Source organism: Paenibacillus cookii (assembly GCF_018333375.1).
Lineage (GTDB): Bacteria > Bacillota > Bacilli > Paenibacillales > Paenibacillaceae > Paenibacillus_AQ > Paenibacillus_AQ cookii.
In genome coordinates this window covers 56968-112603 of sequence record NZ_BORW01000001.1, presented here as the reverse complement: position 1 = coordinate 112603, position 55636 = coordinate 56968, and the positions used below count along the sequence as shown (strand labels likewise).

The 55636-nt window shown below is 54.2% G+C and carries 63 protein-coding genes, 1 riboswitch and 1 other annotated feature (2 of these 65 running past the window's edge); of the genes, 59 read left to right on the top strand and 4 right to left on the bottom strand.

The features are described 5' to 3' along the window. The 15 genes from KI367_RS00630 to KI367_RS00560 form a co-directional block, all read left to right on the top strand. Nucleotides 1-759 carry the 3' portion of an endonuclease Q family protein gene (locus tag KI367_RS00630; RefSeq protein ID WP_036714527.1) on the top strand. It extends 477 nt beyond the left edge of the window, so 759 of the gene's 1236 nt are visible here — the last part of the coding sequence; the start codon falls outside the window, past its left edge; it ends in the stop codon at nucleotides 757-759. 57 nt (nucleotides 760-816) lie between these two features. Next, complete coding sequence (gene spoIIM, locus KI367_RS00625; RefSeq protein WP_212946880.1) at nucleotides 817-1467, top strand: stage II sporulation protein M; 651 nt, start codon at nucleotides 817-819, stop codon at nucleotides 1465-1467. Nucleotides 1468-1559: 92 nt separating this feature from the next. After that, complete coding sequence (fur, locus tag KI367_RS00620; protein ID WP_212946879.1) at nucleotides 1560-2042, top strand: ferric iron uptake transcriptional regulator; 483 nt, start codon at nucleotides 1560-1562, stop codon at nucleotides 2040-2042. A 192-nt stretch (nucleotides 2043-2234) separates the two neighbouring features. Next, entirely contained in the window at nucleotides 2235-2468 is a 234-nt protein-coding gene (locus KI367_RS00615; protein WP_036714559.1) for a DUF4227 family protein, read from the top strand. Nucleotides 2469-2550: 82 nt separating this feature from the next. Then, a complete protein-coding gene (xerD, locus tag KI367_RS00610; RefSeq protein ID WP_212946878.1) occupies nucleotides 2551-3483 on the top strand; it encodes a site-specific tyrosine recombinase XerD in 933 nt (310 codons plus the stop codon). Next, nucleotides 3470-4294 carry a purine-nucleoside phosphorylase gene (locus tag KI367_RS00605; RefSeq protein ID WP_212946876.1) on the top strand — a complete coding sequence of 275 codons (825 nt, stop codon included), beginning with the start codon at nucleotides 3470-3472 and terminating at the stop codon, nucleotides 4292-4294. The genes xerD and KI367_RS00605 overlap by 14 nt, the downstream gene beginning before the upstream one ends. Nucleotides 4295-4558: 264 nt before the next feature. Next, nucleotides 4559-5740: a D-alanyl-D-alanine carboxypeptidase family protein gene (locus KI367_RS00600; RefSeq protein WP_036714536.1), complete on the top strand. Its 1182-nt coding sequence runs from the start codon at nucleotides 4559-4561 to the stop codon at nucleotides 5738-5740. A 93-nt stretch (nucleotides 5741-5833) separates the two neighbouring features. Continuing rightward, nucleotides 5834-6187, top strand: a complete 354-nt coding sequence (gene spoIIAA / locus KI367_RS00595) for an anti-sigma F factor antagonist (protein WP_036714537.1) — start codon at nucleotides 5834-5836, stop codon at nucleotides 6185-6187. After that, on the top strand, nucleotides 6184-6645 hold the full coding sequence (spoIIAB, locus tag KI367_RS00590) for an anti-sigma F factor (protein ID WP_036714538.1): 462 nt from the start codon (nucleotides 6184-6186) through the stop codon (nucleotides 6643-6645). The genes spoIIAA and spoIIAB overlap by 4 nt, the downstream gene beginning before the upstream one ends. Nucleotides 6646-6656: 11 nt before the next feature. Further along, nucleotides 6657-7412, top strand: a complete 756-nt coding sequence (gene sigF / locus KI367_RS00585; RefSeq protein ID WP_036714539.1) for an RNA polymerase sporulation sigma factor SigF — start codon at nucleotides 6657-6659, stop codon at nucleotides 7410-7412. Nucleotides 7413-7586: 174 nt separating this feature from the next. Continuing rightward, entirely contained in the window at nucleotides 7587-8228 is a 642-nt protein-coding gene (locus KI367_RS00580; RefSeq protein ID WP_036714540.1) for a stage V sporulation protein AA, read from the top strand. A gap of 17 nt (nucleotides 8229-8245) precedes the next feature. Then, nucleotides 8246-8653 (top strand): stage V sporulation protein AB, encoded by a 408-nt coding sequence (locus tag KI367_RS00575; RefSeq protein WP_036714560.1) that lies wholly within the window; start codon nucleotides 8246-8248, stop codon nucleotides 8651-8653. A gap of 179 nt (nucleotides 8654-8832) precedes the next feature. Continuing rightward, a complete protein-coding gene (locus KI367_RS00570) occupies nucleotides 8833-10422 on the top strand; it encodes a spore germination protein (protein WP_212947425.1) in 1590 nt (529 codons plus the stop codon). A 117-nt stretch (nucleotides 10423-10539) separates the two neighbouring features. Beyond that, complete coding sequence (gene lysA / locus KI367_RS00565; RefSeq protein WP_212946875.1) at nucleotides 10540-11871, top strand: diaminopimelate decarboxylase; 1332 nt, start codon at nucleotides 10540-10542, stop codon at nucleotides 11869-11871. Nucleotides 11872-12135: 264 nt separating this feature from the next. After that, a complete protein-coding gene (locus KI367_RS00560; protein WP_036714541.1) occupies nucleotides 12136-12573 on the top strand; it encodes a peptidylprolyl isomerase in 438 nt (145 codons plus the stop codon). Nucleotides 12574-12640: 67 nt separating this feature from the next. On the opposite strand, the gene KI367_RS00555 is transcribed toward KI367_RS00560, so the two are convergent. Further along, the gene (locus KI367_RS00555; protein WP_212946873.1) at nucleotides 12641-12820 is read right to left on the bottom strand and encodes a hypothetical protein; all 180 of its coding nucleotides are present in this window, start codon (nucleotides 12818-12820) and stop codon (nucleotides 12641-12643) included. Nucleotides 12821-12827: 7 nt separating this feature from the next. After that, nucleotides 12828-13011: riboswitch (FMN riboswitch) on the top strand. Between the two features lie 356 nt (nucleotides 13012-13367). On the opposite strand from KI367_RS00555, the gene ribD reads away from it, so the two are divergent. The 19 genes from ribD to KI367_RS00460 all read left to right on the top strand — a co-directional run bounded on the left by ribD (nucleotide 13368) and on the right by KI367_RS00460 (nucleotide 31332). Continuing rightward, nucleotides 13368-14498, top strand: a complete 1131-nt coding sequence (gene ribD / locus KI367_RS00550; RefSeq protein ID WP_212946871.1) for a bifunctional diaminohydroxyphosphoribosylaminopyrimidine deaminase/5-amino-6-(5-phosphoribosylamino)uracil reductase RibD — start codon at nucleotides 13368-13370, stop codon at nucleotides 14496-14498. Nucleotides 14499-14514: 16 nt separating this feature from the next. Next, nucleotides 14515-15174, top strand: coding sequence for a riboflavin synthase (ribE, locus tag KI367_RS00545; RefSeq protein WP_036714545.1), 660 nt, complete (start codon nucleotides 14515-14517; stop codon nucleotides 15172-15174). A 48-nt stretch (nucleotides 15175-15222) separates the two neighbouring features. Then, a complete protein-coding gene (locus KI367_RS00540; protein WP_212946870.1) occupies nucleotides 15223-16428 on the top strand; it encodes a bifunctional 3,4-dihydroxy-2-butanone-4-phosphate synthase/GTP cyclohydrolase II in 1206 nt (401 codons plus the stop codon). A gap of 76 nt (nucleotides 16429-16504) precedes the next feature. Next, nucleotides 16505-16972 (top strand): 6,7-dimethyl-8-ribityllumazine synthase, encoded by a 468-nt coding sequence (gene ribH, locus KI367_RS00535; protein WP_036714547.1) that lies wholly within the window; start codon nucleotides 16505-16507, stop codon nucleotides 16970-16972. A gap of 406 nt (nucleotides 16973-17378) precedes the next feature. Continuing rightward, nucleotides 17379-18173, top strand: coding sequence for a segregation and condensation protein A (locus KI367_RS00530; protein WP_036714549.1), 795 nt, complete (start codon nucleotides 17379-17381; stop codon nucleotides 18171-18173). Next, complete coding sequence (gene scpB, locus KI367_RS00525; RefSeq protein WP_036714552.1) at nucleotides 18142-18741, top strand: SMC-Scp complex subunit ScpB; 600 nt, start codon at nucleotides 18142-18144, stop codon at nucleotides 18739-18741. Before KI367_RS00530 ends, scpB begins: the two co-directional genes overlap by 32 nt. 256 nt (nucleotides 18742-18997) lie before the next feature. Continuing rightward, nucleotides 18998-20248, top strand: a complete 1251-nt coding sequence (locus KI367_RS00520; protein WP_212946868.1) for a glycoside hydrolase family 16 protein — start codon at nucleotides 18998-19000, stop codon at nucleotides 20246-20248. Between the two features lie 98 nt (nucleotides 20249-20346). Then, a complete protein-coding gene (locus KI367_RS00515; RefSeq protein WP_036714556.1) occupies nucleotides 20347-21057 on the top strand; it encodes a DUF2953 domain-containing protein in 711 nt (236 codons plus the stop codon). Between the two features lie 100 nt (nucleotides 21058-21157). Beyond that, nucleotides 21158-21625, top strand: a complete 468-nt coding sequence (gene ytfJ / locus KI367_RS00510) for a GerW family sporulation protein (protein WP_212946866.1) — start codon at nucleotides 21158-21160, stop codon at nucleotides 21623-21625. A 138-nt stretch (nucleotides 21626-21763) separates the two neighbouring features. Continuing rightward, entirely contained in the window at nucleotides 21764-22945 is a 1182-nt protein-coding gene (locus tag KI367_RS00505; RefSeq protein ID WP_081992363.1) for a D-alanyl-D-alanine carboxypeptidase family protein, read from the top strand. A 34-nt stretch (nucleotides 22946-22979) separates the two neighbouring features. Then, nucleotides 22980-23624, top strand: coding sequence for a nucleoside recognition domain-containing protein (locus KI367_RS00500; RefSeq protein ID WP_212946864.1), 645 nt, complete (start codon nucleotides 22980-22982; stop codon nucleotides 23622-23624). Nucleotides 23625-23630: 6 nt separating this feature from the next. Then, complete coding sequence (locus tag KI367_RS00495; protein WP_212946862.1) at nucleotides 23631-24164, top strand: spore maturation protein; 534 nt, start codon at nucleotides 23631-23633, stop codon at nucleotides 24162-24164. Between the two features lie 99 nt (nucleotides 24165-24263). Further along, nucleotides 24264-24605 carry an N-acetylmuramoyl-L-alanine amidase gene (locus tag KI367_RS00490; protein ID WP_212946860.1) on the top strand — a complete coding sequence of 114 codons (342 nt, stop codon included), beginning with the start codon at nucleotides 24264-24266 and terminating at the stop codon, nucleotides 24603-24605. 22 nt (nucleotides 24606-24627) lie between these two features. After that, nucleotides 24628-25368, top strand: coding sequence for a pseudouridine synthase (locus KI367_RS00485; protein ID WP_036709935.1), 741 nt, complete (start codon nucleotides 24628-24630; stop codon nucleotides 25366-25368). Between the two features lie 129 nt (nucleotides 25369-25497). Further along, nucleotides 25498-26025, top strand: coding sequence for a thiol-disulfide oxidoreductase ResA (resA, locus tag KI367_RS00480; protein WP_036709939.1), 528 nt, complete (start codon nucleotides 25498-25500; stop codon nucleotides 26023-26025). A 1-nt stretch (nucleotide 26026) separates the two neighbouring features. Continuing rightward, a complete protein-coding gene (resB, locus tag KI367_RS00475) occupies nucleotides 26027-27718 on the top strand; it encodes a cytochrome c biogenesis protein ResB (RefSeq protein ID WP_036709942.1) in 1692 nt (563 codons plus the stop codon). Continuing rightward, the gene (gene ccsA / locus KI367_RS00470) at nucleotides 27715-28977 is read left to right on the top strand and encodes a cytochrome c biogenesis protein CcsA (RefSeq protein ID WP_212946858.1); all 1263 of its coding nucleotides are present in this window, start codon (nucleotides 27715-27717) and stop codon (nucleotides 28975-28977) included. The genes resB and ccsA overlap by 4 nt, the downstream gene beginning before the upstream one ends. A 194-nt stretch (nucleotides 28978-29171) precedes the next feature. Further along, nucleotides 29172-29888: a response regulator transcription factor gene (locus KI367_RS00465; RefSeq protein WP_036709948.1), complete on the top strand. Its 717-nt coding sequence runs from the start codon at nucleotides 29172-29174 to the stop codon at nucleotides 29886-29888. 1 nt (nucleotide 29889) lies between these two features. Beyond that, complete coding sequence (locus tag KI367_RS00460; RefSeq protein WP_212946851.1) at nucleotides 29890-31332, top strand: HAMP domain-containing sensor histidine kinase; 1443 nt, start codon at nucleotides 29890-29892, stop codon at nucleotides 31330-31332. Between the two features lie 140 nt (nucleotides 31333-31472). On the opposite strand, the gene serA is transcribed toward KI367_RS00460, so the two are convergent. After that, nucleotides 31473-33065 (bottom strand): phosphoglycerate dehydrogenase, encoded by a 1593-nt coding sequence (gene serA / locus KI367_RS00455; RefSeq protein WP_036709951.1) that lies wholly within the window; start codon nucleotides 33063-33065, stop codon nucleotides 31473-31475. A 305-nt stretch (nucleotides 33066-33370) separates the two neighbouring features. Beyond that, nucleotides 33371-33604 (bottom strand) — a binding site (T-box leader). Nucleotides 33605-33863: 259 nt separating this feature from the next. On the opposite strand from serA, the gene KI367_RS00450 reads away from it, so the two are divergent. The 3 genes from KI367_RS00450 to KI367_RS00440 are packed head-to-tail and all read left to right on the top strand — an operon-like array spanning nucleotide 33864 to nucleotide 35757. Next, on the top strand, nucleotides 33864-34457 hold the full coding sequence (locus KI367_RS00450) for a CPBP family intramembrane glutamic endopeptidase (protein ID WP_036709953.1): 594 nt from the start codon (nucleotides 33864-33866) through the stop codon (nucleotides 34455-34457). Beyond that, nucleotides 34454-34915 carry a hypothetical protein gene (locus KI367_RS00445; RefSeq protein WP_212946849.1) on the top strand — a complete coding sequence of 154 codons (462 nt, stop codon included), beginning with the start codon at nucleotides 34454-34456 and terminating at the stop codon, nucleotides 34913-34915. The genes KI367_RS00450 and KI367_RS00445 overlap by 4 nt, the downstream gene beginning before the upstream one ends. Next, a complete protein-coding gene (locus tag KI367_RS00440; protein WP_212946847.1) occupies nucleotides 34909-35757 on the top strand; it encodes a metallophosphoesterase in 849 nt (282 codons plus the stop codon). The genes KI367_RS00445 and KI367_RS00440 overlap by 7 nt, the downstream gene beginning before the upstream one ends. 64 nt (nucleotides 35758-35821) lie before the next feature. Here KI367_RS00440 and KI367_RS00435 read toward each other — a convergent pair whose 3' ends face one another. Next, nucleotides 35822-36724 (bottom strand): polysaccharide deacetylase family protein, encoded by a 903-nt coding sequence (locus tag KI367_RS00435; protein WP_212946845.1) that lies wholly within the window; start codon nucleotides 36722-36724, stop codon nucleotides 35822-35824. A gap of 93 nt (nucleotides 36725-36817) precedes the next feature. Between KI367_RS00435 and KI367_RS00430 the strand changes: the two genes are divergently transcribed. The 3 genes from KI367_RS00430 to prsW all read left to right on the top strand — a co-directional run bounded on the left by KI367_RS00430 (nucleotide 36818) and on the right by prsW (nucleotide 38699). Next, entirely contained in the window at nucleotides 36818-37111 is a 294-nt protein-coding gene (locus KI367_RS00430) for a hypothetical protein (protein WP_036709957.1), read from the top strand. 187 nt (nucleotides 37112-37298) lie between these two features. Continuing rightward, nucleotides 37299-37913, top strand: coding sequence for a genetic competence negative regulator (locus KI367_RS00425; RefSeq protein ID WP_036709960.1), 615 nt, complete (start codon nucleotides 37299-37301; stop codon nucleotides 37911-37913). A 90-nt stretch (nucleotides 37914-38003) separates the two neighbouring features. Beyond that, nucleotides 38004-38699 carry a glutamic-type intramembrane protease PrsW gene (gene prsW / locus KI367_RS00420; protein WP_036709964.1) on the top strand — a complete coding sequence of 232 codons (696 nt, stop codon included), beginning with the start codon at nucleotides 38004-38006 and terminating at the stop codon, nucleotides 38697-38699. A 45-nt stretch (nucleotides 38700-38744) separates the two neighbouring features. Here prsW and KI367_RS00415 read toward each other — a convergent pair whose 3' ends face one another. Continuing rightward, on the bottom strand, nucleotides 38745-38960 hold the full coding sequence (locus KI367_RS00415; protein WP_212946844.1) for a hypothetical protein: 216 nt from the start codon (nucleotides 38958-38960) through the stop codon (nucleotides 38745-38747). A gap of 120 nt (nucleotides 38961-39080) precedes the next feature. Here KI367_RS00415 and ypeB point away from each other — a divergent pair, with 120 nt between their 5' ends. From ypeB to KI367_RS00320, 19 genes are all read left to right on the top strand, one after another. After that, the gene (ypeB, locus tag KI367_RS00410) at nucleotides 39081-40445 is read left to right on the top strand and encodes a germination protein YpeB (protein WP_212946843.1); all 1365 of its coding nucleotides are present in this window, start codon (nucleotides 39081-39083) and stop codon (nucleotides 40443-40445) included. Nucleotides 40446-40585: 140 nt separating this feature from the next. Next, entirely contained in the window at nucleotides 40586-41236 is a 651-nt protein-coding gene (locus KI367_RS00405; RefSeq protein WP_036709967.1) for a flagellar brake protein, read from the top strand. Nucleotides 41237-41319: 83 nt separating this feature from the next. Continuing rightward, on the top strand, nucleotides 41320-41544 hold the full coding sequence (locus KI367_RS00400; RefSeq protein ID WP_036709970.1) for a hypothetical protein: 225 nt from the start codon (nucleotides 41320-41322) through the stop codon (nucleotides 41542-41544). A gap of 205 nt (nucleotides 41545-41749) precedes the next feature. Continuing rightward, on the top strand, nucleotides 41750-42445 hold the full coding sequence (gene cmk, locus KI367_RS00395; RefSeq protein ID WP_212946842.1) for a (d)CMP kinase: 696 nt from the start codon (nucleotides 41750-41752) through the stop codon (nucleotides 42443-42445). Between the two features lie 18 nt (nucleotides 42446-42463). Next, entirely contained in the window at nucleotides 42464-43054 is a 591-nt protein-coding gene (locus KI367_RS00390; protein WP_036709974.1) for a lysophospholipid acyltransferase family protein, read from the top strand. 120 nt (nucleotides 43055-43174) lie between these two features. Beyond that, nucleotides 43175-44401 carry a 30S ribosomal protein S1 gene (gene rpsA / locus KI367_RS00385; protein WP_036709977.1) on the top strand — a complete coding sequence of 409 codons (1227 nt, stop codon included), beginning with the start codon at nucleotides 43175-43177 and terminating at the stop codon, nucleotides 44399-44401. Nucleotides 44402-44618: 217 nt separating this feature from the next. Further along, nucleotides 44619-45941, top strand: coding sequence for a ribosome biogenesis GTPase Der (der, locus tag KI367_RS00380; RefSeq protein WP_036709982.1), 1323 nt, complete (start codon nucleotides 44619-44621; stop codon nucleotides 45939-45941). A gap of 11 nt (nucleotides 45942-45952) precedes the next feature. Further along, a complete protein-coding gene (gene plsY / locus KI367_RS00375; RefSeq protein ID WP_036709986.1) occupies nucleotides 45953-46588 on the top strand; it encodes a glycerol-3-phosphate 1-O-acyltransferase PlsY in 636 nt (211 codons plus the stop codon). Continuing rightward, nucleotides 46578-47618 (top strand): NAD(P)H-dependent glycerol-3-phosphate dehydrogenase, encoded by a 1041-nt coding sequence (locus KI367_RS00370; RefSeq protein WP_212946836.1) that lies wholly within the window; start codon nucleotides 46578-46580, stop codon nucleotides 47616-47618. The genes plsY and KI367_RS00370 overlap by 11 nt, the downstream gene beginning before the upstream one ends. 65 nt (nucleotides 47619-47683) lie before the next feature. Continuing rightward, entirely contained in the window at nucleotides 47684-47959 is a 276-nt protein-coding gene (locus tag KI367_RS00365) for a stage VI sporulation protein F (protein ID WP_036709992.1), read from the top strand. Nucleotides 47960-48125: 166 nt separating this feature from the next. Next, entirely contained in the window at nucleotides 48126-48305 is a 180-nt protein-coding gene (locus tag KI367_RS00360; RefSeq protein ID WP_036709997.1) for a DUF2768 family protein, read from the top strand. Beyond that, a complete protein-coding gene (locus KI367_RS00355) occupies nucleotides 48302-48691 on the top strand; it encodes a 2Fe-2S iron-sulfur cluster-binding protein (RefSeq protein ID WP_306433210.1) in 390 nt (129 codons plus the stop codon). Before KI367_RS00360 ends, KI367_RS00355 begins: the two co-directional genes overlap by 4 nt. Nucleotides 48692-48718: 27 nt before the next feature. Next, a complete protein-coding gene (locus tag KI367_RS00350) occupies nucleotides 48719-49354 on the top strand; it encodes a nucleotidyltransferase family protein (protein WP_212946835.1) in 636 nt (211 codons plus the stop codon). Then, complete coding sequence (locus tag KI367_RS00345; protein WP_036710001.1) at nucleotides 49344-49700, top strand: 2Fe-2S iron-sulfur cluster-binding protein; 357 nt, start codon at nucleotides 49344-49346, stop codon at nucleotides 49698-49700. Before KI367_RS00350 ends, KI367_RS00345 begins: the two co-directional genes overlap by 11 nt. Before the next feature lie 38 nt (nucleotides 49701-49738). Further along, nucleotides 49739-50512: a YphF family lipoprotein gene (locus KI367_RS00340; RefSeq protein ID WP_036710003.1), complete on the top strand. Its 774-nt coding sequence runs from the start codon at nucleotides 49739-49741 to the stop codon at nucleotides 50510-50512. A gap of 502 nt (nucleotides 50513-51014) precedes the next feature. Further along, entirely contained in the window at nucleotides 51015-52493 is a 1479-nt protein-coding gene (gene spoIVA, locus KI367_RS00335; RefSeq protein ID WP_036710007.1) for a stage IV sporulation protein A, read from the top strand. Between the two features lie 256 nt (nucleotides 52494-52749). Then, nucleotides 52750-53823: a sugar ABC transporter substrate-binding protein gene (locus KI367_RS00330; protein WP_212946833.1), complete on the top strand. Its 1074-nt coding sequence runs from the start codon at nucleotides 52750-52752 to the stop codon at nucleotides 53821-53823. Between the two features lie 134 nt (nucleotides 53824-53957). Further along, on the top strand, nucleotides 53958-55454 hold the full coding sequence (locus KI367_RS00325) for a sugar ABC transporter ATP-binding protein (protein ID WP_212947420.1): 1497 nt from the start codon (nucleotides 53958-53960) through the stop codon (nucleotides 55452-55454). Next, nucleotides 55444-55636, top strand: partial view of an ABC transporter permease gene (locus KI367_RS00320; protein ID WP_212946831.1) — the start only. Its footprint extends 794 nt past the window's final position; only the first 193 of its 987 coding nucleotides appear in the window; it begins with the start codon at nucleotides 55444-55446; its stop codon lies off the right edge, out of view. Before KI367_RS00325 ends, KI367_RS00320 begins: the two co-directional genes overlap by 11 nt.

Genomic DNA, 55636 nt, shown 5'->3' with positions numbered 1-55636 from the left:
GAAATTTACGCCAGGGGCGGCATCATGATCCCTGCCCACGTGTTTACCCCGCACAAAGGAATCTACGGCAATGTGGCGCCGCGGATGTCCGACGTGCTGGACCTGGACATGGTAAGCGGCGTGGAGCTCGGGCTTAGCGCCGATTCGGAGATGGCGGGGCTGATATCCGAGCTGGACCGGTTTACGTTCGTCACGAATTCCGACGCGCATTCCTTGGGCAAAATCGGCAGGGAGTACAACCGGATCCGGCTTGCCGAGCCGAGCTTCCGCGAATTCGCGATGGCGCTGGACCAATCGGAGGGACGCCGCGTGACGGCCAATTTCGGCCTGAACCCCCGGCTCGGGAAGTACCACCGGACTTACTGCCTCGGCTGCAGCCGCATCCTTGACGGGGAGAAGGCGATGACGGGAGCCTGCCCCCATTGCGGCAGCTTGAAAAAAGTGCAGGGGGTGCTCGACCGGATCCTGGACATCGCCGACCGAAAACAGCCCGTGCAGCCGGACGGACGGCCAAATTATCATTATCAGGTGCCGCTCGAGTTCATTCCGGGCCTGGGAAAAGCCACGAGGAAAAAGCTTCTGGAGCGTTTCGGCACCGAAATGGCGATTTTGCACCGGGCGTCCGAAGAGGAGCTCGCCGGGACGGTCGGGGAAACAATGGCCCGCCAAATCGTCATGGCGAGAAACGGCACGCTGTCGCTGTCGGCCGGCGGCGGAGGGACATACGGAAAGGTGGACGTATCTACCGACAAGTCATAGTCGGACGCTTGTCTTCATAGAGTAGAGGTATGTGACAGGAAGGGAGAGATCCGTCAAATGCGAACTTTCCGCCATACCTTGAAGGAGCAAAATATTCTATACATTTTTGTTGCCGTGCTGTTTCTTGTAGGGGTCATATTCGGGGCTCTTATGGTCAATGCGTTGTCGCTGGAGCAGCAGCAGGATCTCGGGCGGTATCTTCAAAACTTTTTCATGACGGTAGACCAAAACGAAGCCGGTACGGGCGCTGCGCAGTCTTTCTGGAGCATCGCCGGCCTGCATTTGAAATGGGTCGGGCTGATCTGGTTCCTCGGCTTGTCCGTAATCGGGCTGCCGGGCATTCTTATCCTTGATTTTCTGAAGGGCGTGCTGATCGGGTTCACGGTCGGTTATCTCGTCGGGCAGTTTTCATGGAAAGGGCTGCTGTTTGCGCTCGTGTCGGTTGCCCCGTCCAATCTGCTGATCATTCCCGTGCTGATCGTGTCCAGCGTCTCGGCGATCGCGTTTTCGTTGCACGTGATCAAAAACAGGGTGATGCTGCATAATCGCGTCAATGTTACGCGTCCTTTCGCGCGTTATGTCGGTTTGACGCTGGTGATGTGCCTGCTGATGCTCGGCGTGTCCTCGTTCGAGACGTGGGTGACGCCAAGCATGATGAAATGGGTGACTCCCGTGCTGCTGGAGACGGCGGCGGTGCCCGGATCATGAGCAAAATGGTTTGACTTTGCCGCGCAACTCCCTCTATAATAAAAGATATGATATAGCAAAGGTACAGTGATTTTCCTGTGGGGAGGGAGAAAATGGAAGCGCGGATCGATAAAATCAAACAACAACTGCAATCCCAGGGCTATAAGCTGACACCCCAGCGGGAAGCGACCGTCAGAGTTTTGCTCGAGAATGAAGAAGATCACCTGAGTGCGGAAGACGTCTTCATGCTCGTCAAAGAAAAAGCTCCTGAAATCGGTCTGGCTACCGTGTACCGTACCCTTGAGCTGCTAAGTGAATTGCATGTCGTTGAAAAAATCAATTTCGGCGACGGCGTTGCAAGGTATGATTTGCGGACGGATACCGCAAAACACCACCATCATCATCTGATTTGCGTGAAATGCGGCAGCATGGATGAAATCCGCGAGGACTGGCTGGGGCCGCTGGAAGAGCGGCTGGAACGCGAGTTTAATTTTACGGTGTCCGATCATCGGCTTGATTTCCACGGCATCTGTTACCGCTGCAAGGCGAAAGAAGAGGAAGAACGCAGCGAAACAGCGGGCAAGTCGAAACTTTAATCCATCGGATCACGATCCTCCAAGATCACAAGCTCTCGCCGGCATGATGTTTGCCGGTGGGGGCTTTTTTGGTAGGCGGGGGCGAAGGGCTTGTCATATCGCAAGGCGCATGTTCATAAGCTGTGTAACGGGAAGCGCTTATGCTTCGCTTTTTTCGATTTTCCCAGCCATCAGCCGAAAGGTGTGATCCGAATGATTATATCGGTGAGAAAATGCCTGTCGACATTGAAATTTCTGCTTGTTTTTGCCGCGCTTACCTACGCTTTGTACCAGCTATTCAGTCTGATTGGGGCATGGATTACGCCGGTCGACCATTACCGGATTCCGGAAGGGCATGCCGTTAAGGCTTTCCACTCCTCCGACCAGGCCCCGGCGGGCGAAATGATGGGCGACAGGCTGCGGTTCTTTTATTGGTACGGTGAGTAAGGGGAACGACAAAGAAATCCGGGGGGCTGTCCGATTCATGAACGGATCTGCAAAATCTATTTGAAGGAGCTTTATTTGACTTATGATACAGTACGTAGAATCCTTCATCCGCCATTTGGGTGAAAAGGGGTTGTCTCAAAGCACGCTTGAGTCCTATGAACGCGATCTGCGGCAGTTTTTCGAGTTTGCCTCGCGGCAGGGGATTCAATCGGTCGACGAGATCAAAAAGCTGCATGTATCCATGCATATGAATGAAATGAAGCAAAGCGGGTTTACGGCATCCACGGTCATGAGGAAGCTGGTCTCGCTCCGTTCCTTCTTTCATTACATGGTCAAGGAGTCTTTGATGGAACAGGACCCTACGCTGTATTTGGAGTCGCCGAAACCGAAAAAAAAAGTTCCGCAAATATTAAGCGTCGAACAGGTGGAGCGCCTGCTGGCAGCGCCGGACCTCTCGACTTCGCCGGGAATCCGCGATAAGGCGATGCTGGAGCTGCTGTACGCGACGGGGATGAAGGTCTCCGAGCTGACGTCGCTTAACGTGGAAGACGTGTATCCCGACATGAAGTTTCTCCGCTGCACGAGCAGCTCGGGGAAGGAGCGGGTGCTGCCGATCAGCAGCATTTCAGCCGAAGCCGTGAGTACATACATCCATCGGATACGGCCTCAATTGGTCAAGGATGAACGGGAAAAAGGGCTTTTCCTGAACAATCTTGGGACAAGGCTGACCCGCCAAGGGTTTTGGAAAATATTAAAAAAATATGCCGCGGAAGCACGCATTGACGGGGATATTACCCCGCATACGCTGCGCCATTCCTTTGCAGCCCATCTGCTCGAGGACGGGGCGGATATCCGTTCCGTCCAGGAGATGCTGGGGCACAGCGATATGTCCGCGGCTCCAATCTATAGCCTGTTGACCAAAAAAGCGATGAAGGACGTGTACCAAAGCCATCATCCGCGGGAGCGGGCGTATTTAACGATGTCGAAGGAGCGAAACGGAAATGACAATGATTAATCAGACAGTGATCCGCGAAGCGGCGGCTTACATCCAAGGCAAAACCGGTTTGAAACCCGAGGTGGGGTTGATTCTCGGATCCGGGCTTGGCGTTCTTGCGGATTTGATCCAGGACGGCATTTCGATTCCTTATCAGGATATTCCGCATTTCCCGGTATCGACGGTCGAAGGGCATGACGGCGAGCTTTTGCTCGGAACGATCGAAGGCCGCGCCGTCGTCATGATGAAAGGGCGTTTCCACATGTATGAAGGATACGGTCCGGAAGTAACGGCGTTCCCGGTGCGCGTCATGAAGGAACTGGGCGTGCAAAGCCTGCTCGTCACGAACGCGGCGGGAGGCGTAAATACATCCTATAAGCCCGGCGATTTGATGGTCATATCCGACCATATCAACCTGACGGGCCGAAACCCGCTGATCGGTCCAAACGATTCGGCGCTTGGCGTGCGTTTCCCGGATATGTCGGAGGGCTACAGCCGCCGTTTGCGCCAGACGCTCAAGACGATCGCCGCCGCGAAAGGCATCGAGGTGCAGGAAGGCGTATATGCGGGCATGCTCGGGCCTTCGTATGAAACGCCGGCCGAGATCCGGATGCTGCGGACGCTGGGCGCCGATGCCGTAGGCATGTCGACCGTGTCGGAAACGATCGTGGCGCGCCACGCCGGCCTCGAGGTACTCGGCATCTCCTGCATCAGCAACATGGCGGCGGGGATTTTGGACCAGCCTCTTTCCCACGACGAAGTGATGGAAACGACCGATCTGGCCCGGGACAAGTTTTTGAGCCTCGTGCTGGCGGTTATTCCGCAGATGTAATTTATGTTCTAGCGTATGTATGGCAACATACCGAAAGGATGTCCGCAGGTCAGGTGACCTGCGGATTTTTTTGCGTTTTACCCAAAATTTTCCTCATAAGTCCGCCGATCCATGGAATATTTTTCTCGGAACCTGACGACACTGGAAAACAGCAGGATTTGAATTTTGCAACATATTTCCGCTTCCGTTCGTTTTCAGCCGGCTATTTTTCGGGTTTGCAAAATTCTCAAGATCAAAATGACGAGAGTCAGGAGGGGACTTATTTTGAGGAAGACACTATTGGCGGTGGTGCTGTCGGCATGCCTGTCGGCCGCGGCATTCCCGCAGGCAGGATTTGCGGAGGAAAAGGCCAAACAGACGGGGCAGGCGGATTTGGCGGCAAACGCAAAGTCCGCCATCCTTATGGATGCGAATACGGGAACTATTATTTACGAGAAAAACAGCCATGATAAACTGCCGCCGGCCAGCATTACCAAAATTATGACGATGCTGCTTACGATGGAGGCGATCGACTCCGGCAAGCTGAAGCTGACCGACAAGGTGCGCACCAGCGAATACGCCGCTTCCATGGGAGGTTCGCAAATCTTCCTGGAGCCCGGCGAAGAAATGACCGTTGACGAAATGCTTAAAGGCATCGCCATGGCATCGGGCAACGACGCTTCGGTGGCCATCGCGGAAAAAATCGCGGGGACCGAAGAAGCGTTCGTGCAAATGATGAACGACAAAGCGAAGGCGCTCGGGCTGAGGGATACCCATTTTGCCAACTGCAACGGGCTGCCCGCCGAAAACCACTACTCCTCGGCCCACGACATTGCCGTCATCAGCCGCGAGCTTTTGAAACATAAAGACATTACGAAATACACGGGCTCTTACCAGGATTACCTGCGCAAAGATTCCAAAAATCCGTTCTGGCTGGTCAACACGAACAAGCTTGTCCGGTTCTACTCGGGGGCCGACGGGCTGAAAACGGGATACACGTCCGAAGCGAAATTTTGCCTGTCCGCAACGGCGGTCAAAGGCGATCTGAGGGCGGTGGCGGTCGTGCTCGGCGAACCGAACACGAAGACGCGCAACGAAGAAGTGTCCAAAATGTTCGACTACATGTTCTCGCAATACAGCATGCATACCCTGTTCAAACCGGGCGACACGATCGGAACGGTCAAGGTCAACAAAGGGAACGTTAAGGAACTGACCTTAACCGCCGGACAAAACTACAGCGTGCTGCTGAAAAGGACGGCCAATGCCGAAGGCATCCGCCACGAGCTGCAGGTGCCGAAGGAAGTCAAAGCGCCGGTGCAGGCCGGACAGGTGCTTGGCAAACTGGTCGTGTACCAAGGCGACAAAGTTCTCAAAGAATTCGAGCTGAAATCGCCGGAGCAAGTCGGCAAAGCCGGATGGTGGAAGCTGTTCAAGCGCACGGCCTCGAAATTGTTCCTTGTAGATTGATAGCGGTTTTCTTCTAGTTTTGTCGGGGTGCAGGAATCTCTTTTCGCTGCGTAGAAATCCTTGTTCAAGCGACAGGAAGGAGAGTGAGCAGGCGTGAATCTGCAAGTGGAAATGGAGCATCACCGCAAAACATTGATCGTCCGCCTTTCGGGCGAATTGGATCATCATACCGCCGACCATGTCCGTTTACAGCTGGACGAAGCGATCCAGAGAGGACAAACGGAGCATTTGGTGCTCAGCTTTAAAAATTTGCAGTTTATGGACAGTTCCGGTTTGGGAGTCATTTTGGGACGGTATAAGCTGATCAAAAGCAAAGGCGGAAAAATGGCCGTATGCGACGTCAATGCGGCGGTCTATCGTCTGTTGGACATGTCCGGGCTGTTTAAGATCATGCCTATTTATGATAACGAAGGCCAGGCGCTTTCGGGATTGGAGGTCGTGTCATGACGGAGAAAAAAGAGGTGCAGCGCAATTTCATGACGCTCCAATTTTCCGCCAAGTCGGAAAACGAATCCTTTGCGCGGGTGACGGTCGCGGCGTTTATCTCCCAGCTGGACCCGACCATGGACGAGCTGAGCGATTTGAAAACCGTCATTTCCGAAGCGGTCACGAACAGCATCATTCACGGGTATGACGGCAATCCCGAAGGAATCGTCACGATCAACGCCGAAATCGTCGGCGATACGGTGACCATCACCGTCGAAGACAAAGGGGCGGGCATCGAGGATTTGGATCTGGCCCGTCAACCGCTGTACACGTCAAAGCCTGAACTGGAGAGATCAGGGATGGGATTTACGATCATGGAAAACTTCATGGACGAATTTGAAGTTTCCAGCGAACCCGGCTCCGGTACATCGATCAGGATGAAGAAAAGGATTGAATCCAAGAAAGCTTTGTATAATTAGGGGTTGGGCGCATGGATGCTGATGTGAAAAAACCTTCGCAGACCTATCTGGAAGATGCGGAAGTCAAACGCCTGATCGCGCTGAGCCAGGCCGGAGACAGCATGGCCCGCGATACGCTGGTAAACTGCAACATCCGTCTCGTCTGGTCCGTTGTACAAAGGTTCATGAACCGCGGTTATGAGCCGGAGGATTTGTTTCAGATCGGCTGTATCGGTCTGCTGAAGTCGGTGGATAAATTCGATTTGAGCTACGACGTTAAATTTTCGACGTATGCCGTGCCGATGATCATCGGCGAAATTCAGCGGTTCCTCCGGGACGACGGCACGCTTAAGGTAAGCCGCTCGCTGAAGGAAATGGCGAACAAAGTCCGGAAGAAAAAAGACGAGCTGTCGAAACACCTGGATCGGCTGCCGACCGTGAAGGAAGTGGCCGAAGAACTCGGGGTCACGCCGGAGGAAGTGGTATTTGCCCAAGAGGCAAACAAACCCCCGACCTCGATCCATGAAACCGTCTTTGAGAACGACGGCGATCCGATTACGCTGATGGACCAAATCGCCGACGATACGCAGGAGCGCTGGTTCGACAAGCTGGCCCTGAACGAAGCGATCGACGGCCTTTCCGAACGCGAGAAGCTGATCGTGTACCTGCGGTATTACCGGGATCAGACCCAATCGGAGGTGGCCTCCAGGCTTGGCATATCCCAGGTGCAGGTGTCGCGCCTGGAAAAGAAAATATTGCAGCTGATCCGCGATCAGATTGCGCAGTAAACGCGCGGCGGACCGGTTCCAAGGACGTTTTTCCTTGGGCCGGTCCGTTTTTGTTTTTAGTGGATTTGGCTTTTTCCGAAAACAAGGGAAAACGTCCAGGAATGGTATCGATGGAGTAGAAAACGGAGCTTTTTCCTATACTAACGTCATTGAGGCAGCAAAGGAGTGATAGGAATGTCATCGAATTCGGCTCCTACGGTGTACCTGCAGCTGCGCAGCCGCGTGCCGATCACGCAGGGCAGGGTCGTGACGCTTGGGCATGTCGCCCGGATCCTGAGCGACCCGGAGTGGGAGGCGCCGCTTCGCAATTTGGAGCTGGTCGAGCCGCAAAAATGGGACGGCAATTTACTGCTTATCGACCTTATGCAAATCATACCGAAGGTGCAGGAGCTTATCCCCGGGGTGAAAATCGAACCGATCGGGCAAAACCACGTGCTGGTGGAGGTCGTCCAAAATCCGCGGAAGCCTTCCCTCGCGCTGTTTTTGCTCGTTTGGCTCCTTCTTTTTTTCGGCTCCGCGCTGACGATCATGAATTTTCATGCGGACGTCAACATGCAGGAGGTTCAGATCCGGACGGTGGAAATGTTGACGGGCAAACGGGACGAGCATCCTTACCTGTTCCAGGCGGCTTATTCGTTTGGCATCGGGTTTGGCATGGTCATTTTTTTCAACCATCTGTTCAAGAAAAAATGGAACGAGGAGCCGACCCCGCTTGAGGTGGAAATGTTCCTTTACCAGGAAAACATCGATCAGTTTGTCGTCGCCCAGGAATACAAACGGATGAAAGCGTCGCAAAACAAGGGTGAACCGCATTGAACACGACGGCATTTGGTATGCTGGTGCAAATTTTGCTGGGCATTGCAGGAGGCATTGCCGTCGGCGGCGGCGTGATCGCCTTGTTTATCGTGCTGGACATGATTCCGAGGCTTGCCCAACTGACGCGTTCATACCACCGGGTACACTGGTACGAAGGGGCGATGGTCGCGGGGTCGCTGGTGGGGACCGTGTTTGATTTTTGGAATTGGAAGCTGTCGCTGGGCCCATGGTCGGGTCTGGTCGTCGGTTTGTTCCACGGCGTGTTTATCGGCCTGTTGGCCGCGGCTTTGACCGAGGTGCTGAACGTCCTGCCGATTTTGGCGAAGCGGCTGAAGATGATCCGCTTTTTATTCGGCCTTTTGATGGCGATGGTGACGGGGAAAGTGGCAGGCTCGTTGTTTGACTGGTTTGTGTACAGAAAGTAAGACGCGAAAGGGGTGCGTGGATCATGAACGAACATGAAAACGAACGAACAGGCATGGAGGATCCGGCAAAACCGGCCGTGGCGATGTCGTACGGCGACGCGGAGGAAGCAGAGGGAGAGGCGGCCTCGAGTTCAAACGCAGGCGATGGGAATGGCCATGATCCCGGGAACGGGTCAAACATGAAGGCGGCGGAAGGGCAGCGGCAGAAGGGTCCGGCCAAAGCCGAGGAGAAAAAGCGGGAAAAGGAGCACTCCGACTCGGTCGAGGAATCGGTCATCTACTGGCAAAAGACGGACGACATTTCGGGGAGCCTCGACCAAACGAAGGCGACGTTAAAGGAAGTGGTGGGACTCGGGACCTCCTTTGACATCGTGTTCCGCGAGATGACGCTGGCGGGGCAGCGCACGGGGCTGTTTTTCGTCAACGGGTTCGCCAAAGACAACATCATGCTCGAAATTTTGAAGCGGCTGACCTATCTGTCGGCGGATCAATTGACGACCGATGCGCTGAAAGCCTTTTTCGAATGTTATATCCCGCATATTCAGGTGGAAGTCGAAAAGAAGCTTAGCTCCACGATCAACAAGGTGCTGATGGGCATGTCCGCCCTGTACATCGAAGGCGAGCAGGCGGCCATCGTGCTGGATACGCGCACCTTCCCGGTGCGCAGCCCGGAGGAACCGAGCATCGAGAGGGTGGTACGGGGCTCCAGGGACGGCTTTGTCGAGACGCTGCTCAGCAATATCGCTCTTGTCCGCCGCCGCGTCCGCGATCCCGGATTCAAAGCGGAACTGGTCCAGGTAGGTAGACGTACACGTACGGACGTGTGCATTGCATATATTGACGATATCGTCGATAAAGTGCAGGTCGATTCGATCCGGGAAAAAATCAAAGGCCTGGACATCGAAGGGCTGCCGCAGGCGGATAAGCAGCTGGAGGAGGCGATCATCAACAAAGGCTGGCATCCGTATCCGCTGGTCCGGTATTCGGAACGGCCCGACGTGGTGGCTTCGCATATTTTGGAGGGGCGGGTGGCCGTGTTCGTCGATACGTCGCCGAGCGTCATGGTCATGCCGACCACTTTTTTCGACCTGTGCCAGCATGCCGAGGAAAACCGGCAAACGGCATTTATGGGCACGTATTTGAGGTGGATCCGCTTTCTCGGGATCGTCGCTTCCATGTTTTTGCTGCCCTTATGGATGCTGTTGGTGGCCAATCCGGAATTGAAGCCGGGCTTTCTCCAGTTCATCGGGCCTCATGACCATGGCAAAGTCCCTTTGGTCGCCCAGTTTCTGATGGTCGAATTCGGGGTGGACCTGCTGCGGCTGGCGGCCGTCCACACCCCTACGCCGCTGGCGTCCGCCATGGGGTTGATCGCGGCCATCCTCGTCGGCGACATCGCGGTCAAAACCGGATTGTTCGTCAACGAAGTCGTGCTCTATATGGCCGTTGCGGCCATCGGCATGTTTGCGACGCCAAGCTATGAGCTCGGGCTGGCCAACCGGCTGGTGCGCCTGGTGCTTCTGGTGGCCGTTGCGCTCTTTAAGGTGCAGGGGTTCGTCATCGGCACGACGCTGCTCGTTTTGCTGCTGACGCTGCACCGATCGTACAATTCTTCGTATTTGTGGCCGTTTATACCTTTTAATGCAAAGGCGCTGGCGAGCGTATTATTCCGTTTTCCGCTGCTGGAGGCGAAGAAAAGGCCATCCTTCAACAAAACGCGGGATAACACGAAAATGGCGCCTAACCCGGACAATACGGATCAATCGTAGAAAAAATACAAATGTTTTGCTTAAAAATCCATTCATTCTCTTCCGTTGTCTGTTATACTGATGTAAAAGTTCAGATGGAAGTTTGATTTTCCACAGAAAGCGAAGGGATGCTGAATTATGTTCTTACATGGTACAAGTCAAATAAACGCAGCAGGGCATCTGGAAATCGGCGGTTGCGACGTGACGGAACTCAAGGCCCGATACGGAACACCGCTTTATATCGTGGACGAAGAGCTCGTGCGTCAGCGCTGCCAGCAGTACATCGCAGCTTTCCGCGCATCCGGCCTGAAATTCCAGGTCGCTTATGCGAGCAAAGCGTTTTGCACGATGGCCATGTGCCGCATCGCAGACCAGGAAGGCATGTCGCTTGATGTGGTATCCGACGGGGAGCTTTACACCGCGCTGCAGGCAGGATTTCCGGCCAAACGCATTCATTTCCACGGCAACAACAAAACGCTGGAGGAAATCGAAATGGCGATCGACGCCGAAATCGGCTGCTTCGTTGTGGACAACTTGGTGGAGCTGCACCTCTTGAATGCGGTCGCGGCCGAGAAAAACGTGCGCGTGCAAATTTTGCTCCGCGTAACGCCGGGCGTCGAAGCGCATACCCATGAGTACATCTCCACGGGTCAAACCGATTCCAAGTTCGGCTTCGACATCGGCAACGGATCGGCATTCGAAGCCGTGAAGCTGGCCTCCGAACAGTCGAACCTGGAGCTGCTCGGCGTTCATTCCCACATCGGCTCCCAAATCTTCGAGGTTGAAGGCTTTGAAATGGCGGTGCAACGAGTGGCGGAATTCGCAAAAAGCGTGTCCGAGCAGCTTGCCGTGCAGTTCAAGGTGGTCAACCTGGGCGGAGGTTTCGGGATCCGCTATGTGGACGGGGATACGCCGCTTGAGGTTTCGCAATACGTAAAAGCGATCACCGATGCGGTTAAAACCCATTTTTCCGGATGGTCTTCCGAGCTTCCCGAAATTTGGGTGGAGCCGGGCCGGAGCATCGTCGGCGACGCCGGCACGACGCTTTACACGGTCGGAACGAGCAAGGACATTCCGGGCGTCCGCAAATATGTGGCCGTAGACGGCGGCATGACGGACAATCCGCGTCCCGCTTTGTACGAATCCAAATATGAAGCGCTGCTCGCCAACCGCGCGAACGATCCGGTCGAAGAGACGGTTTCCATTGCCGGAAAATGCTGCGAAAGCGGCGACATGCTGATCTGGGACCTGGACCTGCCCAAAGTAAACAGCGGAGACCTGCTGGCTGTTTCCTGCACGGGAGCGTACAACTATTCCATGGCCAGCAACTATAACCGCATTCGCCGTCCGGCGGTCGTATTCGTCCGCGAGGGCGAAAGCGATCTGGTCGTCCGCCGCGAAACGCTGCAGGATATCGTCGGCAACGACGTCATCCCGGAGCGGATCAGCAAGCAGGCTGTCCTGAAGTAAGGATTTACAGCGGTCCGAGAGATCGGGAACAGCCGTCGTTAAAAAGCAAGAATTGGTGAAGAACAAAACACGGAAAAGATCATTTCTGTATTGGGGAATGCGGAAATGGTCTTTTTCGTTTCCCGAAATCATTGCAAAAGGGTCTGCATGTAAGATACAATCAGGTAGTGAGTCCAAACGGCGGACATGCTTGTACCGGTGTTTGTCCATTGGCGAATGAAGCAGCATCCAATAAACGAAAATATCCGGAGGAAGTGAATACCGATGAAAAAAGGTACGATTGAACTTGAAAAAGGCGGAGTAGTTGAAATAGAATTTTTGCCGCAAGAAGCGCCGAACACGGTGGCAAACTTTGAAAAGCTGGCGAATTCCGGCTTTTATAACGGCCTGACGTTCCACCGCGTGATTCCTGGTTTCGTGGCGCAAGGCGGCTGCCCGATCGGAAACGGCACCGGCGGCCCGGGTTACACCATCGATTGCGAAACCGCAACGAACACGACGAAGCACGAGAGAGGCGTGTTGTCCATGGCGCATGCCGGACGCAACACGGGCGGCAGCCAATTTTTTATCGTGTACGAGCCGCAGCATCACCTGGACGGCGTGCATACCGTTTTCGGCAAAGTGACGAAAGGCATGGAGCTTGTCGACGCGATCAGACCGGGCGACAAAATGAAAGAAGTCAAAGTTTGGGACGAACAATAAGAAGGGCATCGCCTCTTCGGAACGTTTTGGCTTGACCGTCAGCGAACGGCACAGCCGGCGCCGGTACTTACCGGCGTCGGCTTTTTTTCGTTTGATGAAGTCCGAAAGCCTTTCGTTGCAGGCGTTTGCGAGCCATAGGACCGGCTTCGCGGGGCAAAGGTTGCAATTTGGCCGAAGTGGTGGTAACATTTCTTTTAGAAAGCGGCTTGATCTTTTTCAGCAGGCTTTCCAACAATTTCATACGCATGATTGGTTTATTCCTTCGGGGCAGGGTGAAATTCCCTACCGGCGGTGATGATGCATTTCGTTTATGGCGTACGGCCATGAAACTGGTGCATCTTAGTCCGTGACCCGGCCGCGTGGCCTTTAGCGCCCGCGTACGGTGGACCCGGTGCAAATCCGGGACCGACAGTATAGTCTGGATGGGAGAAGGAGCGAAAGCGCATGGTACATATGCTTATGCGTTTGCACCAATAAAGCTGCGGCATAGACGTGTCTTTTTTACGTGTTTTCAGGACGTTCGTTCTTGGAATATCGGAAAACGGGTTTTTTGATGACTCCGGATTCGATCTTCAAGGAGGTCCCGTTTTCGCGTCGCGTCTCGGATGAAGCAAGTGACTCAGGCTCGCTTTGTTTTGCCGTTCCCGGTTGCGGGTACGCCTATGATGATGATTGGGCGAAGCTTTATTCGCGTGTCTTTAGCTTACTCTCGACAAGCCCCCGGATGGTATCCGGAGGGCTTTTTTGTTGCCTGGTTGATCAGGCAAAAGAACGGAAAGGAGGGGACTTGCGCGATGGAACTCCCCGTGAACGACGAATTTTACATGTCCCTGGCGCTGGATATGGCCGAACGCGCGCAGGGGCAGACGGGAATCAATCCGGTCGTGGGCTGCGTGATCGTCAAAGGCGGCGCGCTTGTCGGACTCGGGACGCATCTGCAGCGAGGAACCGCGCATGCGGAAGTGCATGCCGTCCGAATGGCCGGCGATCAGGCCGAAGGCAGCACGGTGTACGTCACGCTGGAGCCCTGCAGCCATCACGGCAAAACCCCGCCATGCAGCGACCTGTTGATCAAAGCCAAGGTGAAGCGGGTCGTCGTCGCTTGCGAAGATCCGAATCCCGTCGTCGCGGGCTCCGGGATCGAACGGCTCCGCCGTCACGGAATCGAAGTCGATGTCGGCGTGCTGCGGGAACGGGCGCTTCGCCTGAACGAAAAGTTCGCGAAGTATATCACGACAAAGCTGCCTTACGTGACGATCAAGACGGCAAGCACGTTGGACGGGAAAATCGCCGCCGACACGGGCGACAGCAAGTGGATATCAAACGCGGAAGCCCGGCTTCAGGCGCATGCCCTTCGCCATCGGCATCAGGCGATCATGGTCGGGATCGGAACGGTTCTGGCCGACGATCCCAGCCTGACGACGCGGCATGAACGCGCGGAAGGCTTGCAGCCGGTACGGATCGTCGTCGACTCCGGGCTTCGCATGCCGGCCGAAGCCAAAATGTTCAAGGATGGCACCTCGCCCATCGTCGTGTTGACGACGGAGCAGGCGCCGGCAGAACGGCGCAGGATGCTGGAGGAACTCGGGGCGGAGGTCGTCGCCTGCGGCGCGGGGCCTCGCGTGGATCTGAGAACCGCTTTGGAGGAGCTTGGCCGCCGGGAAATCGGCTCCATCCTGGTCGAAGGCGGCGGGACGCTGAACGGGGAGCTGCTGCAGGCGCGCCTGGCGGACCGAATCGTAATGTATATCGCTCCGAAAATCGTCGGCGGCAAGCATGCCCCGCATAATTTCGATTTTGAAGGCATCCGCCGCATGGCCGATGCGATTACGTTAAATGAACTTCAGGTCGAGCAGGTCGGGGACAACATTCTCGTTTCGGGAAAACCGGCGTGGCCCGCCAGCTCGAATGGGGAAAAACAATAAGGAGGAGGGAGACGTCATGTTTACCGGTTTGGTTGAAGAAATCGGGATTTTGGATGGCATTGCAAGGCAAGGGGAGGCCATGGTTTTAACGATCAAGGCTTCCGCCATCATGGACGACATCCGGATCGGCGACAGCATCGCGGTGAACGGAGTCTGCCTGACCGCCACGAAAATCGGCGGCGGCGTTTTTTCCGTCGACGTCACGCCCCAGACGTACCGCCATTCCAATCTGGGGCTGCTGAAGCCGGGAAGCCGCATCAATCTCGAGCGGGCGATGAAAGCAGGCGGACGATTCGGCGGCCATCTGGTTCAGGGGCATGCCGACATGACCGGTACGGTCCGGCGGCTGTCCAAGGAGCAGAACGCGGTGCTGATCGAGATCGTGCCGGATAAACCGGACTTGTCCAAATTCATCATCCCGCAAGGCTCCGTTACGGTGGATGGAGTCAGTCTGACGATTGCCGACACCGACGGCGAAAGCTTCACCGTGTCGGTCATACCGCACACGCTTCAGGAAACCGGATTATCCGGCCTGAAGCCGGGCAGCGTCGTCAATATCGAATGCGACATTATCGGCAAATACGTGCATGCGCTGTTAGGGCCGGCGGCGTCCGGCAAAGGCGCGGAGCGGTCCGGCATAACGCTGGATATGCTGGCGTCCAACGGTTTTGCGTAACGCGCAGGGCTGCCGACAACGCAACTACAAAAGGGGGTAACGAACATCATGGAACCAATTCATTTTGACCCGATTGAAGACGCGATTCAGGATCTCCGGTCCGGCAAGGTGATCATCGTCGTGGATGACGAGGACCGGGAAAACGAGGGGGATTTTGTGGCTCTTGCGGAAAAAGCGACGCCGGAGGTGATCAATTTCATGGTTACCGAAGGCCGCGGGCTTGTCTGCGTCCCTCTGGCAAGGGAACGGGCGGAGGCGCTCGAGCTGATGCCGATGACGTCCCAGAACACGGATCACCACGGCACGGCCTTTACGGTGTCGGTGGACCATAGAAATACGACGACGGGGATTTCGGCGCAGGAACGGTCGCTGACGGCCAAGGCGCTGATCGACCCGGCGGCGGCTCCGGCGGATTTTCGGCGTCCGGGACATATGTTTCCTTTGATCGCCAAAGACGGCGGCGTCCTGCGGCGCGCAGGGCATACGGAAGCTGCGGTGGACCTGGCCGTATTGAGCGGTTCGGCGCCGGCCGGCGTCATCTGCGAAATCATGAAAGAAGACGGCACGATGGCAAGACTGCCGGATCTGCAGGGGATCGCAAAAAAACATGGGCTGAAGCTCATTTCGATCCAGGACTTGATCAAATACCGGAATGAGCGGGAGAAGCTGGTGCACCGGGCGGCCGAGGTGCGGATGCCGACGGAATTCGGCGAATTCAAGGCTGTTGCCTACACCAACGACGTGGACGACAAGGAACATCTCGCGCTCGTGAAGGGAACGATTTCGGGCGACGAGCCGGTGCTCGTCCGGGTCCACTCCGAATGTTTGACCGGCGACGTCTTCCATTCGCTGCGCTGCGACTGCGGCCCGCAGTTCGCCGCCGCGCTGCGCCAGATCGAGCAGGAGGGTACCGGCGTTCTGCTGTACATGAGACAGGAGGGCCGGGGCATCGGTTTGATCAACAAGCTGAAGGCTTACGAATTGCAGGAGCAGGGACTGGATACGGTGGATGCGAACCTGCAGCTCGGATTTCCGGCAGACCTGCGCGATTACGGGATCGGCGCGCAAATTTTGAAAGATTTGGGCGTATCGAAAATCCGTCTGTTGACCAACAATCCGCGGAAAATCAAAGGCCTTGAAGGCCATGGCCTCGAGGTGGTGGAGCGGGTGCCGATCCAGATGGAGGCCGGGAAGGACAACAGCCGTTATCTGCAAACGAAACGGGCAAAGCTTGGCCATATGCTGAATCTGTAAACACTCGTCGGGCGCATGGCCCAAGTCAAGGCATGAGAATAAACAAATACACTCCAGAACGAAAGGTTGATGAAACATGACGCATATTTTTGAAGGAAATTTGGTATCGAGCGGACTGAAATACGGAATCGTGGTAGGCAGATTCAACGAATTTATTACAAGCAAGCTGCTTAGCGGGGCCTTGGACGGACTCAAGCGGCACGGGGCTTTGGACGAAGAAGTGGATGTCGCCTGGGTGCCAGGAGCTTTCGAAATTCCGCTGATCGCCAGCAAAATGGCCGAAAGCGGCAAATATGACGCCGTCATCACGCTGGGCACGGTCATTCGCGGGGCAACTTCCCATTATGACGTCGTGTGCAACGAGGTCGCCAAGGGCGTAGCGGCAACGAGCCTGAAAACCGGCGTTCCGGTCATCTTCGGCGTTTTGACGACGGACAGCATCGAACAGGCCGTGGAACGCGCAGGCACCAAAGCCGGCAACAAAGGTTACGAGGCGGCGGTATCGGCGATCGAGATGGCGAACCTGACGAAGCAGTTCAAATAAAATGAAGGCCGGTTAACGGCAGCATAGGGCATCCTTCGGCATGAAGGTTGCCTTTTTTGCGCGGAAGCGATGCTTTTGCTGTAATTGCCGAATGAAGCCGAACCCGGATAACATCCCCGCCTGAATTGCGGCGATGCCGGGCGAAATGCGGTACCGGACGGCGTGGGCTTGTGTTCGCCGGACTGCCGATTTTGATGGTTCCCGTTATCGTGATTGCACGTCATCTATCAACGGCAAATCACGGGCCGGTTGACGGCGGGAGCCCTAAAGGGCTGATGCGGCGGGGACGGGCCGGCTTGACGAATGCGGCGATATCGTGCTTATTTAAATGTAGCGCCTTTACACGGGGCACTGCATTTTTTTAATATATAATATAGAAGCTCATTTTATGGACGGAGGATAAGCCGTGAACACAGTATTATATAAACTGGAGACATTTGAGGGTCCGCTCGATTTGCTCCTTCACCTGATAGACAAAGCGGAAATCAATATCCAGGATATCCCCGTCAGCGAGATTACCGATCAATACATGGAATATTTGCACACCATGCAGGAGCTGGAGCTCGATATTACGAGCGAATTTCTCGTCATGGCCGCAACGCTGTTGTCCATTAAAAGCAAGCTGCTCCTGCCGAAACCGCCGGTGTTCGAAATGGATGAATTCGATTTTTACGAGGAGGAAGACGTCGATCCGCGCGCGGAGCTGGTGCAGAAGCTGATCGAATACCGAAAATACAAAGGCATCGCCAAACATTTGCAGGAACGGGAATGGGAGCGCAGCCTGATTTATGCCAAAGAACCCGAAGATTTGACGCCCTGGGTGCCGCAGGTGAACGAAAACCCGGTGCGGGGGCTGCATGCCGCGGACCTGGTCGCCGCCTTTCAGAAGGCGCTCCGCAAAGCGGTGCGTCGGACAAGCTACACCCGGATCCAACGCGACGAAATCTCGGTTAAGGACCGGATCCGGCAGGTCGTGGACGTTCTTTCGGAGTCGGGCCCCGGGGGGAAAGTGCTGTTTTCCCGGCTATTGCACGAAGACATGGTAAGGCATGAGATCGTCGTGACTTTTTTGGCAATTTTGGAGCTGATGAAAATGAAGCAAATCCTGTGCTACCAGGAAAAGCTGTTCGATGATATCGTAATGGAATGGAGAGGAGGGGAGCAGCTTCATGGACTTTCCGAAATTGAAATCGATTATTGAGGGGCTGCTGTTTCTCGCGGGGGATGAAGGACTCACGGTCAAACAGATCGCCGAAATCGTGGATCACAGGCCGGAACTGGTCGAAGACGCGTTAAAAGAATTGAAGGAGGATTTCGAGCGGCAGCAGCGCGGCATCCAGGTGATGCAAATCGCCGGCAGCTACCAGCTGGCGACGCTTGCGGACCATGCCTCCTATTACGAAAAACTCGCCTATTCGCCTTCCCGTTCGTCGCTGTCCCAGGCAGCGCTGGAAACGCTGGCGATCGTCGCTTACCGTCAGCCGATCACGCGCGTGGAAATCGAAGAGATCCGCGGGGTCAAATCGGAGCGTGCCATTCAAACCTTGGTAAACAAGGATTTGATCGAGGAAACGGGGCGAGCCGAGGCGATCGGCAGACCGATTTTATACGGGACGACGAAATCGTTTCTGGATTATTTCGGTCTTCCCAGCCTTCAGGATTTGCCGGAGCCGCAGCTGTTCGAAAGCACGGAAAACCTGGAAGAGGAGACGCAGCTGCTGTTCGAAAAGCTGGACGGAAGGCAGCTGACGATCGATGACGTGGATTAAAAAATAGATAGACTCGGGAACGCTTGACGAAACCGCCGGAAAGAAATCTTTCCGGCGGTTTTTATTTTCCTTATGCCCAAACAAGTCAATAAAACGAAAATCAAGTAAGAAAATTGACATTTCGCTTAAGGGTCATCCATATTACAATGAAAGCGCATACTGCGCATAATTGAAAAAATACATTCGCGAAGCGGCTGTCTTGAGCCAGCCGGTATACCTAACGATTTGAAGAACGATTTATAAGGAGGAAATTGGAATGAATAGCAATCCGCACGCGCCCGGCTTCCCGGCAAACCCGCCGCAAAAGGAAGGATGGCAGCTGGTTTTCCAGGAAGAATTCGAAGGAACGGCATTCGATGAAAGAAAGTTTTTGCCTTACGGGTTGGCGCATTGGTACGGGCCTGGAGAAAATGAGGCAGCTTACGAGCTCAGGGATTCCTGTCTCGTGCTGCAGCTGCCGGACGCCCAAAAAAGGATTTCAGCCGTGGCCACCGGCATGCGGGACGGGCTTCACCGTTTCTGGGAGCAACTGGAGCTGCGCAGGCACGTAAGGCCTGCCATGAATCTGGTGACGAAATACGGTTATTTCGAGCTGCGGGCCAAAGTCGCGAAAGGCAGCGGAATCAATTCGGCCTGGTGGATGATCGGCTTCGAAAACCAGCTGCAACAAAACGCCGAAGTGGACATTTTCGAAGTGCTCGGCAAAGATACGCATGTCATGAACTCGACCTTGCACGCGCTGCGCGATCCTAAATTAAAATACGAGCATCAGCCTTACCGTGCCGAAACCGATTTGTCCGGCGGGTTCCACGTTTACGGCTTCGAATGGGATGAAAACGGCATGGCTTTTTATTTGGATAACCAAAAAATATGGCAGACGAACCAGTCTCCGGACTACCCGATGGTCACGCTGCTCCAGATCAACGAATCCGACGGTGGATGGGTCGGCGAACTCGATCCTGCTGTGCCTTATCCGAAGGAATTCGCCGTCGATTATTTCCGCGTTTACAAAAGGGAAGGGATGCCGATGGAGCTATTCCCGGCGGAAACGGCGCAGGAAGGCGAAAATCTGGCGCGCTCGGCGGTGGCGGGGAGCGGGACGGATATCGTATGGGGAGATTTATATGAAGCGAAATCGCATATTTGCGCGCTGAACGACGGAAATCCGGATACGTGCGTCTTGAGCAAGCCGGGCATCCCTGCGCCGCACATGTATTATTTGGATTGGATGGAGCCGAAATCATTTAACACGGTACGTTTCACCCTTGCTTCCGATTGTCATTGCGAGTGGGCGGTCGAAGTGTCCGCGAACGGTTTGGACGGGTGGATTCAAGTAACGGATCAACGTTCGGCCCTGAAGGAACCTGATTCTGGAAGCGGGCATCTCGTTTACAAAGCGAAATTCCCGATCGTCAAGGGGGCAAAAGCCCTGCGGCTGATCGTCAAGAGCGTTGCGGAGGCGCCGCAGGGCTACCGAATCGCTGACCTGGCCGTATTCATGGCATAGGATGCACTACCCCGGAAAGCAAATGAACCGAATCTTTTCCAGACGTGTAGACAATACTATGTCCGAAGAAAAGATGCTCAGATCTGGGGGGCTCCATCGTGTGGATTGCGCTCGTTGTCATAGCCGTCATCGTCATCCTGATCATTGCCGCCGCAATGTCGAACATCACGTGTACCGTCCGGTACAAAAAGGAAGGAAGCGATGACCGCGCCGAAGTCGATATCCGGATGCTTTTCGGCATGGTCCGGTTCCATTACGAAATGCCGAAGCTGAAATTCGACAACATGAAAAAGGGCTTCCTGCTCAAACTTGAAAAACAAAACAACCTGAGCCGGAAATCGGGAGACTCCGCCCATGTGCGGCTCAATAAACGCAAAATTGAACTGTGGTCCAAGGAAGTGCACATTTTATTGGAATCGACCGCTTCCCTCAAAAAATGGCTGCGGCACACCTTTGCCCATGTCCGGGTGCATGAACTCAACTGGTCGACCCGTTTTTCGACGGGGGAAGCCGAGTGGACGGCCGTTGCCAGCGGCGTGCTTTGGAGCATCAAAACGACGCTGGTCGGATGGCTTTCCTTTCAGGTTCGCATGAAAAGCCATCCGGATTTGCACGTCATTCCCGAATTTAGCGACGAAATGTCCTTTTCGACCGAATTTTATTGCGTTTCCAGGCTTTCGTTCGGTTATGCGATGTATGCGTCGTTTATTTTGATGTCGCGGATTTTGCAGGTGGAAGGCGGGTTGAAAAGATGGTTCCGCTTGTACCGCCAAATGAAGGCCAACAACCAGAAGGTTCCAAGCGTGTAGCTTGGCTGTGCGGGTTCATGCTCCTACATACTCGAAATGATTGTGGGCAAACTAAGGATTGAAGTGACCTTATTTAGTTTCATGAAGGAGGAAGCAGAACATGTCCGATCATCCGATTCAAGGCCTTATGCAAACCGCCATGGAAAACATCAAAGGCATGGTCGACGTTAATACCATCGTAGGCGACCCCGTGCAAACGCCGGACGGCAGCGTCATCCTTCCGATCAGCCGCGTCGGCTTTGGATTCGCTGCGGGGGGCAGCGATTTTAACGGCGAGTATGCAGGCAAAGTCGGCGAGCATGGCCACGCAGACCTGAAGTCCTCGATGCCTTTCGGCGGCGGCAGCGGCGGCGGCGTCTCCATCCGTCCGATCGCGTTTCTCGTCGTCGGCAAAGAAGGGGTCAACATCGTGCCGCTGGACAACCAAACGCATATCTTCGAGAAAATCATCGACTCCGCGCCGATGATGGTGGAAAAGCTTCAAGCCATGTTCCAAACGGGGAATGCCGCGACTGCAGGCGTAAACGCCCGGCAGCAAATGGTAAACGAACCGCCGACTTTTTATTAAACCAGAGCATGATCCCCTTCGCACCCGAAGGGGATTTTTTTGAGAGCGGGTATTCGGATCAAGAAGGCTTGATGGCATACGATTTGAAAGACAAGCATATACTTGTACAAGATTTTCAAGAATCCGGAGGAATAAACGATGAGGATCAAATCGATCACCCGCTGGATCGCCGCGGCCGCGATATTTTTGGCATATTGCTTCCCCGTTGCGGCGGAAGGCGCAGCGAATAAGGTACCCGGGTTATACACCCACGCCCAGGCGGCGGCTCTGATGGACGTCACCTCCGGGCGGCTGCTCTATTCCAGCCACGGCGACGACGAATTGCGGATCGCTAGCCTGACCAAAATCATGACGGCGATCGTGGCCATCGAACACGGCGACTTCAACAAACCGGTGAAAGTCAGCAAAAACGCTTACGGAAAAGAAGGCTCCTCGATTTACCTGAAGCTGGGCGAGGAGATGACCCTCGAAAATATGCTGTACGGCCTGATGCTTCGTTCGGGGAACGACGCCGCGACGGCGATCGCCGAACATGTCGGCGGCTCGGAGGAAGGGTTCGTGCACCTGATGAACGAAAAGGCGAAAGAGCTCGGTCTGACGCATTCCCATTTTGCCAATCCCAGCGGGCTTGACGCGGACGGCCATTACTCCTCAGCCAACGACATGGCCAAACTGACGGCTTACGCGCTCCATAACCCGCTGTTCAAAAACATCGTCAAAACGCAGGTCAAAAAAGCGCCGAATCCGAACGAATCGTGGGATTACCGCTGGGACAACAAAAACAAAATGCTGCGCCTGTACGAAGGGGCCGACGGGGTCAAAACCGGGTATACGAAAAAGGCATTCCGTTGTTTGGTCAGCTCCGCCACCCGGAACGGCCAGCAGCTTGTGGCGGTAACGCTGAACGACGGGGACGACTGGAACGACCACGGCAAAATGCTGGATTACGGCTTTAAATATTTTCCGCTCTCCCAATTAATGGAGAAGGGCGAGTCCGTTCAGGGGTACGATCTTGTCGTGGCGAATACGTTCAACTATCCGTTTGCCGAAGGGGAGCAGGAACGTTTGGAAAAAAAGCTGGTGCTACATTCGCCTGCAAAGGAAGGCAGGGCGGATTTGAGCTTCGGTTTGCGCGGGGAAATCCGAATGGTGCTTGACGGCAAGCTGATCGGGACGGTTCCGGTGTACCAGAAAGGCAGTTTGCTGCCCGAGCCGAATGCCAGAAATCCGGTCGACGACACGCTTGGGCCTTTGCGGCCCGCCACGTTGGCAGAGGCCATGGCCCGGGTGTTTCAGCAGATGTTCCTGCAGCGTGATTGAGCTTTGAAGCAAGCGGGGGAGGAGAGGATATACCATGATCAATGTCATTTGGATGGCGCTTATTTTAATCGGCTTCGTTTTTGCGGCCGTCCAGGGGAATATCGAAACGGTTACTTCGGCCGCGTTCGACGGCGCCAAAACAGGGGTCACCGTATGTTTCGGCCTGATCAGCGTGCTGGTGTTCTGGCTCGGGATGATGAGGCTGGCGGAGGATTCGGGATTGCTCCAAAAAATCGCGAAGCTGCTCAGCCCGATCGTCCGGTTTCTGTTTCCCGACGTGCCCAAAAACCATCCCGCCATGGGATACATCTTGTCCAACATGAGCGCCAACCTGCTGGGACTGGGCAACGCCGCGACGCCAATGGGGATCAAAGCGATGCAGGAGCTTCAAACGCTGAATCCCGACAAAACGGCCGCAAGCCCCGCCATGTGCACCTTGCTTGCGCTCAATACGGCCAGCATCACTTTAATACCGACTACTCTGATCGCGATTCGGATGAATTACCAGTCGGCGAATCCGACCGAAATCGTCGGACCGACGCTGGCCGCGACCATCGTGGCGACGCTCGCGGCGGTGGCGGCGGACCGGTATTACCGGCGAAAACTTTTGAAAAGGGGGCAGAAACCTCCAATCCCTTCGGGCCCGCCGCCTTCGGCCACACCGGATGCGAAAGGATGATGCCTCGTGACCGCTTTGATCAACGTCATTTCAGCATGGGCCATCCCGGCCCTGATCGCCTTCATACCGCTGTTTGCTTTCGTCAAAAAGGTGCCCGTATATGAATCCTTTGTTCTCGGCGCGAAGGACGGCTTTCAGACGGCCATTCAGATCATTCCGAACCTCGTCGGCATGATGGTGGCCATCAGCGTGTTTCGCGTGTCCGGCGCGTTGGACTTTTTTGTCGGCTGGACCGGCCCGTTTTTAAGCAGCCTGGGCGTTCCGAGCGAAATTTTGCCTTTGGGGCTGCTGCGCCCTTTGACGGGCACCGGTTCGCTGGCGTTCGCAACCGATTTGATATCGGTCTACGGCCCCGATTCGATGATCGGGAGAATGGCATCGACCATCCAAGGCAGCACGGACACGACGCTGTACGTATTGACGGTATACATGGGGGCGGTGGGCATCCGCAACGGAAGATATTCGCTGAAAGTCGGATTGTTTTCGGATGTCGTCGGGTTCATCGCTTCCATCGCCGTCTGCCTGCTTTTCTTCGGATAACCGGATCCGTTCGCGGATCAAGCCTCGACCCGTCACGCAATGAACGTTGCCTCATATACTGTATCACGCTTGACATCGTACAGGGATTGAGGTGAAATCATGGCGTTCGAAGGTTTTATCATCCATCATTCCTCCTGCGCGTCCATCAACGGATCCGGATATGACTTCTGGATCGGGGCGGACGGTTCCGTGACGCCGGCTCCCTTTTTGACGGACCCTTCCCACATCCATATTTGCCTGGAAGGCCGCTTTGACCGCAGCTACGATTTGCTCGGAACCGCCGAAAAGCAGCAGCTTTTTATCGCCGGCAAGCTGATCTTGGAGCTCTCCAGGCAATATGACATATCCCCCCTTTTCCTTTATCCGCATACATCCGATTGCCCGGGGAAAGAATTTCCCTGGAATGAACTTGTGATTTACCCTTCTCACGGGTATCATTAGTTCTGAGGTGACCTAAAAGACAATGGAAAGATTACAGAAAATTTTAGCCCAGGCAGGCATCGCTTCCCGCCGCAAATGCGAGGAACTGATTCTGGCCGGCAAGGTGGAAGTTAACGGGGAAACCGTGACCGTGCTGGGAACCAAGGCGGACCCCGAACAAGATATCATCACGGTGGAAGGCAAGCCGATCCGAAACGAAAAGAAAATCTACATCATGATGAACAAACCGAAAGGCGTCATCACAAGCGCGAAAGACCCGGCGGGCCGCAAAATCGTCACGGATTACATCAAGGGCATCAAAGAGCGGATTTATCCCGTGGGCCGGCTCGATTACGACACGGAAGGGCTGCTTCTGCTGACGAACGACGGCGAATTCGCGAATATGCTGACGCATCCGAAACACCACGTGCCCAAAACGTATCTCGCGACCGTCGAAGGGATTCCGCACGGGACCGACCTGGACAAGCTGCGCGCCGGCATTCAGCTCGAGGACGGTATGACATCTCCTGCGGAAGTCGAATATAAGGATATCGACATCGAAAAAAACGAAGCGGTCATCACGATTACGATCCACGAAGGAAGAAACCGCCAGGTGCGGCGCATGTTCGATGCGATTTCCCATAAAGTGATCCGTTTGAAGCGCGTTTCCTTCGGCGATTTGCAGCTGGACAACCTGAAGCGGGGGCTTTACCGCCACCTGACGAGCAACGAGGTCGAAGCCCTGAAAAACATGGCTAAAACCGGAAAGAAAAGAAAAAAATAGCTCGGAAGGACACACAATATTCAAATCCGTCCGCCGCAAATATGACATGTTTTCGCTATAATTGTTCATAGGATGTTCAAACCTGTGAAGGGAAAACATGACGTTTGTCATAGTAAAGGAGCATTTGGCATGGGTAATTCAAAAAAGAAGCTAATGCAGATCGTTATCCTGCTGTTGATCGTGATCGTGGGCGGTTATGCGATCGTGACGCAAGTGTCGGGATCGGGAGGAAAACCTACCGAGGGCAGCAAAGCGCCCGGATTTCAGCTGCTTGGCCTGGACGGCAAAACCCATACGCTGGACGAATATAAAGGTAAGGCCATCGTTCTGAATTTCTGGGGCACCTGGTGCGAGCCTTGCGTAAAGGAAATGCCGGCTTTGCAGGCGCAGTGGGAGAAGTGGAAGGATCAAGGCGTCGTCGTCGTCGGAATCAATGCCGGTGAGGATAAAATGGCCGTCGAAAACTTCGTGAACAACGTCAACGTCGATTTTCCGGTGCTGCTGGACCCGGATAAGGATTCGATCGCCAGTTACGGCATTTCGCCTTTGCCTACTACTTTTTTTGTGTCCAAGAGCGGCAGAATCAACAAAATCCATCTCGGACAGCTGGATTTGGCCACCCTCGACAAACAAATTGAAGAGCTGGTGAAATCGTAAAATGTTGCAAAAAGTCATCGCTTTTAAAAACACCAAATGCGAATGCGGCCACCAGAACCCGGTCGGAACCGTGCTGTGCGAATCCTGCGGCAAACCGCTTGACGAAGAGGAGCAAAACTCGAAGGAAGTTTTGGAAATGCGGTACGACGGGATGGCCCGCCGTTCGCAGCGAGCCAATCCGAATATCATCGACCGGATCTGGAATTTTTTTGCCTCCGTCAAAATCGCGGTTTACATGATCATCCTGACCCTGCTGGGTTCGATGCTGGGCACGATTTTTCCGCAGGAAAACACGTTCCTGAACATCGATCCATCGACATACTACAAAGAAACCTACGGCACGTGGGGGCTGATTTATTACAAGCTTGGATTAACGCATACGTATGAATCCTGGTGGTTCATCCTCCTGCTTGTCATGATCGGCGCTTCGCTCGTCATCTGCAGCCTGGACCGCGTCCTTCCGCTGTACAGAGCACTGAGCAAGCAGCAAATACTTAAGCATATGCAATTTCTGACCCGGCAGCGCGTCGTTTATCAAGGCAAGATCGAAGGCGATGCGGAAGAATGGGTCAAGCAGGCCGCGGTTCCGATGAAGAAAAAGGGGTATCGCGTGCATACCGACGGAAACGCTCTCTTGGCCGAAAAATACCGTTTCAGCCGCTGGGGGCCGTACGTCATTCATATCGGTTTGATCATCTTCCTGCTCGCCGTGTTGGCCCGCGGATTGCCCGGACTGAAAATGGACCAGCATATCGCCTTCCCCGAAGGGGAAATCAAACATATTCCGAACACTTCTTATTATCTTAAAAATGAGAAGTTTACCGTGGAGTTTTATTCGGAGGAGGACATGCCCGAGGAGTTCCGCAATCAAGGAAAGGTGCTCCCGAAACTGTTCAACACGAAAGCAACGCTTTACCACTGCACGGCGGATTGCGATGACCCGACCAAAGAGCCGAAGCTTGAAGCCGTCGCCCGACATGACATTCAGGTCAACGACCCGCTGGATTACAAAGGGTTGAAGGCGTATCAATTCGATTACGATTTGACGCCGGTCCTGCGATCGGTCAGCCCGTCGCTCGTCGATGCCAAAACGGGCAAGGAGCTGGGCAAATTCAAGCTGGACATCAAAAATCCGCAGCGGAATTACACCGCAGGCGATTATTCGCTGGAACTGAAAGAGAAATACAATGATTTCGGACTGGACGAAAACGGAAGGCCCGTAACGAAAACTCCGAATCCGAACGCGCCTGCATTCCTCTTTTTGATCAAAGGGCCGAATTTGCCGGCTTCGGGCATGCAATACATCTATTTCCCGAAGCAAATCGATAAAGAGCGCTTCCAGCAGGACGCCATCAACGAAAAGATGAACGGCGGCACGCCGCCGCTGATGCTTGATGTGAAGGGAATGGAAAACGTCGACTTTTCCATGTCGACGACGTACCTGAACATCCGGGTGGACAAAGTGATGCCGTTTATCTGGGTCGGCGCGGCCATCGTGATGATCGGGCTCGTGCTCGGCTTTTATTGGCAGCATCGCCGGATTTGGCTGCGGATCGACGACGGCGTGCTGACGCTCGGAGCGCATACGAACAAAAACTGGTTCGGCATTCGCCGCGAAATCTCGGCCATTTTGAAAAAAATGAATTTGGACGTGGACGAAAAGTCCCTGGATAACGGAGGAAAACACGCATGAATGATTTGTTATCTATCAGCAGTAATATGTTTGTCGTCGCCTTTTTCCTCTACTGCGCGGCATTCATATTATTCGCTGTCGCCCTGATGGGCCGCAGGTGGAGCAACCGGGACCCGGTCGCCCATTCGAAAAAGTGGGGCAAAATCGCCTTCATCGGATCCGCGCTTGGCTTCATTTTTCATCTGATCTTTTTCGTGACGCGCTGGATCGGAGGGGGACATATCCCGGTCAGCAACATGTACGAATTTATGTCCTTCCTGTCGATGATGGTCATGTTTGCGTTTACCGTGGTTTACCTGATCTATCGAAAGACGCTGCTTGGACTGTTTGCGGTGCCGATTTCCATCATCATTATGGCATACGCCGCCGTATTCCCGCAGGAAGTGCAGCCGCTGATTCCTTCGCTGCAATCGTACTGGCTGAAAATCCACGTCACGCTGGCAGCGGCGGGCGAATCTTTCTTCGCCATCGGGTTTGCGGCAGGCTTCATGTATTTGATCCGTACCGTCGATTTCAAAAGCAAGGATAAAAAAGCGAAAAGGCAGCAGCGCTGGGTCGAGGTCGTATTTTTTTCCGTCATTCTCGTTATCTCCTTTATCGCGACCGTATTTATTTTCCGTGCGGCCGGCTACGAATCCGTGTTTACCCAAACGAAGGTAACCGGACAGCCCGGTGCGGAACAAACGGTCACGCAAACGGTGTCGTACAAGCTTCCGCCGATCGTCGGACCGTACCAAAGCAAAGTCGTCAGCTACGAACCGTTCCTCGGCATGACGAAGCCGCTCTTTAACGCGCCGTCCTGGATGAACGGGGTCAACGCCGGACGCAAATTCAATACGATCATCTGGTCCTTCATCACCGGCATCATTTTGTACGCCGTGTTGCGCCTGATCGCGCGCAAGCCGCTTGGCCGGGCGGCGTCGCCGATGATGGAAGGGATCGATCCGGATGATCTGGACGAAATCAGTTACCGTGCCATCGCCATCGGCTTCCCCGTATTTACGCTGGGCGCCTTGATATTCGCGATGATTTGGGCGGAGATCGCCTGGGGAACGTTCTGGAGCTGGGACCCGAAAGAAGTATGGGCGCTCATATGCTGGCTGTTCTACAGCGCATACCTGCATCTCAGACTGTCCCGCGGCTGGCAGGGCGGCAAATCCGCCTGGCTGTCGGTCATCGGTTTCCTGGTCGTCATGTTTACGCTCGTCGGGGTCAACCTCGTCATTGCAGGCCTGCACTCCTACGCGGGCGTGGATTGAGCATATCGCCAAAACGAATAACGCAGTTGCAAGAAAATCCGTTTCCTCATTTGAAAGTTGGATGTCGAAGCGGATTTTCGCTATAATTGTCCCTATAAGGGTATGTTTTTTCGCATAATTTGGGATGCTGCAAATCGGGCTTCGGCCGTTTCCTTTTTTTGCGCCATTCCTGAACTAAAAGGGGTTGTTGTCTAATGTCAGAGCATGCAAACCGGATACTGGTAGTGGACGATGAAGAGCGGATTCGCCGTCTGTTGAAAATGTATCTGGAGAAAGAAGGATACGAGGTGGAAGAGGCGGAAGACGGGGAGACCGCGCTCCGCAAAGCCGCCAATCAGGATTACGGACTTATTTTGCTTGATTTGATGCTTCCCGGGATGGACGGCATGGAGGTCTGTTCCCGTTTACGACAGTTAAAATCCACGCCGGTCCTGATGCTGACGGCCAAAGGGGAGGAGATCAACCGGGTGCAAGGGTTCGAGGTCGGGGCGGACGATTACGTCGTGAAGCCGTTCAGCCCAAGGGAAGTGATCTATCGGGTGAAGGCGATTCTCCGGCGCGCTTCGGCAACGGCGTATTTGTCCAAAGACAGCAATTCCAGCAACAACATCGTGTTCCCCCATCTGGTCATCGAGCATGACGCGCACCGGGTGACGGCAAGCGGGCATGAAGTCAGCCTGACGCCAAAGGAATACGAGCTGCTGCATTATCTTGCCGTATCGCCCGACAAGGTGTTTTCGCGGGAAGAACTGCTTAAGGATGTGTGGAATTACGAGTTTTTCGGCGATTTGCGCACCGTCGACACGCACGTCAAACGATTGAGGGAAAAGCTGAACAAGGTATCCCCGGAATCCGCCGCGATGATTACGACCGTATGGGGCGTCGGTTACAAGTTAGAGGTGCCAAAGTAACGTGAACTTCTGGACATCGCTGGTCGGAAAACTGTGGGCGACGATCATTTGCCTGGTTGCCTGCATACTCATCATTTTAGCCTTGTTTCTGCTCCCGTACATCGACACGAATTTTTCGAACAATTCCGGAGATATCAAACGTTTGTTTACGTACACGGCCATCATCGGTTTTTCGATGACGACGTTTTTTGCCCTGTTTCTGCTCACCAAAATCACGCAGCCGATGCAAAAGCTGATCCGCGCGACGGAGGCCATCAGCAAAGGCGAATACAGTACCCGCCTATCGATTGTGACCAGCGACGAAATCGGCAAGCTGGCCAATACGTTTAACCATATGGCGGCCGAGCTGGAGGACAATATCCGCAACCTGAATCAGGAGAAGGAACATTTGGCGAGCGTCCTGCGCAGCATGAGCGATGCCGTGATCACGATCGATACGTCGGGACGCATCATTTTGACGAACCCGCCGGCCCAGAAGCTTATTCCGAAGTGGAGGGACATCGATTGGGATTTGGAGCAGGAGGGCGAATTGGAAGGCAATGCGGAGGAAAAGGTGCCGAAGCCGCTGCTTGACCTGTTCGAACGCATGCTGAAGGAAAGCGCGGACGTCAGCGCCGACGTCCATGTCAAACAAGGGGTATGGTCGGTGCATATGGCGCCGCTATATGCCGAGAACGATATCCGCGGAGCGGTGGCGGTGCTGCGGGATATTACGGAAAAAGTCAAGCTGGAGAAAATGAGGCAGGACTTCGTGGCCAACGTTTCGCATGAAATCCGGACGCCGCTTTCGATGATGCAGGGATACAGCGAGGCGCTTCTGGACGGCATGGCCGCTTCCCCGGAAGAAAGCCAGGAGCTGATCCAGGTCATCCATGACGAATCGCTGCGGATGGGCCGTCTCGTGAAGGATCTGCTCGATCTGGCCCGAATGGAAGCGGGGCATACGGACATCCAGCGCAGAAGGGTGGACGTCAACGAAATGCTCGAACGCGTATACCGGAAATTCTCCGTTCGGGCCAAAGAAAACGGCATCGAGCTTATTTACGATAAAAAAACTTCCGACTTGGTGCTTGAGGCAGCGGACGAAGACAAACTCGAGCAGGTGCTCACGAATTTGCTGGACAACGCGTTCAGGCACACGCCGGGAGGCAAACAGATCCGGATCGTCGCCGACAGGACGGAGGCGGGCCCCGCTTCCGAACTCCTCATCAAAATCGAAGACGAAGGGGCGGGAATCCCGCGCGAGGATCTGCCTTACGTTTTCGAGCGGTTTTATAAGGCGGACAAGGCGAGGGTCAGAGGTACGTCGAACGGTACGGGGCTCGGCCTTGCGATCGTCAAAAGCATCGTGGACGCGCACGACGGAACCATCCGCGTTTCGAGCCAGGTCGGGGAAGGAACCGTATTCTCGATACGGCTTCCTGTCGAAAACGATAAAGCTTGATCAAAAGGCAAGAAACACCTCAAACCGGGGTGTTTTTTGTTGAAGTTGCGAGATAAATCTTGTTCAACGTGGAACAAATGAAAAGCGCATGCCGTTTGAATCGGGCATGCGCTTTTGTTGTATTTCGCGTTTGATCTTTATTACAGCGTGATTTCGATCGCGCCGTTTAATCCCGGCAGCGTCGTCAGCTGCGTCAGCACGTCTTTTTGCACGGCTTTATCGACCGTCAGGATCATGATGGCTTCCCCGCCGATAATTTTGCGGCCGACCTGCATCGAAGCGATGTTGACGTCGTTTTGGCCGAGCAGGGTGCCGACGCTTCCGATCATGCCCGGTTTGTCATGATGGGAGATGAGGATTTGATGCCCTTCCGGCGCGACATCCACCGGGAATTTGTTGATTTGCACGATCCGTTCGCCGTAACCGTTCAGCAGCGTTCCTGCGACAAGCGTTTCTTCGTCGTTTTGCGTTTTCAGCGTCACCGTGAGCAGGTTGGTGAAGCCTTTGGATTTCGACGCTTGCGTGACGACGACGTTGATGTCGCGGGATTTGGCGAGATGCATGCAGTTGACGATGTTGACGTTTTCGCTGCCGAGATGATGCGCCAGCACGCCTTTGACGATGTACCGGGTCAACGGAAGCGTGTCAACGTCGGACAATGCGCCCGCGTAGTCGACGTGAATTTCGTTTACGGCCTGGTTGGCGGATTGGGCCGCGAAGCTTCCCAGCTTTTCGCCGATCGAAAAATAAGGCTGCAGGCGGCTCATGACGCTGGCGGCGACCGGAGGCATGTTGACCGCGTTTTTGAACGGTTCGTTCCGCAAGATGTGAAGCACTTCTTCGGATACGTCGATCGCTACGTTCTCTTGGGCCTCCACGGTCGAAGCGCCAAGATGCGGCGTAACGATAATTTTCGGATGGTTCAGGAACGGATGATCCTGCTGCGGCGGTTCGCTTTCAAACACGTCGAACGCGGCGCCGGCAACGATGCCTTCGTCGATCGCTTCCACCAGGGCGCGTTCGTCGATGATGCCGCCGCGGGCGCAGTTGACGATGCGCATGCCTTTTTTCATCACTTCGAACTGCGGACGGGAGATCATATGGCGCGTATCCGGCGTCAGCGGCGTATGCACGGTCATGAAATCCGCGTTCCGTACGATGTCGTCGACGGAGGCGAGCTTGACCTCCATTTTTTCCGCACGCTCTTGGGTCAGGAACGGATCGAACGCCAAAATGTTCATGCCAAACGCTTTGGCGCGTTTTGCGACTTCGCTGCCGATCCGGCCCATGCCGAGCACGCCCAGCGTTTTGTTGCGAAGTTCGACGCCAAGGAACGATTTGCGGTCCCAAACTCCGCCGATCGTTTTGGCGTAGGCTTGCGGTATGTGGCGGGCAAGGGCCATCATCATCGCAAACGTGTGCTCGCATGTGGTGATGGTGTTGCCGTCCGGAGCGTTAATGACGATAATGCCGCGTTTGGTTGCAGCTTCCAGGTCGATGTTGTCCACGCCGACGCCGGCGCGGCCGACCACTTTCAGCTTGGTGCCGGCTTCCATGATTTTTTCGGTGACCCGCGTCTGGCTGCGGACGAGCAGGGCGTCGTACTCTCCGATAATCGCTGCAAGCTCGTCTTCGCCAAGGCCCGTCTTTTTCTCTACCTGGACATCGGCGGCGTCCATCAACTGCTGGATTCCCAGATCGCTGATCGGATCCGATACTAATACTTTAAACATGGTTTCTTCCTCCTTTAATCTGTAAAACAAAAAATAAAATATGATGGAAGGGATGCTTCCCGAAAGAAGCATGCCCATAAAACACGTGAAAAGGATGTTTCGGATACGGCTGCATTGCAGCGTTATATAATGCAATTCGGCGCTGTATTCCAAAAGCAACGCGGTACTGTGTAAAAGAATACATGTATAACGCACCGCGGATTCAAGCCGCAAGGGATGCTGAACGGACTTGCAGTCGATGCTGAACAGACTTGCGATGAGGAGTATATAACAAAAAAACTCTCAATCCGCACACTACTTGCGTAGCAAGGGACGAGAGTTGTTCGTGGTACCACCCTAATTCACCGCCGGATTTGACGCCGGCAGCCTCAGAGGCCCGATAGAGGCCTATTTGATAACGGAAATTACCCGGCTGCACCTACTGTAAAGTTCAATGCAGCTTCTCTGGAACGCTGAAGACGTCTTGCCCGCCACCGGTTTGCACCAACCACCGGCTCTCTGGAGGCATTCAAGGGTCTTTTTTCCTTCATCGGTTTTGACTCGATAATTTTTTTCATAATGTATCATGGCCCCGCGGCTGCTGTCAATAGGAAAACTTCGGGCTTCTTGAATCTTTTGCGCGAAATCTGATATGATTTTGATGGTGTTTCATGGCGTTTTTTCACAGGCTCTATCATACCCTATCGCCACATGGCGCAGCTTCGGAGGCGGCGATTTCCCGAACGCGGCAAAATGCGATATGATAGAGGTGAGGGCGAACGAACTTTGTAGCTAAATTATACGACAGGCAGGCAAAAGATGAAAAAATTCAAATTCCGTGCGCCTAAACTGAAACAGGCCACTCCCGATCAGTTGACGGACCGTCTGCTGCTGATCAATCTGTACCTCACCCAAGGACTTACCTTCATTATCGGAATCATTTGGATATTGTTTCAGAGAAGAAATCCCCTGGAGCTGTTTGCCGTACAGCCGGGATCCTATTTTTGGGCGTGGGGCCTCGGCCTTGCGGCCGTGATGTTTTTGATCGATTTTGCGGTGTCCCGGATTACGCCCGAGGAAGTCATGGATGACGGAGGAATCAACCATTTGTTGTTCCGGAAGCGTCCCGTTTGGCATATCATATGCATAGCCGCCGTCGTCGCGGTATGCGAGGAACTGCTGTTCAGGGGCGCAGTACAGCATTCGTTCGGCCCTTATTGGACCAGCATCCTGTTCGCGGCGATCCATGTCCGTTATCTGCGGCATTGGATTCCGACGGCCTGGGTATTCCTAAGCAGCTATGGGCTGGGTTACATCTACATACATTCGGGCACGCTGCTTGCCCCGGTGGTATGCCATTTTGCCATCGACTGCATTTCCGGTTTGGTCATACGATTTCGGAGGGAATCATGAGTACTGAGTTAAGCAGAGTCAAAACGTATAATAGCCGAAAAAAAAACGCTAGAAAAAAGCCCCCCTTGCCGGCGCAGGACGGCAATCAACCGGTCATTGAAAAGTCGCGCCGGGAGCGTTTGAAGACTGCGGGGGCGACCTTAAGCAGGGTGAAGGCAAGGAAAGAGCGAAGCGAAGCTCCCAAGCCGGAGGAGGAAGTACGGGAAAAAATCGCCCCGTTCGAGCCGACGGGGTCGTTCCGCTCCCGGTCTGCAAGGCATAAAGCAGGACACGGAAGAGTTCAAAACGCGGGGGGAGAAGAAGATGGCACCCCAAGCCGAACCGACAAATACACCTCCAGGAAAATCGTCGTCAGCAAATATTTTACGAATTCGCTCTTTTTCCTTTTCCTGGTCCTGACGATGTTTTTGGTGTATTGGGGAGTCAAGGGCGCCCCTCCGCTGGAGGATCTGTGGTAACGGCAGCGCTCCTGTGGAGCGCCGGCCTGATCGCGGCCTGCTGCGTCCTGCTTTTTGCAAGGATGTCCTATGAAGCAAGGATGCACGCGGTCACCCGTTCAGAGGTAAAGCTTGAAAGATTGCCGGAGGCGTTCGACGGAAGCCGGATTTTTTTTATTTCGGATATTCATAAACGAAAGCTTTCGGAATCGTTTTTACGGACGATGGAGGGGAAAGCCGACTGGGTGATCCTGGGCGGCGACATTATGGAAAGGAACGTGCCGCTGGAACGCGTGCGGGAAAATTTGAAGCTTCTGTCGCGGATCGGCCCGATGTACGCGGTATTCGGCAACCATGACCTGAAAGCCGATCCTGCGGGTTTGGCCGTTGCGCTGAAAGAAGCCGGAGGCAGGCTGCTGAGGAACGAAAACGTCCTGCTGGAGCGGGCGGGCGACCGCATCCTTCTGACCGGCGTGGACCAGCCGCTTCAAAAGCGCGACGGGTACCCCGGGCTCCCCGAATTGCCTCCGGGGACTTCGGATCTTTGCCGGATCGTCGCCGTTCATGATCCCGTCTGGATCCAGCACGTGCCCGAAAAGCCGGCGGACCTGATTCTTGCAGGACATACCCACGGGGGGCAAATCCGTTTTCCGTTTCTCGGCGCGCTTCGGCTGAACCGGTTTTACCGCAAATACGATTGCGGATGGTTCCGGTGGTACCAGCCCGGGGCGGACGTTCAAAGGCCGCAAATGCTGATCAGCCGCGGATTCGGCAACCGGCGGGTAACGCTTCGTTTATGCTGTCCTGCCGAAATGCATCTTATTCGGCTTCGCAGGGCGATCCCCGATCAAACCGAGGCATAAAGCCGATACGCCAAAAAGGCGCTTCTCGCCGGCATAACCGGGAGAAACGCCTTTTTTTGGTTTTTTAGCGCATTTCAAGCTCGATGCTGCGCGGGTCCACGAAGGAGTAGCCTTTGCTTTCCAGCTTGGTCAAAAGCTCGTCCAGCGCTTCGGCCGTCCACGGGAGCTCATGCATCAAGATATTGCTGCCTGCGTGAAGCTGGTCCATGACGTTTTGGATGACCTGTTGGGGGTTGTCCTTTCCTTTGGATTTCATCGTCCAATCCAGGGACCCGTTGGACCAGGTCATGTAGAGGAGGCCGTTTTCCTTGGCGACCTTTTTGCCGACATCGCCGCCTTCGCCGAAGGGCGGACGGAAAAATACCGGCGCTTCTCCGATCGTGGCTTTCACGATGTTTTGCACGTCTTCGATTTGCTGCCTTACTTTCGCTTCGGGCTCCTTCCGCAGGGAGATATGGTCCCAGCTATGGTTGCCGACGATTTGGCCGCGATCGTGGATCAGCTTCAGCAATTCGGGATTTTCTTTTACCCGGTAGCCGTTGACGAAAAAGATCGCTTTGGCGTGATGCTTGTCCAGCGTATCGATCAAACCGTTGATCCATTCCGCTTTTTTCGGACCGTCGTCGAACGTGAGCAGCACGACCTTTTTCTCCGTCCCTTCATTGTTAGGCACGATGTTGTAGGCTTTGTCCATGTGGTACTTCAGCGGAACGGCCGCCGGGGCAGCGTCGTTTGCGCTTTCCCCGCCTGCGGGTTGGCCCGAGCCGCCGTTTCCTTGCTCCGCGCCCGTTTCGCCGGCATCCTGATTCGCCCCGTTTCCGTTTGGCTTCGCCGGCGCTTTTTCTTTTGTTTCGTCCTGCTGCTGTACCGCCGTGTTGGCGTTTTTGGTGGCCGCCTCGTCTTTTCCTCCGCATGCGCTGAGAAGCAGCGCCGTCATAAGAAGCAGCGCAGCCGTTTTTCTTACCATTATTTCATCTCGCTTTCCTGTTTTTTTGCCGCATGAGCATGCCGTAATCCGTGAACACTAGACTTGATTTTATCACATAAGGAGGTTGTAATTGTGAATACTTCGTCATTTATAAGCGGCGTTTTGATTGGTGCGGCGGCAACTGCCCTCGTCTCCAGAAGCAGAGGCAACATCACTTCCGCCATCGCCAGCAACGCGGGCAAAATGATGGACATCGGCTCGATCGGTTCCATCGGCATGAACAACCATGAATCCCGTTATTCGGAACCCCGTTCCAAAGCGGAAAGCATGAAGCAAATCAATGAATTCATCCACAGCAATCCCGACGTAAAAAGGGAAGTGGATTCGATTCTGAAGGAGACAAACACCGTCATTCCGGGCTTGTAAACGATTGAAAAACCATAAGAATCATTTTTGGGGCGACAGCGCCCAAAATGATTCTTTTTTTGTCTATTTTACAGCGTGCATTTTGGGATATATAATGATAACATACTTACATAGAACTATTTTCAGCACACCATTATGGGAGACATCATAATTTGTTATAACATTGCTTACAGAGGAGGATCCTGTCATGAAAATAGAACGATTAAGCTCAGATAAGATACGGATTTTCCTCACGTTCGACGATTTGAGTGAGCGAGGAATTCAGAAGGAAGACATGTGGAAGGAACTTCCCAAAGTCCACGAGCTGTTCACCGAAATGATGGATCAGGCCTACAACGAACTCGGTTTCGACGCAACCGGACCGCTCGCCGTGGAAGTTTTTGCCCTTCCCGCTCAAGGCATGGTCGTCATCGTGACCCGCGGAAAATATGATTATCAGCACTACAGCCACTTAGGGGAAGATGAGCTCCCCGAGGAAGTGTACGAAATGGAAGTCACTTTGGAGCAAAGCGACACCATCGTTTACGCGTTCGGCGATTTTGAAGTGCTGATCGAAGCAGCGCATGTTCTTGGCGGTCACATCACCGAGGAAGGCCGTCTTTATCATTATAGAGATAAATGGGTTTTGTTTATCGATCCGGACAACATCGATTCCGGCAAGCTTCCTTCGCTGATCGCCGTTTTGGCGGAATTCGGGGAAGCCACTTCCTATACGGAAGCGGTCCTCGAAGAATACGGCAAGGTGGTTATGCCGGAAAAAGCTATTGCAACGATCCGTGAACATTTCAAAAGACAGGACTAAAGCTTGTCATCCCATGGGCATTCCTTTGCTTCATGGGATGAATTGCGTTTAATTCATGCGGTATTTTAATCAGAAAAAGGGGGAAAAACGGTGCTTTGGTTTTCGGTTATAGCTTCGGCGTTGGCGCCGGGTCTCGCCCTTTTGACGTATTTTTACCTGAAGGACAGATATGAGCAGGAACCCCTCATGATGGTCGTCAAAGTGTTCGTGCTCGGGTTTTTGATCGTCGTGCCGGTGATGATTATCCAGCGGGGGATGACCGGCGGGTTTGGCGGCAATCCATACGTGGAGTCCTTTGTCATATCGTCTTTCGTCGAGGAATTTCTGAAATGGTTCGTGCTGTACCATATGATCTACAACCATACCGAGTTCGACGAGCCTTATGACGGCATCGTATACGCGGTGGCGATCTCGCTCGGATTTGCGACCGTCGAAAACGTCATGTACGCCTGGTACAGCCACGCATCGATCGGCGCGATGTTCCTCAGGGCGCTGCTCCCGGTTTCCGGACACGCGATGTTCGGCGTCATGATGGGGTATTACCTCGGCCGGGCCCGTTTTTCCAAAGGCGCGAAAGCCAAACGTTTTCTGGTGTATTCCATGGTTATTCCGTGGTTCTGGCACGGCGTGTACGACCTGATATTGGCGACCATGACCCAATATTGGATTTGGTTCATCGTTCCGCTGATGGCCTTTTTATGGTACGGAGGCATGGGGAAGGTCACCCGGGCCAACAACCGCTCTCCTTTCCGTTTCCTTAAACGCGAAGAAGAGGTTAATATGTGACGAAAATGGGCACACTGGATCCTATGAACTTCCATTCCTGGAAATTTATTTGATCGGGGGTGCTTTTTTTTGCGCGTAAAAGTGACGATCGTGTGCAAGCAGTGCGGAGAGCGCTTTGTTTTGCGGGGCAAAAGGGATCGGGGCCGGATCGAGACCGGATTTAAGCAATGCCTTTGCAACAACAAAAACCATTTCGACATCGAAGAGCTCCCGATTTAACCGGCACAGAAAAATGGCGCTTACCGCTGCCAATTGATGCATAAGACTCCTTTCTTCTTGTCAAACTAACAGCAGCAACCAGTAGAGTGATCCATCAGCCGTTATCAAAGCGAAAAGCTTGGTTTGATTGGTTCAGCTGAAGAAAGGAGACTTAAAGCAATTATGTACAAGCGGTTAAGCGCTGTTTTGTTTCCCATCGTGACTCTCCTGATGATCGGTGCATTTGTGTGGGGGTACCAGGAGAACCAGGAAAAAAACTCGATTTTGATTAAAGCCGAAAACCAATACCAGCGTGCGTTCCACAACTTGTCCTACCACATGGACCGGCTCCACAGCGAACTTGGCAACACGCTGGCCGTCAGCTCTTCCTCCAATGCGATGCACCGCAAAGGGCTTATCAACGTATGGAGGCTGACGAGCGAAGCCCAAAACGAGATCAACCAGCTTCCGCTGACGATGCTCCCGTTCAATAAAACCGAGGACTTCTTGTCCCGGATTTCGAACTTCTCGTATCAGACGTCGATGCGCAATCTCGAAAAGGAACCGCTCACCAACGATGAGCTGCAAAACCTGAAAGTGCTGTACAAAAACTCCGGCGAGATCACCAAGCATCTGCAAGACGTCCAAAGCAAAGTGATCAGCAACCGCTTGCGCTGGATGGACGTGGAGAGCGCCATGGCGTCCGAAGAGAAGCAGATGGACAACACGATCATCGACGGCTTCAAAACCGTCGACAAACGCGTCGGGGAATACCCGGAACTAAACTGGGGCCCGGCCGTATCGAGCATGTATGACAAACGGTCCGTCAAAATGCTTTCCGGCACGGCCGTATCGAAAGAGGACATCAAACGCAAGGCGGTTAAGTTCGCGGATGCCGGTGCGGGAGCGTCCGTCCAGGTAACCGAAAACGGGAAAGGAACGGACTGGGAATCGTACACCGCAACCGTGAAGGCGAAAAATCTGCCGGCCGTCGTTTCGATGGATTTTACGAAAAAGGGCGGGCTTCTCATCAGCTACCATGACAGCCGCAAAATCGGACACAAGGCGGTGACGATGGAGCAGGCGAAAGCCAACGCCGACCAGTTCCTCAGCAAAAAGGGTTACAAAGGCATGACGGCCGTCACCGCCGACCAATACGGGAATATGGGGAACCTGACCTATGTGAGCACGCAGGACGGCGTGCTGATCTATCCTGAAAAAATCACGGTTCGCGTCGGTTTGGACAACGGCGAGGTGACGGGGTTCCAGGCCAGCGATTACGTTTATGAGCATAAAGAGGGCAAGCGCAACTTGGCAAAACCGAAAATGGGCATCGCCGAAATCCGGAAAAAATTGAATCCGGAATTCAAGGAAACCTATCACCGGCTGGCGCTCATCAAGGACGATTTGGGCAAGGAAACGCTTTGCTACGAAATCGGGGGCAACATCAACGGTTCAAGATACCGGATGTACCTGGACGCGAATGACGGGTCCGAAAAAATGGTGGAGGAGCTGAAATCCTCCGACCGTCAGGCTGCAGTCCGGTAAAATAGACTTTTATACCCGCCTAACGAAGGGGCCTTTGAGAAAAAAGGCTCCTTTTTCGTTGAAATAATACGCGTACCTGAGACCAAAGACATGGTATAATCAGGGCATGCGGTACATTTTTAAGTTGGCGGTGAACGTTTTTGTATCCGAAAATTAATGACTTATTGATGATTAGCGTGGATTCGGGGGACGAAAAAGAAACGAGGGTGGAATATAAATCCAGAATCGCCGACATGGACGAGGACTCGATTCTCATCGAAGTTCCGATCCGGGAAGGAGGAGGGCAGCTTAAAAAGCTGTTCGTCGGGGACGAGCTGTCCATCTATTTTATGACCGACGGCGGCGTCAAGAACTACTTCAATTCCTATGTGACCGGGTTCAAGCAGGACGTGATCCGGATGGTGAGGATCCGCAAGCCCGACCCCGACTCGATCGGCAAAATCCAGCGGCGCAGCTTTTTGCGGGTAAGCGGAGAACTCGAGGTGGCCGTCAGGATGGATAACGACCGGCGTTTCCTGACCCGTACCGACGATATCGGGGGAGGCGGAATATCTTTTTACTGCGAACCGGAACATCGCGTGGCGGAAGGGGACAGGATGTCCTGCTGGGTGGTGGTGCCCTATAAAAACGGAAGCCTTGAGCATGTGCCGTTCGAAGGCGAAATCGTCAGGATCAAAGCGCTGGATAACGGCCGCAAAATCGTCATGGCCAAATTCACGACGATCGCGGACATCGAGCGGCAGAAGCTGATCAGATACTGCTTCGAACGCCAGCTCGACTTCAGGCGATAAGCCCTGTCGGCAAGATCAGCAAGATCCTGAATAAAACGGGCGGTTTCCGGACACAGTAATAGGAAAAATCCGGGAGACTTGCCATGATGAACGAAAAAGAACAAGTTCAACAATATGTGCGGCTGTTCGAACGGCTGTGCGAACAAACGGGGAAATGGACGAAAATTTTGCTCGTTTTTTTGATCGCCGCGCTCTTCTTTTTTCAGGCCGCTCTGCACATCCATTCCCTTCGCCCGCTGATTTCTCCGGTGGACCGATTGGACGGAATACCGATAAAAGAGCGAAATGTAAAGGATTGGCATCCATGAACCGAAGGGTGTTTTTTTGCATCGGTGTAGGTTGTGTGATATAATTTTCACAGCGCAGGCAATGCCTGCTTTTTTCTTGAGTGATCGAAGAGGCGTCAGCTCGGGCTGAAGCCGCATTTGGATCGCAGGGGGAGTCGGCTGGCAAGCCGCGTTCCCGCCGCTCTATAACATCTCTTATGCTTATGATTTGAGGAGGAATGCCCCTTTGAGTAGGCAGGGGACGGAGAACAACTTGAAGATCAATATCGCGATTGATGGACCTGCCGGGGCGGGAAAAAGCACGATTGCTCGATTGGTGGCCAAAGAGCTGTCCTACATATATGTGGATACCGGCGCGATGTACCGGGCCGTGACCTGGTATATGCTGAAGCATGGAATCAAGCCGGAATCTTCGGCGGAAGTGCTGCGTCATGCCCAAGGGTTGGAGATCGAACTTCTTCCGGGCGCCGACGGGCAAAAGGTGCTGGTGGACGGCCAAGACGTGACGGGGTTCATACGCTCGCTCGAAGTCAACGGCACGGTATCGCAATACGCGCAAATCGAAGGGCTTCGCAAGCATTTGGTAGCGCTGCAGCAGCAGATGGCTGCCCGCAAGGGCGTGGTCATGGACGGAAGGGACATCGGGACGACGGTTCTGCCGGACGCCGAACTGAAGATTTTCATGACGGCCAGCGTGAAGGAACGTGCGCTCCGCCGATTCAAAGAGTTGAGTGATGCGCAGGGCTTGACCTTGGAGCAGCTGGAAAAGGATATTTCCGAACGCGATCGTTTGGACGCAGAACGCGAAATTTCGCCGCTGCGCTGCGCGGATGACGCCATCGTGCTGGATACGACGCATATGGACATCCCTCAGGTCGTCGACACGATCGTTTCCTATTGCAAAGCGCAAACGAACTCTTAAGGATGGGGAGAAGGAAGCATGTTTTATGAGTTTTGCCGGGGGCTTTTGCGGGGGATTTTCGCCGTGGCCTACCGTCTTGAGGCAACGGGGGAGGAGAACATCCCGAAGGAAGGCGGAGTGCTGCTCTGCTCGAACCATATCAGCGTCCTGGACCCGATCACGGTGGGCATCAGAATCAAGCGCAAAATCAAATTCATGGCCAAGGCCGAGCTGTTCAAGGTGCCCGTGCTCGGACCGGTCATCACGAGGCTCGGTGCGTTTCCGGTCAAACGCGAAGGCGTCAGCAAGGAATCGATCAAAACATCCCTCACCATTTTGCGTAACGGCGAAATGATGGGCATTTTCCCGGAAGGCACGCGACATTCCGACAGCGGAGCGGCCAAAAAGGGCGCAGCAACTTTTGCTCTGCGAAGCGGGGCTGCGGTCGTGCCCGTCGCCATTGTCGGCGATTACAAGCTTTTCCGGAAAATGAGAGTGATATACGGCGCTCCGTTGGATTTGACGGAATTCAAGGAAATGGAGTCCGGGGAAGCGGTGGAAGCGGTCACGGACAATATCATGTCGCGCATCCGCGAGATGCAGAAGACCGGGAAGCCGACGGCGAATTAAGCGCCGGTGCATGAAGGCAAGCACTTATTGGAAAGATATGATCACAACTGTTTTCAAGTTTTGAACTCTGCGTCAGCAGGTTTGAATAAATGGTTTTTTTGAATTGAGGAGGGTATTGACATGTCGGAAGAAACAAAAAATCAAGAAGCAGAAGTAACTCAGGAGGAAATGGACCAAATCGTATCCTTGAAAAAAGGGGACACCGTAAAAGGTTCGATCGTCAAGCTGGAAGATAACCAAGCTTATGTAAGCATTGGATATAAATACGACGGTGTGATCCCGATCCGCGAACTGTCTTCGGTTCATCTGGACAACGCATCGGACGCGGTTCAGATCGGACAGGAGGTAGAATGCAAAGTGGTCAGCATCGATGACGAAAAAGAAAAACTCGTTCTTTCCAAACGCGCGATCGACAGCGAAAACGCTTGGGAAGAGCTCGAAAAACACTTTGAAGCGCAAGACGTGTTCGAAGTCACCGTGGCTGACGTCGTGAAAGGCGGATTGGTTGCGGACGTGGGCGTGCGCGGATTCATTCCGGCTTCCATGGTAGAGCGTCATTTCGTTGAAGACTTCAGCGACTACAAAGGACGCACGCTGCGCGTGAAGGTGAAAGAAATCGACCGCGAGAACAACAAGGTGATCCTTTCCCAAAAAGACGTGCTCGACGAAGAATTCGAAGCCAACAAACTGAAAGTGATGTCCGAGCTTCAAGAAGGCCAGGAGCTTGAAGGTACGGTACAGCGCTTGACCCAATTCGGCGCATTCGTTGACGTAGGCGGCGTAGACGGACTGGTTCACGTGTCCGAAATGGCATGGAACCATGTCGAAAAACCTTCCGACGTCGTATCCGAAGGGGATAAAGTCAAAGTCAAAGTTCTGAAAGTAGACCCTGAAAAAGGAAAAATCAGCCTCAGCATGAAAGCCGCTCAGCCTGGTCCTTGGGATACCGCTGCAGAAAAATTCCATACAGGCGATGTGGTAACAGGCGAAGTCAAACGTCTGGTGACCTTCGGTGCATTTGTTGAGCTTGCTCCAGGAGTCGAAGGACTTGTTCATATTTCCCAAATTTCTCATAAACACATCGGCACCCCGCATGAAGTCCTGAAAGAAGGACAAGAAGTTCAAGTGAAAATCCTTGACATCAACACCGCTGAAAAACGCGTGAGCCTCAGCATCAAGGAAACGGAAGAAGCTCCGGCTCCTGCTCCTAAAGCGGACAGACCGGCAAAAAGCGGCGGAAACCACAAGGATGAGCTTAAAGACAATCCTAACGTATCTCTGAGCAACCAAGGTCTCAGCATTACGCTTGGGGAACGTTTTGGAGACAAACTGAGCAAGTTCAAGTGATGACCACCGTCTCGGAAGCAAAAAACGGCGAACCCTTCATCGGGTTCGCTTTTTTCATGTCATGCGCAAAAACGTATAATAAACAGGTTCAATGGCGCATGGAATCCCGTTTCTACGGGAAAATAGGATTAATAAGACGATCCGTCCATGAAAGGTTAGCCAAAATAAGCGTTTTTTGCTATGATGATTATCGTAAGTATTGACAGGAGGAGTGAATATGGCAAGACCCGTAGTAGCTATCGTTGGCAGGCCTAACGTTGGTAAATCAACCATTTTCAATCGATTGATCGGCGACCGGCTGGCCATCGTGGAAGATAAACCGGGTATTACCCGCGACCGGATTTATGGGGTATCCGAATGGAACGGCAAAGCGTTCAGCGTCATCGATACCGGGGGGATCGAAATCGACGGCGATGACGTCATTTTGAAATCCATCCGCATGCAGGCCGAGCTTGCAATCGAGGAAGCGGATGTGATCGTGTTCATGTGCGACGCCAAAAGCGGGGTCACGCAATCGGACGAAGAAGTGGCCCAAATTTTGTTCCGCTCCGGAAAGCCGATCGTGCTCGCCGTGAACAAGGTGGATAACCTCAGCCGCCATGACGAAATTTATGAGTTTTACAGCCTTGGATTCGGCGACCCGATCGCGATCTCCGGCAGCCACGGAACAGGCATCGGCGATTTGCTTGATGCGATCGTCGATATATTGCCCGATCTTAGCGACGACGACTATGACGAGGACGTCATCCGCGTTGCGCTGATCGGACGCCCCAACGTGGGCAAATCTTCTCTCGTCAATGCCATTCTCGGCGAGGAACGCGTCATCGTCAGCGATATCGCGGGCACGACAAGGGATGCGATCGATACGCCGTTTGAAAAGGACGGGCAGCGTTACGTCCTGATCGATACGGCGGGAATGCGCAAACGCGGCAAAGTATACGAGACGACGGAAAAATACAGCGTCATGCGGGCCATGCGCGCCATCGAACGGGCGGACGTCGTGTTGATCGTCATCAACGGCGAGGAAGGCATCATCGATCAGGACAAGCATATTGCCGGTTACGCGTATGAAGCGGGCAAAGCATCCATTTTCGTCGTCAACAAATGGGATGTCGTCGAGAAGGACGACAAAACGATGCACCAGTTCGAGAAAAAGATCCGGGATCATTTTCTCTTCATGACGTATGCACCGATCGTGTTTTTGTCCGCCAAAACGAAGTCGCGCCTGCATAAGCTGCTGCCCGTCGTTCAGCATGTGGCCCAGCAGCATTCTCTTCGCGTGCAGACGCATCTGCTTAACGACGTCGTTTCCGATGCGGTCGCGATCAACCCTCCTCCGACGGATAAAGGAAGGCGTTTGCGGATTAACTATGTCACCCAGGTGGCCGTCAAGCCGCCGACCATGGTTGTATTTGTTAACGATCCTGAGCTGATGCATTTCTCCTATGAACGGTATTTGGAGAATAAAATACGGGGGGCGTTCGATTTCGAAGGGACCCCGATCAGGATCTTTACGCGGCGCAAATCGGATGAAAGTTAGGGGAGAATAGTTTGACATTAAAGATCATCGCCATTGTACTGAGTTATTTGCTCGGCTCCGTCAGTTTCAGCGTCGTGATGGCCAAACTTCTGAAAGGGATCGATATCCGCCAGCATGGAAGCGGAAATGCGGGAGCTACCAACACGCTGAGAATTTTGGGAAAAGGGCCGGCCATTGCCGTGCTGCTGCTTGACGTATTGAAGGGCATCGGCGCCATTTGGCTGGGCAAGTGGCTTGGGGGAGGAAACGAATGGATTCCCGCCCTCTGCGGCCTGGCTGCCATCGTCGGCCATAACTGGCCCGTGTACTTCCGTTTCCGCGGCGGCAAAGGGATCGCCACTACGATCGGCATTATGGCAACGCTCTGCTTTTTCCCGGCATTGTGCGCGGGAATCATCGCCATTTTATTGATCGTGTTTACGCGTTACGTTTCGCTCGGTTCGCTTGTATTCGTGGCGCTGACTCCTATTTCTCTGTTAGTCTTTGGTTTGATCCAAGGTTTCGACTGGCCGATTTTCTGGTCCAGTTTGGTCATTTGTTTGTTTGCCTTCTGGAGACACCGCAGCAATATCGTAAAGATCGTTCAAGGACGGGAAAACAAAATTGGCTCCGGAGGTTCCAAAGGGGGAAAGGGCATTGTCAAATAAGATAGCCGTACTGGTTGCGGGAAGCTGGGGCACCGCCCTGGCCAGCGTTCTCGCCTGCAATCACCCGAACGTGGTGATCTGGAGCCGCAGCAGCGAGCAGGTACGGGAAATCAACGAGAAGCATATGAACAGCCGGTATTTGCCTGACGCCGCGTTGCCGGCCAACCTGAAAGCGACAACGGATCTCGAAGAGGCCGTCAAGGATGCGGGGGCGGTGCTGATCGTCGCCCCGTCCAAAGCGATGCGCGAAGTGGCGCGGTCGCTGAAGGCGTATTGGCGCAAAGACATGCTGTGCATCCACGCGACGAAAGGGTTCGAAACCGAAACGCTGAAGCGGATGTCGACGGTCATTTCCGAAGAGCTTGGCATCGAAGAGGGCGACGTTGTCGTTCTATCGGGGCCGAGCCACGCGGAGGAAGTCATCCGCCGCTGCCCGACGACGGTCGTAGTGGCCTCCCTTAACCAAAAGGCCGCGGCCGCGGCGCAATATTTGTTCATGAACGCCGACTTCCGCGTGTATACCAACAGGGACATGTTAGGCGTCGAATTGGCCGGAGCGCTCAAAAACATCATTGCGCTTGGGGCCGGCATGTCCGACGGGCTTGGTTACGGCGACAACGCAAAAGCGGCGCTGCTGACGCGGGGGCTTGCGGAGATCACCCGGATCGGCGTCGAACTGGGGGCCAACCCGCTTACGTTTTCGGGGCTTGCCGGGGTCGGTGACCTGGTGGTTACCGCGACCAGCCGCCACAGCCGGAACTGGCGGGCAGGCTCGTTGCTTGGCCAAGGGAAAAAGGTCGACGAAGTCCTGGACTCCATGGGCATGGTCGTAGAAGGGATCCGCACGACCCAAGCGGCCCACACGATTTCCGCCAAATACGGCGTGCAAATGCCGATCGCGGAGCAGCTGTACCAAGTGCTGTTTGAGAACAAAGATCCCCGCATCGCTGTCGAAGCCCTGATGGGCCGCGACCCGAAGACGGAAATGGAAGCCATGAAGCTCAAAACCTGGGAGCAATGGCATAGCTGATCTTTTCACCTTTCAGGGCCAATCCTCATATATATAAGTTGAGGACTGTCGGAGGAGGGGAGAAGATGAGCAAAAATTTCCCAAAAGATGTGCTGAACGTCGTCAACAAGAAATCCGGTAAGCGCATCTCGGAAAGCCAGGTTAAGAAATTAGCCAGTACCGTAAAACCGTCCACGATGCAAAACGAGACCCAGCTCCGCCAACTGATCAAGCAAGTGTCCGCGATGGCCAACGTTCCGGTCAGCGAAGAGACGATCCAGGACATCGTGAGCGCGGTCAAAAAAAGCGGCATGAACCCGCAAAACATGGAATCGTTGATGAAATTAATGATGAAGAAATAAATCGGGTTACCCAAAATCAAAGGGCAATAAGCCTTTGAAGCCTTAAGCTTCAAGGACTTTATGCTCTTTTTTTCAGATGTCGATATTACGTAACCCTTTCCGCTAAAAATGCGGACAAGTTTCATGCTATAATACGTCTATATATCAAGAAATGGAGAGTCAGCCTATGGATCCGATGACAAAAATGTGGGTCTCCCTGATTGCCATCCTGATCATGGGATTATCCGTGTTTTTAATTACGTTTGCCCGCACGAAAACAACCGGCATTCTTCGCGGCGCTTTATCTTTTGTGGCGTTTATTTTTATGGTGGTGGGATTTCTCGGAGGAATGGCGGCGTTGATATGAACCCGTTCCGCATTTTTTTTGACAAAAAAAAGCCGGCAAACGAGGAGATGGTTGAACCGGAACAACGTGCAACCGCGGCTTCCGGGGAAGCTACCATGCAGCTGAAAGGACGGACGATCGAAAAAACGGTCGTGCCCGAACCGGGAAAAACGATCCTTCAGCACGCAAAGGACCATGAAATCGACTGGCAGCATATGTGCCGCCGCGGCACGTGCGCCCGCTGCAGATGTCAGGTCGTGGAGGGAGCGGAGCTGCTCGAAGAGCCGACGCAAGCCGAACTTCGGCGCCTCGACACGGAAGAATTCGACGAAGGTTTCCGCCTTGGATGCCAGGCGGTCGTAAGATCCCCGGGAAAAATCGTAGCGCGGAACAAAACTTATTTTTAAACGGATGGTTGGATAGGAGAGTGGGACATGCAGGTTTCATCCGAACTACATCATGCGCTGCAGCAGTTATCTGAACGGTTCGGGCAAGCCGGGAATTGCTGGCTGGTCGGCGGAAGCTGCGGACTTCTGCTCCAGAACGTGCGTCTTGACGCCATGCCCCGGGATATCGACGTCTATGCGGATGGTGTCCGCGTAAGCCGACTTCACGTCCTGCTGAACGACTTGGCCGTCGACGAACCCGAAGTGAGCCGGACGGATACATATCACTCCACCCTCAGCCATTATAAGCTGGGCGATTATTTGATGGAACTGGTCGGCAGCTTTAAGGTTCATGCGTCGGGGAGCCGTTATGAGGTTCTGGTGGAAAATCTTTTGCTCCCGGAAGCCAAAACGGCTGAGATCGGAGGCTTTTCCATTCCCCTGATGCCGCTTGGACATGAATTGGTGTTTAACGTGCTTAGGGAGCGTCCCGACCGGTACCAAGCGATCGCCGCAACGATGACGACGGATTTGGGGAGCCATATGCCGCTGCTCCGCCGCATCTTCGAAACCTGCCGGCTGTCGCGCAAGCATGCGGTGCAAATCGAAAAACTGCTCGGCTTGAACGGAGACGGCAGCCATTTTCGCGTCGCGCCCGAGGAGCCGTTGCATGATGAAGCATGAAATTACGTTTAAGCCTTCGGGCAAAAAGACGGCCGTAAGCCCCGGCACGACGGTGCTGGCGGCTTCCCGCCGGGCGGGCGCCCCTATTCCGACGCGCTGCGGCGGCAAAATGGGCTGCCTCATGTGCAAAATCGAAGTGGACGATCAAGCCAAAGAGCAGCTGTCTCCCCCGTCGGAGGCGGAAAGCCGGAAGCTTGGCTCGTTGATCCATACAGGGATAAGGCTGGCCTGCCAGTCGAAAATCGAAGGAACGGTGACCGTCACCATACCTGAAGACAAGCTGAAGGCCGCGATTCGCAAACAGCTGGAGGCGGCGCGGCAGCGGGATCAGGAAGACCTTTGGTGATGCTTGCCCGATTTGACATTTTCACGACATAAAGGATGATGATTGTGACTCAGGCTCATTTCGCCAAACGTTCCGGTACCCTCCGGAAAGCCGCGGCCGCCGTCATGGCGGTTTTGCTTGCGGTCAGCTTGTCCGGATGTTTGTACCCGGATGAGAAAAAAAACGAAAACAGGGTGTCGTATCGCGAAAGCGTCAAACGCATCCAGTCCGCGATCGACGATTATCAAAAAGAAAAAGGTCTGCTGCCGATATTGAACGCGGACCAGGAAACGCCGAAATACGAGAAATTCCGGATCGACCTGGATAAGCTGCAAAAAGAGGGATTCATCGATGAAATCCCGTCGACCGCCTTCGAGAAGGGCGGAAGCGCCTACTTCCTCATTCAGGACGAAGAAACGAAACCTACGGTCAAAGTGATGGATCTGATCACGGTCCAAAAAGTCAACGACGTACAGCGTCTCGTCAACCAATACAAGATTGCGCATGACGGGAAGCTTCCTGCCGGAGACGAAGTTTACCCGGATATTCATGCGGTGGACCCTTCGCTTGCAGGTTTGAAGGACATCGGTTTGAAAAGCGTCTATTCCGGCCAGGAGGTCCGTTTTATCATGGACCGAACAGGCACGGTTTACGTCGACTACGCATTCGATATGATGCAGCTGATCGATAAGCAAGGCCTCAAGCCGACCCGAGAGGAGGATTTGCGGGAAGAGCTGGTGAAAGCGTCGGAATACGTTCCCGTCAAATCGCTGCCGTACCGATGGTCCGGGGACGCGCCGGTAGCCGTCGCGCCCGGATCTTCGTCCAAATAACCCCATAGATTCCTATAGCCGTTGTTCCAAGCGATCCGCTTGCGAAGAGCGGCTTTTTGCATTTTTGGGGGAGGGCTTCAGAGAATCTTCTTTTAGCGGGGCTCCACGCTTTGTTTGCGCAAAATATTTTACATAGATGGACGGCAAGGCGCATATAACTGGAAAGGATGACGAGGCCGGGCAAAGCTCGGGATCTATGGAATGGGCTAAAGAGCGGCGGAAATCGGGCGTGAACGGGCTTTAGAACACTCTCTATAGGTTAAGAGATTTTGCAAAATACCCGTCATATTGTTTTTCATAGGTACATAATATGATACTAGTCCAAATGCCTAAAGCGAGTATCGCCGCTTTGCCGTTCCAATCCGATTCTGACCCCGGCGGCGGACTACTGACGACATTGTATGGCTCCATTCCGTTGCAATGGCTCGAGGCTTCAGATGGAACACGAAGCGGGATGCTCTTAAGCATTTTTCCTTCGGAGTAAATGAGGAGGGGATCTCTTTTGGAAAAAGTGGACATTTTTAAAGACATTGCCGAACGCACCGGCGGGGACATTTACCTGGGTGTGGTCGGCGCGGTCCGAACAGGCAAATCGACGTTCATCAAGCGGTTCATGGAAACCATCGTGCTTCCGAACATCGCAAGCGAAGCCGATCGGGCACGAGCCGTGGATGAACTGCCGCAAAGCGCGGCCGGCAAAACCATCATGACGACGGAACCGAAATTCGTGCCGAACAATGCAGTGCAAATCAAGGTAACCGAGGGACTGGAGGTCAACGTCCGCCTGGTGGACTGCGTAGGCTACGCGGTTGAGGGGGCAAAAGGGTACGAGGATGAAAACGGTCCGCGCATGATCTCCACCCCTTGGTTCGAGGAGCCGATTCCGTTTCAGGAAGCGGCTGAAATCGGAACGCGCAAAGTCATTCAGGAACATTCGACGCTTGGCGTGGTGGTCACCACCGACGGAACCATCGCGGAAATCCCGCGCAGCTCCTACGTGGAAGCCGAAGAACGCGTCATCGCCGAGCTGAAGGAAGTAGGCAAGCCGTTCGTGCTCGTCATCAACTCGACCCGTCCGCGCAGCGAAGAAACGCTGCAGCTGCGCAACGAACTGGCCGACAAATACGACATCCCGGTCATGGCCCTCAGCGCGGCGACGATGACGGAGGACGACGTGACAGGCGTGCTGCGCGAAGTGCTTTACGAATTCCCCGTGCATGAAGTCAACGTCAATCTGCCGAGCTGGGTGATGGTGCTGAACGAAAAGCACTGGCTCCGGAGCAACTATGAAAATTCGGTCCGCGATACGGTCAAGGACATCCGCCGTTTGCGCGACGTGGACCGCGTCGTGTCCCAATTCATGGATTACGAATTCATCCAGCGCGCCGCGCTCAGCGGCATGAACATGGGGCAGGGCGTGGCGGAAATCGACTTGTTCGCGCCGGATGAATTGTATGACCAAATCCTGATGGAAGTGGTCGGCGTCGAAATCCGCGGCAAGGATCATCTGCTCCAGCTGATGCAGGAATTCTCCCATGCCAAACGCGAATACGACCGGTTCGCGGAAGCGCTTGAAATGGTGAAAACAACCGGTTACGGCATCGCCGCGCCGTCCCTTGCGGAAATGTCGTTGGATGAGCCTGAGCTTATTCGTCAGGGAACCCGTTTCGGCGTGAGGCTGAAAGCGACGGCTCCTTCGATCCACATGATCAGGGTCGACGTCGAATCCGAGTTCTCCCCGATCATCGGCACGGAAAAGCAAAGCGAGGAGCTTGTGCGCTACCTCATCCAGGATTTCGAAAACGACCCGATCAAAATTTGGGATTCGGACATCTTCGGACGTTCCCTGCACTCGATCGTGCGCGAAGGCATTCAAGGCAAGATCGCCATGATGCCGGACAATGCGCGATACAAGCTGCAGGAAACGCTGGGCAGAATCATCAACGAGGGATCGGGCGGCCTGATCGCCATCATTCTGTAACGCTGCATGCGAAACCCCGCCGGCGGAGCTATCCGCCGGCGGGGTTTTTTGCGTTCGTTTGCAGGATTAAACCGGTCGATATTCCCAGCCGCGCCAGCATTTTTTAACTTCATCATACCGATGAGAAAAGCGGTTTTAGTCGAATTTTGCAAAAATATGGCGTAAATAATTAAAAACCTATTTACATACTTGGTTTTAGGCCTTATATTATGTATAACATTTTTACATTGTAGAGAGTTGAAGGGGGAAAGAACCGATGCGATTCGGTAGAAAAAGAAATGCGGCATTGCTCTCATTATTCCTGGTTTTGGCTTTACTGGCAAGCGCCTGCGGGCAAAAAAACGCATCGACCGTCGGCGGCGAAGCGGACGCTGCCGGCAATGCGGACAAGCCTTTGGCAGGCAAACGCGTGGCGCTCATCATGGAATTCAACACAGGCACGTTCTCGCAGCAGTACGTGCAGGGCGTCACCGAGGAAGTCGAAAAATTCGGGGGCAAGCTGACGAAATTCGTTGCGGGCAACGACAAGGCCAAGATGGCATCCTTGCTCGATTCCGCCATTACCCAGCGTTTTGACCTGATCCTGACGGACCATGGCGATCAGCTCTTGCAGCCGGGCGTTCAGAAGGCGGTGTCCCAGAAGATCCCCGTCGTCGTATTCGACGCGGACGTCCACGTGGCGGGCGCTACGACCTTGTCCCAGGACGACCGGAAAATGGCCGAGCTGACGCTGGAACAAATGAAAAAAGACATCGGCGGCAAAGGCAATATCGTCAAGGTGTGGGTCGCCGGCTTCGCGCCGATGGAACGCCGTCAGACGGCATATAGCAAATTCATGCAGGAAAACCCGGACATCAAAGAGATCGCGACGTTCGGCACGGCCCAAAATCCGGCCCTTGATACGCAAACGCAAATGGAAGCCATTCTGAAGCAGTATCCGAAAGGCCAAATTTCGGCCGTTTGGACCGCCTGGGACGAATTCGCCAAAGGGGCCGCCCGCGCGATCCAGCAAGCCGGACGCGACGAAATCAAAGTATACGGCATCGATATGAGCGACGAAGATTTGCAGATGATCCAGGATCCGAAAAATCCTTGGGTCGCTTCCGCCGCGGTGGATCCGAAGGACATCGGGCGCATCCAGGTCAGATACGGATACCAAAAGCTGCATGGCGACAAAACCGAGGACGAAGTGGTGCTGGAGCCGGTTTACGTATCCCGCGACGCTTTGCCTCAAGAGCAAATTTCGACGACGGAGCTGTCCAAATACGTGAAAGGCTGGGGCGAAAGCAAGCAAGGCCTTGCGGATTGGATGGCGGAATACGGCAAGTAATGGCTGAACGTCAAGCCAGGGCTTCATGCTGAAAGGCCGTGCTTAGGCACGGTCTTTTCAATCATATGAGGATGATCCACAGTCCTTGAGCGAAAAAAGGAGGGGCCGCTTTGACAGCTTCATACCAATTGGAAATGAAAAAGATCACCAAGCAATTCGGCGGCGTTCCGGCCCTGAACGCGGTGGATTTTACGGCAAAGGGAGGGCAAATCCATGCGCTCCTCGGCGCCAACGGGGCGGGGAAAAGCACGCTGATGAAAATCCTTTCCGGTGCCTACCGGGCGGACGGCGGGGACATAGCCGCGGATGGCAAGACGCTCCGGATTGCCTCTCCCGCCGACGCGAAAAAAAGCGGGATCCACTGCGTCTACCAGGAGGTGGATTCGGCTCTGGTGCCGCAGCTGACGGTCGCGGAAAACGTGATGCTGGACGCGCTTGCCTCCAAGGAATCGGGCCTTTGGATCCGGACCGGGGACCGGGCGAAGCGGGCGAAAAGCGTTTTATCCCGTCTTGGGGCGGACATCGACGTGAATCGGAAGGTCGCGGAACTCAGCCTTGCGCAAAAGCAAATCGTGCTGCTGGCCCGCATCGTGGCGCAGGACGCCAAGGCGATCATTTTCGACGAGCCGACCGCTCCGCTCAGCGACGGCGAATGCAGAGCGCTGTTCAGAATCATGCATGAATTAAAAGATAGCGGCGTGGCTTGCATCTTCATTACGCATCGGCTCCCCGAGGTGCTGGAGCATGCGGACTGGGTGACGGTCATGAGGGACGGGCAGAAGGTCCACTCCGGGCCCGCGGCCGACATCAGCGCCGAAGGCATCATCGGCCATATGCTCGGCAAAACGTTCGAGGAGGAATTTCCGAAACGGGAGACGAAGATCGGCGAACCGCTGCTTAAAGCCGAAGGAATCCGTAGGGGCTACAAAGTCCGCGGGGCGGATCTCGAGGTGCGAAGCGGCGAGGTGCTCGCCGTCGTCGGTCTCGTCGGTGCGGGCAAAACGGAGTTTGCCCGAATACTGGGCGGCGCGGACAAGCATGAAGAGGGCCGGATCGAGATGCGCGGGAAAAAGCTGTCGTTCCGGCAGCCCGCGGACGCGGTCAAGGCCGGGATCGTGCTGGTGCCCGAAGAGCGGCGCAAGCAGGGCATTTTCATTCATCAGTCCGTCGATTTGAATCTGACGCTGCCCATTCTCGACCGGGTGAGCCGTTTCGGCTTCGTTTCCCGCAAAAAAGAAAAGCGCCTCAGCTCGGACATCGTGCGTTCGCTTGGCGTCAAAGCGGCTTCGGGCGATCAGCTTGCCCTCTATTTAAGCGGCGGCAACCAGCAAAAGCTGGCCATCGGCAAATGGCTTGAAAGCGGCGCCGAAGTATTCATTTTCGACGAGCCGACCAAAGGCGTGGATATCGGGGCGAAAAGCGATATTTTCCGCATCATCGGCGACCTCGCGGCAGCGGGAAAAGGCATCGTCTATTTTACTTGCGAATTGGCGGAAGGGCTCGGGATCGGCGACCGGATCGCGGTCATGGCGGACGGCGCGGTCAGCAAGGTGTTCAAGCGCGGCGAAGCCACGCAGGCCCGGCTTTTATATTACGCCAGCGGAGGCATGGAGGAAGATTATGAAGGATAAATTGCTGCATTACGCGTTCCGTTACGGGGCGGTTGTCGTCATTATCGGGGTGATCGCCTTTTTTTCGTTCCGGCTCCCCTACTTTTTTACCTATGGCAACTTAAGCGATATTTTGGGCTCCATCACGATCGTGACGTTCGTTGCCATCGGCGTGACGCTTTCCCTTGTCGTGGACGGCTTCG

What these genes read in the sequence shown, in the direction of transcription:
- spoIIM (WP_212946880.1), top strand. Translation starts at nt 817, where the DNA reads ATGCGAACTTTCCGCCATACCTTGAAGGAGCAAAATATTCTATACATT.
- fur (WP_212946879.1), top strand. Translation starts at nt 1,560, where the DNA reads ATGGAAGCGCGGATCGATAAAATCAAACAACAACTGCAATCCCAGGGC.
- KI367_RS00615 (WP_036714559.1), top strand. Translation starts at nt 2,235, where the DNA reads ATGATTATATCGGTGAGAAAATGCCTGTCGACATTGAAATTTCTGCTT.
- xerD (WP_212946878.1), top strand. Translation starts at nt 2,551, where the DNA reads ATGATACAGTACGTAGAATCCTTCATCCGCCATTTGGGTGAAAAGGGG.
- KI367_RS00605 (WP_212946876.1), top strand. Translation starts at nt 3,470, where the DNA reads ATGACAATGATTAATCAGACAGTGATCCGCGAAGCGGCGGCTTACATC.
- spoIIAB (WP_036714538.1), top strand. Translation starts at nt 6,184, where the DNA reads ATGACGGAGAAAAAAGAGGTGCAGCGCAATTTCATGACGCTCCAATTT.
- sigF (WP_036714539.1), top strand. Translation starts at nt 6,657, where the DNA reads ATGGATGCTGATGTGAAAAAACCTTCGCAGACCTATCTGGAAGATGCG.
- KI367_RS00580 (WP_036714540.1), top strand. Translation starts at nt 7,587, where the DNA reads ATGTCATCGAATTCGGCTCCTACGGTGTACCTGCAGCTGCGCAGCCGC.
- KI367_RS00575 (WP_036714560.1), top strand. Translation starts at nt 8,246, where the DNA reads ATGCTGGTGCAAATTTTGCTGGGCATTGCAGGAGGCATTGCCGTCGGC.
- KI367_RS00570 (WP_212947425.1), top strand. Translation starts at nt 8,833, where the DNA reads ATGAAGGCGGCGGAAGGGCAGCGGCAGAAGGGTCCGGCCAAAGCCGAG.
- lysA (WP_212946875.1), top strand. Translation starts at nt 10,540, where the DNA reads ATGTTCTTACATGGTACAAGTCAAATAAACGCAGCAGGGCATCTGGAA.
- KI367_RS00560 (WP_036714541.1), top strand. Translation starts at nt 12,136, where the DNA reads ATGAAAAAAGGTACGATTGAACTTGAAAAAGGCGGAGTAGTTGAAATA.
- KI367_RS00555 (WP_212946873.1), bottom strand. Translation starts at nt 12,820, where the DNA reads ATGCGTATGAAATTGTTGGAAAGCCTGCTGAAAAAGATCAAGCCGCTT.
- ribD (WP_212946871.1), top strand. Translation starts at nt 13,368, where the DNA reads ATGGAACTCCCCGTGAACGACGAATTTTACATGTCCCTGGCGCTGGAT.
- ribE (WP_036714545.1), top strand. Translation starts at nt 14,515, where the DNA reads ATGTTTACCGGTTTGGTTGAAGAAATCGGGATTTTGGATGGCATTGCA.
- KI367_RS00540 (WP_212946870.1), top strand. Translation starts at nt 15,223, where the DNA reads ATGGAACCAATTCATTTTGACCCGATTGAAGACGCGATTCAGGATCTC.
- ribH (WP_036714547.1), top strand. Translation starts at nt 16,505, where the DNA reads ATGACGCATATTTTTGAAGGAAATTTGGTATCGAGCGGACTGAAATAC.
- scpB (WP_036714552.1), top strand. Translation starts at nt 18,142, where the DNA reads ATGGACTTTCCGAAATTGAAATCGATTATTGAGGGGCTGCTGTTTCTC.
- KI367_RS00520 (WP_212946868.1), top strand. Translation starts at nt 18,998, where the DNA reads ATGAATAGCAATCCGCACGCGCCCGGCTTCCCGGCAAACCCGCCGCAA.
- ytfJ (WP_212946866.1), top strand. Translation starts at nt 21,158, where the DNA reads ATGTCCGATCATCCGATTCAAGGCCTTATGCAAACCGCCATGGAAAAC.
- KI367_RS00505 (WP_081992363.1), top strand. Translation starts at nt 21,764, where the DNA reads ATGAGGATCAAATCGATCACCCGCTGGATCGCCGCGGCCGCGATATTT.
- KI367_RS00500 (WP_212946864.1), top strand. Translation starts at nt 22,980, where the DNA reads ATGATCAATGTCATTTGGATGGCGCTTATTTTAATCGGCTTCGTTTTT.
- KI367_RS00490 (WP_212946860.1), top strand. Translation starts at nt 24,264, where the DNA reads ATGGCGTTCGAAGGTTTTATCATCCATCATTCCTCCTGCGCGTCCATC.
- KI367_RS00485 (WP_036709935.1), top strand. Translation starts at nt 24,628, where the DNA reads ATGGAAAGATTACAGAAAATTTTAGCCCAGGCAGGCATCGCTTCCCGC.
- resA (WP_036709939.1), top strand. Translation starts at nt 25,498, where the DNA reads ATGGGTAATTCAAAAAAGAAGCTAATGCAGATCGTTATCCTGCTGTTG.
- resB (WP_036709942.1), top strand. Translation starts at nt 26,027, where the DNA reads ATGTTGCAAAAAGTCATCGCTTTTAAAAACACCAAATGCGAATGCGGC.
- ccsA (WP_212946858.1), top strand. Translation starts at nt 27,715, where the DNA reads ATGAATGATTTGTTATCTATCAGCAGTAATATGTTTGTCGTCGCCTTT.
- KI367_RS00465 (WP_036709948.1), top strand. Translation starts at nt 29,172, where the DNA reads ATGTCAGAGCATGCAAACCGGATACTGGTAGTGGACGATGAAGAGCGG.
- serA (WP_036709951.1), bottom strand. Translation starts at nt 33,065, where the DNA reads ATGTTTAAAGTATTAGTATCGGATCCGATCAGCGATCTGGGAATCCAG.
- KI367_RS00450 (WP_036709953.1), top strand. Translation starts at nt 33,864, where the DNA reads ATGAAAAAATTCAAATTCCGTGCGCCTAAACTGAAACAGGCCACTCCC.
- KI367_RS00445 (WP_212946849.1), top strand. Translation starts at nt 34,454, where the DNA reads ATGAGTACTGAGTTAAGCAGAGTCAAAACGTATAATAGCCGAAAAAAA.
- KI367_RS00435 (WP_212946845.1), bottom strand. Translation starts at nt 36,724, where the DNA reads ATGGTAAGAAAAACGGCTGCGCTGCTTCTTATGACGGCGCTGCTTCTC.
- KI367_RS00425 (WP_036709960.1), top strand. Translation starts at nt 37,299, where the DNA reads ATGAAAATAGAACGATTAAGCTCAGATAAGATACGGATTTTCCTCACG.
- KI367_RS00415 (WP_212946844.1), bottom strand. Translation starts at nt 38,960, where the DNA reads ATGCATCAATTGGCAGCGGTAAGCGCCATTTTTCTGTGCCGGTTAAAT.
- ypeB (WP_212946843.1), top strand. Translation starts at nt 39,081, where the DNA reads ATGTACAAGCGGTTAAGCGCTGTTTTGTTTCCCATCGTGACTCTCCTG.
- KI367_RS00400 (WP_036709970.1), top strand. Translation starts at nt 41,320, where the DNA reads ATGATGAACGAAAAAGAACAAGTTCAACAATATGTGCGGCTGTTCGAA.
- KI367_RS00390 (WP_036709974.1), top strand. Translation starts at nt 42,464, where the DNA reads ATGTTTTATGAGTTTTGCCGGGGGCTTTTGCGGGGGATTTTCGCCGTG.
- rpsA (WP_036709977.1), top strand. Translation starts at nt 43,175, where the DNA reads ATGTCGGAAGAAACAAAAAATCAAGAAGCAGAAGTAACTCAGGAGGAA.
- der (WP_036709982.1), top strand. Translation starts at nt 44,619, where the DNA reads ATGGCAAGACCCGTAGTAGCTATCGTTGGCAGGCCTAACGTTGGTAAA.
- KI367_RS00365 (WP_036709992.1), top strand. Translation starts at nt 47,684, where the DNA reads ATGAGCAAAAATTTCCCAAAAGATGTGCTGAACGTCGTCAACAAGAAA.
- KI367_RS00360 (WP_036709997.1), top strand. Translation starts at nt 48,126, where the DNA reads ATGGATCCGATGACAAAAATGTGGGTCTCCCTGATTGCCATCCTGATC.
- KI367_RS00355 (WP_306433210.1), top strand. Translation starts at nt 48,302, where the DNA reads ATGAACCCGTTCCGCATTTTTTTTGACAAAAAAAAGCCGGCAAACGAG.
- KI367_RS00350 (WP_212946835.1), top strand. Translation starts at nt 48,719, where the DNA reads ATGCAGGTTTCATCCGAACTACATCATGCGCTGCAGCAGTTATCTGAA.
- KI367_RS00345 (WP_036710001.1), top strand. Translation starts at nt 49,344, where the DNA reads ATGAAGCATGAAATTACGTTTAAGCCTTCGGGCAAAAAGACGGCCGTA.
- KI367_RS00340 (WP_036710003.1), top strand. Translation starts at nt 49,739, where the DNA reads ATGATTGTGACTCAGGCTCATTTCGCCAAACGTTCCGGTACCCTCCGG.
- KI367_RS00330 (WP_212946833.1), top strand. Translation starts at nt 52,750, where the DNA reads ATGCGATTCGGTAGAAAAAGAAATGCGGCATTGCTCTCATTATTCCTG.
- KI367_RS00325 (WP_212947420.1), top strand. Translation starts at nt 53,958, where the DNA reads ATGAAAAAGATCACCAAGCAATTCGGCGGCGTTCCGGCCCTGAACGCG.